The sequence below is a fragment of the Solidesulfovibrio sp. DCME genome (assembly GCF_049995385.1).
In the GTDB taxonomy this organism is placed as follows: domain Bacteria; phylum Desulfobacterota; class Desulfovibrionia; order Desulfovibrionales; family Desulfovibrionaceae; genus Solidesulfovibrio.
In genome coordinates this window covers 4,979,158-5,035,661 of record NZ_CP188261.1, presented here as the reverse complement: position 1 = coordinate 5,035,661, position 56,504 = coordinate 4,979,158, and the positions used below count along the sequence as shown (strand labels likewise).

49 protein-coding genes (2 of these 49 only partly in view) are annotated in these 56,504 nt (G+C 67.4%); 29 read left to right on the top strand and 20 right to left on the bottom strand.

Going from position 1 to position 56,504, the window contains the following annotated elements; translation table 11 throughout:
- Nucleotides 1–793: the 3' portion of a GGDEF domain-containing protein gene (locus tag ACP59X_RS22245; protein ID WP_428562768.1), read on the top strand. The gene continues 905 nt to the left of window position 1, outside the view; the window shows 793 of its 1,698 coding nt (coding positions 906–1,698); the start codon falls outside the window, past its left edge; it ends in the stop codon at nt 791–793.
- 34 nt (nt 794–827) lie between these two features.
- On the top strand, nt 828–2,648 hold the full coding sequence (locus ACP59X_RS22240; RefSeq protein ID WP_428562766.1) for an ABC-F family ATP-binding cassette domain-containing protein: 1,821 nt from the start codon (nt 828–830) through the stop codon (nt 2,646–2,648).
- Between the two features lie 37 nt (nt 2,649–2,685).
- On the opposite strand, the gene ACP59X_RS22235 is transcribed toward ACP59X_RS22240, so the two are convergent.
- Entirely contained in the window at nt 2,686–4,383 is a 1,698-nt protein-coding gene (locus tag ACP59X_RS22235) for a hypothetical protein (RefSeq protein ID WP_428562764.1), read from the bottom strand.
- 393 nt (nt 4,384–4,776) lie between these two features.
- Here ACP59X_RS22235 and ACP59X_RS22230 point away from each other — a divergent pair, with 393 nt between their 5' ends.
- The 10 genes from ACP59X_RS22230 to ACP59X_RS22185 all read left to right on the top strand — a co-directional run bounded on the left by ACP59X_RS22230 (nt 4,777) and on the right by ACP59X_RS22185 (nt 16,329).
- Complete coding sequence (locus ACP59X_RS22230; protein ID WP_428562762.1) at nt 4,777–7,170, top strand: methyl-accepting chemotaxis protein; 2,394 nt, start codon at nt 4,777–4,779, stop codon at nt 7,168–7,170.
- 120 nt (nt 7,171–7,290) lie between these two features.
- Nucleotides 7,291–8,238 carry an ArsR/SmtB family transcription factor gene (locus tag ACP59X_RS22225; protein WP_428562760.1) on the top strand — a complete coding sequence of 316 codons (948 nt, stop codon included), beginning with the start codon at nt 7,291–7,293 and terminating at the stop codon, nt 8,236–8,238.
- Nucleotides 8,235–9,659, top strand: coding sequence for an adenosylhomocysteinase (ahcY, locus tag ACP59X_RS22220; RefSeq protein ID WP_428562757.1), 1,425 nt, complete (start codon nt 8,235–8,237; stop codon nt 9,657–9,659). Before ACP59X_RS22225 ends, ahcY begins: the two co-directional genes overlap by 4 nt.
- 449 nt (nt 9,660–10,108) lie before the next feature.
- Nucleotides 10,109–11,293 carry a GGDEF domain-containing protein gene (locus ACP59X_RS22215; RefSeq protein ID WP_428562755.1) on the top strand — a complete coding sequence of 395 codons (1,185 nt, stop codon included), beginning with the start codon at nt 10,109–10,111 and terminating at the stop codon, nt 11,291–11,293.
- Between the two features lie 224 nt (nt 11,294–11,517).
- Complete coding sequence (gene tsaA / locus ACP59X_RS22210; RefSeq protein ID WP_428562753.1) at nt 11,518–12,012, top strand: tRNA (N6-threonylcarbamoyladenosine(37)-N6)-methyltransferase TrmO; 495 nt, start codon at nt 11,518–11,520, stop codon at nt 12,010–12,012.
- 35 nt (nt 12,013–12,047) lie between these two features.
- On the top strand, nt 12,048–12,746 hold the full coding sequence (locus tag ACP59X_RS22205) for a GTP-binding protein (protein ID WP_428562751.1): 699 nt from the start codon (nt 12,048–12,050) through the stop codon (nt 12,744–12,746).
- A complete protein-coding gene (locus ACP59X_RS22200) occupies nt 12,743–13,750 on the top strand; it encodes an ATP-binding cassette domain-containing protein (protein WP_428562749.1) in 1,008 nt (335 codons plus the stop codon). The genes ACP59X_RS22205 and ACP59X_RS22200 overlap by 4 nt, the downstream gene beginning before the upstream one ends.
- Nucleotides 13,751–13,753: 3 nt before the next feature.
- The gene (locus ACP59X_RS22195) at nt 13,754–14,962 is read left to right on the top strand and encodes an ABC transporter substrate-binding protein (RefSeq protein WP_428562747.1); all 1,209 of its coding nucleotides are present in this window, start codon (nt 13,754–13,756) and stop codon (nt 14,960–14,962) included.
- Between the two features lie 444 nt (nt 14,963–15,406).
- The gene (locus tag ACP59X_RS22190; protein WP_428562745.1) at nt 15,407–15,850 is read left to right on the top strand and encodes a flavodoxin; all 444 of its coding nucleotides are present in this window, start codon (nt 15,407–15,409) and stop codon (nt 15,848–15,850) included.
- Nucleotides 15,851–15,966: 116 nt separating this feature from the next.
- Nucleotides 15,967–16,329, top strand: coding sequence for a tetratricopeptide repeat protein (locus ACP59X_RS22185; protein ID WP_428562743.1), 363 nt, complete (start codon nt 15,967–15,969; stop codon nt 16,327–16,329).
- Nucleotides 16,330–16,554: 225 nt separating this feature from the next.
- Here ACP59X_RS22185 and ACP59X_RS22180 read toward each other — a convergent pair whose 3' ends face one another.
- The 12 genes from ACP59X_RS22180 to ACP59X_RS22125 all read right to left on the bottom strand — a co-directional run bounded on the left by ACP59X_RS22180 (nt 16,555) and on the right by ACP59X_RS22125 (nt 30,486).
- Nucleotides 16,555–17,736 (bottom strand): SpoIIE family protein phosphatase, encoded by a 1,182-nt coding sequence (locus ACP59X_RS22180; RefSeq protein WP_428562741.1) that lies wholly within the window; start codon nt 17,734–17,736, stop codon nt 16,555–16,557.
- Nucleotides 17,733–19,484: a [Fe-Fe] hydrogenase large subunit C-terminal domain-containing protein gene (locus tag ACP59X_RS22175; protein ID WP_428562739.1), complete on the bottom strand. Its 1,752-nt coding sequence runs from the start codon at nt 19,482–19,484 to the stop codon at nt 17,733–17,735. The genes ACP59X_RS22180 and ACP59X_RS22175 overlap by 4 nt, the downstream gene beginning before the upstream one ends.
- A gap of 108 nt (nt 19,485–19,592) precedes the next feature.
- The gene (locus ACP59X_RS22170) at nt 19,593–19,835 is read right to left on the bottom strand and encodes a (2Fe-2S) ferredoxin domain-containing protein (RefSeq protein ID WP_428562737.1); all 243 of its coding nucleotides are present in this window, start codon (nt 19,833–19,835) and stop codon (nt 19,593–19,595) included.
- Between the two features lie 115 nt (nt 19,836–19,950).
- Nucleotides 19,951–20,331, bottom strand: coding sequence for a RidA family protein (locus ACP59X_RS22165; protein WP_428562735.1), 381 nt, complete (start codon nt 20,329–20,331; stop codon nt 19,951–19,953).
- A 139-nt stretch (nt 20,332–20,470) separates the two neighbouring features.
- Complete coding sequence (locus tag ACP59X_RS22160; RefSeq protein WP_428562733.1) at nt 20,471–21,925, bottom strand: NAD-dependent succinate-semialdehyde dehydrogenase; 1,455 nt, start codon at nt 21,923–21,925, stop codon at nt 20,471–20,473.
- A 91-nt stretch (nt 21,926–22,016) separates the two neighbouring features.
- Nucleotides 22,017–22,796: an N-acyl homoserine lactonase family protein gene (locus ACP59X_RS22155; RefSeq protein ID WP_428562731.1), complete on the bottom strand. Its 780-nt coding sequence runs from the start codon at nt 22,794–22,796 to the stop codon at nt 22,017–22,019.
- A gap of 27 nt (nt 22,797–22,823) precedes the next feature.
- Nucleotides 22,824–23,978 (bottom strand): iron-containing alcohol dehydrogenase, encoded by a 1,155-nt coding sequence (locus ACP59X_RS22150; protein WP_428562729.1) that lies wholly within the window; start codon nt 23,976–23,978, stop codon nt 22,824–22,826.
- 321 nt (nt 23,979–24,299) lie between these two features.
- Nucleotides 24,300–26,402 carry a sigma 54-interacting transcriptional regulator gene (locus ACP59X_RS22145; protein WP_428562727.1) on the bottom strand — a complete coding sequence of 701 codons (2,103 nt, stop codon included), beginning with the start codon at nt 26,400–26,402 and terminating at the stop codon, nt 24,300–24,302.
- 219 nt (nt 26,403–26,621) lie between these two features.
- Entirely contained in the window at nt 26,622–27,920 is a 1,299-nt protein-coding gene (locus ACP59X_RS22140) for a DUF2325 domain-containing protein (protein WP_428562725.1), read from the bottom strand.
- Nucleotides 27,921–28,201: 281 nt separating this feature from the next.
- Nucleotides 28,202–29,284: an acyltransferase family protein gene (locus tag ACP59X_RS22135; protein WP_428562723.1), complete on the bottom strand. Its 1,083-nt coding sequence runs from the start codon at nt 29,282–29,284 to the stop codon at nt 28,202–28,204.
- A gap of 8 nt (nt 29,285–29,292) precedes the next feature.
- The gene (locus ACP59X_RS22130; protein WP_428562721.1) at nt 29,293–29,793 is read right to left on the bottom strand and encodes a hypothetical protein; all 501 of its coding nucleotides are present in this window, start codon (nt 29,791–29,793) and stop codon (nt 29,293–29,295) included.
- A gap of 39 nt (nt 29,794–29,832) precedes the next feature.
- Nucleotides 29,833–30,486, bottom strand: a complete 654-nt coding sequence (locus ACP59X_RS22125; protein WP_428562719.1) for a YkgJ family cysteine cluster protein — start codon at nt 30,484–30,486, stop codon at nt 29,833–29,835.
- 348 nt (nt 30,487–30,834) lie between these two features.
- On the opposite strand from ACP59X_RS22125, the gene dsrA reads away from it, so the two are divergent.
- The 5 genes from dsrA (at nt 30,835) to ACP59X_RS22100 (ending at nt 36,496) form a co-directional block, all read left to right on the top strand.
- Complete coding sequence (dsrA, locus tag ACP59X_RS22120; protein ID WP_428562717.1) at nt 30,835–32,148, top strand: dissimilatory-type sulfite reductase subunit alpha; 1,314 nt, start codon at nt 30,835–30,837, stop codon at nt 32,146–32,148.
- Nucleotides 32,149–32,164: 16 nt separating this feature from the next.
- Nucleotides 32,165–33,328, top strand: a complete 1,164-nt coding sequence (gene dsrB, locus ACP59X_RS22115; protein WP_428562715.1) for a dissimilatory-type sulfite reductase subunit beta — start codon at nt 32,165–32,167, stop codon at nt 33,326–33,328.
- 58 nt (nt 33,329–33,386) lie between these two features.
- On the top strand, nt 33,387–33,614 hold the full coding sequence (locus tag ACP59X_RS22110; protein ID WP_006922177.1) for a dissimilatory sulfite reductase D family protein: 228 nt from the start codon (nt 33,387–33,389) through the stop codon (nt 33,612–33,614).
- Between the two features lie 149 nt (nt 33,615–33,763).
- A complete protein-coding gene (locus tag ACP59X_RS22105; RefSeq protein ID WP_428562713.1) occupies nt 33,764–35,227 on the top strand; it encodes a cobyrinate a,c-diamide synthase in 1,464 nt (487 codons plus the stop codon).
- Nucleotides 35,228–35,425: 198 nt separating this feature from the next.
- Nucleotides 35,426–36,496: a hypothetical protein gene (locus tag ACP59X_RS22100; RefSeq protein WP_428562711.1), complete on the top strand. Its 1,071-nt coding sequence runs from the start codon at nt 35,426–35,428 to the stop codon at nt 36,494–36,496.
- Between the two features lie 156 nt (nt 36,497–36,652).
- On the opposite strand, the gene ACP59X_RS22095 is transcribed toward ACP59X_RS22100, so the two are convergent.
- Both ACP59X_RS22095 and polA read right to left on the bottom strand, forming a co-directional pair.
- The gene (locus tag ACP59X_RS22095) at nt 36,653–37,480 is read right to left on the bottom strand and encodes a tetratricopeptide repeat protein (RefSeq protein WP_428562709.1); all 828 of its coding nucleotides are present in this window, start codon (nt 37,478–37,480) and stop codon (nt 36,653–36,655) included.
- A gap of 123 nt (nt 37,481–37,603) precedes the next feature.
- Nucleotides 37,604–40,231 carry a DNA polymerase I gene (polA, locus tag ACP59X_RS22090; protein WP_428562707.1) on the bottom strand — a complete coding sequence of 876 codons (2,628 nt, stop codon included), beginning with the start codon at nt 40,229–40,231 and terminating at the stop codon, nt 37,604–37,606.
- A 295-nt stretch (nt 40,232–40,526) separates the two neighbouring features.
- Here polA and ACP59X_RS22085 point away from each other — a divergent pair, with 295 nt between their 5' ends.
- Nucleotides 40,527–42,122: a TolC family protein gene (locus ACP59X_RS22085; RefSeq protein ID WP_428562705.1), complete on the top strand. Its 1,596-nt coding sequence runs from the start codon at nt 40,527–40,529 to the stop codon at nt 42,120–42,122.
- Nucleotides 42,123–42,517: 395 nt separating this feature from the next.
- Here the strand turns inward: ACP59X_RS22085 and ACP59X_RS22080 are convergent, their stop codons facing one another.
- The gene (locus tag ACP59X_RS22080) at nt 42,518–42,703 is read right to left on the bottom strand and encodes a hypothetical protein (RefSeq protein ID WP_428562703.1); all 186 of its coding nucleotides are present in this window, start codon (nt 42,701–42,703) and stop codon (nt 42,518–42,520) included.
- 2 nt (nt 42,704–42,705) lie between these two features.
- Entirely contained in the window at nt 42,706–43,989 is a 1,284-nt protein-coding gene (serS, locus tag ACP59X_RS22075; RefSeq protein ID WP_428562701.1) for a serine--tRNA ligase, read from the bottom strand.
- Nucleotides 43,990–44,270: 281 nt separating this feature from the next.
- On the opposite strand from serS, the gene ACP59X_RS22070 reads away from it, so the two are divergent.
- The 3 genes from ACP59X_RS22070 to ACP59X_RS22060 all read left to right on the top strand — a co-directional run bounded on the left by ACP59X_RS22070 (nt 44,271) and on the right by ACP59X_RS22060 (nt 45,660).
- Complete coding sequence (locus ACP59X_RS22070; protein WP_428562699.1) at nt 44,271–44,780, top strand: CinA family protein; 510 nt, start codon at nt 44,271–44,273, stop codon at nt 44,778–44,780.
- 89 nt (nt 44,781–44,869) lie between these two features.
- A complete protein-coding gene (locus ACP59X_RS22065; RefSeq protein ID WP_428562697.1) occupies nt 44,870–45,127 on the top strand; it encodes an amphi-Trp domain-containing protein in 258 nt (85 codons plus the stop codon).
- Nucleotides 45,128–45,267: 140 nt separating this feature from the next.
- Entirely contained in the window at nt 45,268–45,660 is a 393-nt protein-coding gene (locus ACP59X_RS22060) for a hypothetical protein (RefSeq protein WP_428562695.1), read from the top strand.
- Between the two features lie 268 nt (nt 45,661–45,928).
- Here the strand turns inward: ACP59X_RS22060 and ACP59X_RS22055 are convergent, their stop codons facing one another.
- Complete coding sequence (locus tag ACP59X_RS22055; protein WP_428562693.1) at nt 45,929–47,641, bottom strand: amidohydrolase; 1,713 nt, start codon at nt 47,639–47,641, stop codon at nt 45,929–45,931.
- A 133-nt stretch (nt 47,642–47,774) separates the two neighbouring features.
- Nucleotides 47,775–48,299 carry a hypothetical protein gene (locus tag ACP59X_RS22050; RefSeq protein ID WP_428562691.1) on the bottom strand — a complete coding sequence of 175 codons (525 nt, stop codon included), beginning with the start codon at nt 48,297–48,299 and terminating at the stop codon, nt 47,775–47,777.
- 168 nt (nt 48,300–48,467) lie between these two features.
- On the opposite strand from ACP59X_RS22050, the gene ACP59X_RS22045 reads away from it, so the two are divergent.
- The 7 genes from ACP59X_RS22045 (at nt 48,468) to ACP59X_RS22015 (ending at nt 54,934) form a co-directional block, all read left to right on the top strand.
- Entirely contained in the window at nt 48,468–49,007 is a 540-nt protein-coding gene (locus tag ACP59X_RS22045; RefSeq protein ID WP_428562689.1) for an RsbRD N-terminal domain-containing protein, read from the top strand.
- A 38-nt stretch (nt 49,008–49,045) separates the two neighbouring features.
- Nucleotides 49,046–50,047 carry a sulfate reduction electron transfer complex DsrMKJOP subunit DsrM gene (dsrM, locus tag ACP59X_RS22040; protein ID WP_428562687.1) on the top strand — a complete coding sequence of 334 codons (1,002 nt, stop codon included), beginning with the start codon at nt 49,046–49,048 and terminating at the stop codon, nt 50,045–50,047.
- A gap of 45 nt (nt 50,048–50,092) precedes the next feature.
- On the top strand, nt 50,093–51,706 hold the full coding sequence (gene dsrK, locus ACP59X_RS22035; RefSeq protein WP_428562685.1) for a sulfate reduction electron transfer complex DsrMKJOP subunit DsrK: 1,614 nt from the start codon (nt 50,093–50,095) through the stop codon (nt 51,704–51,706).
- 3 nt (nt 51,707–51,709) lie between these two features.
- Entirely contained in the window at nt 51,710–52,126 is a 417-nt protein-coding gene (gene dsrJ, locus ACP59X_RS22030; RefSeq protein WP_428562683.1) for a sulfate reduction electron transfer complex DsrMKJOP subunit DsrJ, read from the top strand.
- A gap of 42 nt (nt 52,127–52,168) precedes the next feature.
- Nucleotides 52,169–52,945 (top strand): sulfate reduction electron transfer complex DsrMKJOP subunit DsrO, encoded by a 777-nt coding sequence (dsrO, locus tag ACP59X_RS22025; protein ID WP_428562681.1) that lies wholly within the window; start codon nt 52,169–52,171, stop codon nt 52,943–52,945.
- Between the two features lie 8 nt (nt 52,946–52,953).
- Complete coding sequence (dsrP, locus tag ACP59X_RS22020; protein WP_428562679.1) at nt 52,954–54,153, top strand: sulfate reduction electron transfer complex DsrMKJOP subunit DsrP; 1,200 nt, start codon at nt 52,954–52,956, stop codon at nt 54,151–54,153.
- A gap of 247 nt (nt 54,154–54,400) precedes the next feature.
- The gene (locus tag ACP59X_RS22015; protein WP_428562677.1) at nt 54,401–54,934 is read left to right on the top strand and encodes a hypothetical protein; all 534 of its coding nucleotides are present in this window, start codon (nt 54,401–54,403) and stop codon (nt 54,932–54,934) included.
- Here ACP59X_RS22015 and ACP59X_RS22010 read toward each other — a convergent pair.
- The gene (locus ACP59X_RS22010; RefSeq protein WP_428558936.1) at nt 54,850–56,058 is read right to left on the bottom strand and encodes an IS256 family transposase; all 1,209 of its coding nucleotides are present in this window, start codon (nt 56,056–56,058) and stop codon (nt 54,850–54,852) included. The genes ACP59X_RS22015 and ACP59X_RS22010 overlap by 85 nt on opposite strands.
- Before the next feature lie 261 nt (nt 56,059–56,319).
- On the opposite strand from ACP59X_RS22010, the gene ACP59X_RS22005 reads away from it, so the two are divergent.
- Nucleotides 56,320–56,504, top strand: the 5' portion of a protein-coding gene (locus tag ACP59X_RS22005; RefSeq protein WP_428562675.1) for a diguanylate cyclase. The gene runs 1,357 nt beyond the window's last position; only the first 185 of its 1,542 coding nucleotides appear in the window; its start codon is at nt 56,320–56,322; its stop codon lies beyond the right edge, outside the window.

Here is a 56,504-nt window from a genome sequence, read left to right as displayed (position 1 = left end):
GATCGCGGCGGCCCTGCTCGGCATGGTCTGCCTGCTTGTGGCCGAACGGGTCCTGCAGGCCACCATCACCGGAAAGATCGTGTCCATGACCGGCCATGCCGCGGCCCTGCGGGCCGGCCATCTCGACGAAATGCTGCCCGAGGACGGACGCGACGAGCTCGGGGAACTGTCCAGGACGTTCAATGCCATGACCCTGCGCCTGCGGGAGCTGGTGGGCACGCTGGAGGAAAAGGTGCGCCAGCGGACTCGGGAACTGGCCGAAAAAAACCGCGAGCTCGACCTGAAAAACCGGGAGCTGGCCACCCTGTCCCTGACCGATCGCCTGACGGGCCTGTGCAACCGGCGAAAGCTCGATCAGGCCCTCGGTGCAGAGTTGCGCCGAGCCCGGCGCTACGGTTCTGCCTTTGCCCTGGTCATGGTCGATCTGGACCATTTCAAGGACATCAACGACGCCTTCGGCCATGCCGTGGGCGACGCGGTGCTCGTGCGCGCGGCCGACATCCTCATGGCCGCGACCCGGGAAACCGACCTCGTTGGCCGGTGGGGCGGAGAGGAGTTCCTCATCGTCTGCCCGGAAACCAATGTGGACGAGGCCTGGCACATGGCCGAGCACCTGCGCCGCGAATTCGAGGAAACGGTCATTCCCGGCGTCGGCCGGGTCACGGCCAGTTTCGGGTTGGCGGCCTATACCACCGAAGAAAAGGCGGCAGACCTGGTGGCCCGGGCCGATGCCGCCCTGTATCGGGCCAAGGAGGGCGGCCGCAACCGGGTCGCCGGCGACGGCACCATTTGACGGCGCCTCCCGCCGTAGGCTACCGCATCCGGCCATGGGTACCTGCGTCAGCTTGCGAAACGTGTCCAAAGCCTTCGGCGTGCGCCGCCTCTTCGACGACATTTCCCTGGCCGTGGCCGACCAGGAGCGCATTGGGCTCGTCGGGCCCAACGGCTCGGGGAAATCCACCCTGCTCAAGATCCTGGCCGGCCTGGAAGCCTCGGATGCCGGCGAGCGTACCACGCGCCAGGGCGCGCGGCTGGCCTACGTGGCCCAGCAGGACGCCTTCGCCCTGGGCCTGACCGTCGGGGCGGTGGTGGAAGCGGCGGCCGAGGCCGCCTTTGGCCGCCCGGCCGACGATCCCCAGCAGCGCACCCGGGTGTCCGTGACCCTGGGCCGGCTGGGTTTCGAGGAGCCGGGGACCGCGGTGGAGGCCCTGTCCGGGGGCTGGCGCAAGCGGCTGTCCATCGCCCGGGCACTGGTGACCGAACCCGATGCCCTGCTCCTGGACGAGCCCACCAACCACCTGGACTTGAGCACCATCCTGTGGCTGGAGCGCTTTTTGGGCGCCGCGTCTTTCGCCTTCGTGGTGGTCAGCCACGACCGCTTTTTCCTGGAAAATGTCTGCCGGCGCACCATCGAGCTGTCCACTGCCTATCCGCGCGGCTTTCTGAGCGTCGACGGCCCGTACAGCGCGCTCCTCGAGGCCCGGGAAGCCTTTCTCGAAAGCCAGGGCGCCCTGGAACGCAGCCTGGCCAACAAGGCCCGGCGCGAGGTCGAATGGCTGCGCCGCGGCCCGAAAGCCCGGGCCACCAAGGCCAAGGCTCGCATCGAGGCCGCCGGGGAGCTTTTCCAGGAGTTGGCCGCCACCCGGGCGCGCAATCGCGAAACCCTGCGCGCGGGCATCGATTTTTCCGCCTCCGGCCGCCAGACCAAGCGGCTGGCCGTGGCCGAGAACCTGGCCAAGGCCTACGCGGGCAAAACGCTTTTCGAAAACCTCGACATCGTGCTGTCGCCGGGCCGGCGCCTGGGGCTGACCGGCCCCAACGGCTCGGGAAAATCGACGCTGCTGCGCGTTTTGGCCGGGGAGCAGCGGCCGGACGTCGGCAAGGTGTCCTTTGCCCCGGGCCTGGAAGTGGTGGTTTTCGACCAGAAGCGCGAACAGCTCGATAAAAACCAGCTCCTGCGCCACGCCTTCGCCCCGGACGCCGACAGCGTCCTGTACCGGGGCCAGCCCGTGCATGTGGTCACCTGGGCCAGGCGGTTCGCCCTGCGCCCGGAACAGCTTGATTTGCCGGTGGGGCTGCTCTCCGGCGGCGAGCAGGCCCGGGTGCTCATCGCCCGGCTCATGCTGCGCCCGGCCGACGTGCTCCTCCTCGACGAGCCCACCAACGACCTGGACATCCCCACCCTGGAGATGCTGGAGGAAAGCCTGCTGGAATTTCCCGGCGCGGTGGTGCTTATTACCCACGACCGGTCGCTGCTCGACCGGGTCTCCACGCTGCTGCTCGGGCTCGACGGGGCCGGCGGCTGCGAGGTCTACGCCGACTACGCCCAGTGGGAGGCCGAGTTCGAGGCCCGGCGCAAGGAACAGGCCAAGGCGGCCAAGGTGGAGAAAACGCCGCGCGACAAGCCCCGGCCCCAGATCCCTTCCAAAAAGCTCTCGTTTAAGGAGCAACGCGAATACGACGGCATGGAGCAGGCCATTGCCACGGCCGAAACGGCCCTGGACGCGGCCAGGCAGGCCCTGGAGGACCCCAGCGTAGCCAGTGACGGCGCCGCATTGTCGCGCCGGCTGGAAACCTTTCAGGCCGCCGAGGCGGCCGTGGAAGCCCTGTACGCCCGCTGGGCCGCGCTCGAGGACAAGCTGGCCTAGTGGGCGCCGATTGTCGCCAGGCAGGGCAAGCCCGGGCTCAGGTGCCGGTGCGCTCCCTGTCCCGGGGCGGCTGGGGGAGGCTGCGGCGGCGCAGGGCGGGCAGGGCGACCAGGCGCAACCGTTTGGCCGCCTCGGTCGCGCCCAGGGCTTCCCGCAAGGCCAGGGCCAGGCCGCAGGCCACCAGCACGAACTGCGCCGCCACCGTCCAGCCGGCGTCGACGGGAATGAGGGCATGGTGGGCGGCGACGATGCGGGCCGCCTCGGCCAGGTTGTCCGTGGCCGTTTCCTGGACGAGCAAGGTGCCGTAGGTGCCGGCCATGGCCCCCCCGTTGAAAAGCAGGCCCAGCAGCAGCAAGGCCTGGGCCCCGGCCAGACCTCCCCAGAGGGCCGGCCCCAGCAGGAGCCCGGTAAAAAGCACCGGCAAGGCCAGCATGCCGTACCAGGGGCCGGTGGTGGGAAAACCCCAGGCCAGGGTGGAGTGCAGGGCGTGGAACAGCATGGCCGCGACGCAGCCAAGCCACAGCAGCGGCAGCTCCGGGGCCTGGCGCGTCAGCTCCAGGAGCCGCCGCCGGGACTCGCCGCGCCACAGCGCCGCCCCAAGGGCCAGGCCGCAGCCGGCGAGCGCCGTCTTGAAGCCGAGGTTCTGCCAATCCGGAGACTGCAGATTCGACCAGCCGCCGAGAAAGACCGTGGCGTTGTAGAAAAGCGGATTGCGCACAAGCCCGTAGCCCAGGTCCTTGGCCGCGCCGAGCAGGGCCAGGAGCCCAAATCCCCGCCGCGCCGTGTAGATGGCTTCCTGCATGCCCGTGAGCTGCCCGAAGCGCACGAGGTAATGGGCATGGTAGGCCCCGGCCACCACGGCATAGCCGGCCAGGAAGGCGCACGGCCCGGCCAGGGCGGCCAGGCGCTGCCGCCGGGACAGACCCGGGGTGAGCGCGGGCAGGCTCAGCACCACGACAAAAACCGGCACCAAAGGCAACACCGTGGCCTTGGCCAGGACCGCCAGGCCCGTCAGGGCGCCAAGGACCGCCGCCCGCCCGCCTCCAGCCAGCCCCGCCGCCCCGCGCGGCTTGACCCAGCCCACATAGACGGCCAGGGCGGCGCTGCCGCAAAAAAGCGCCAGGCCGTCGTTGGCGAAGCGGGCGAAGTTGAAGGTCAGGTAGGAAAAGCTGGCCAAAAGAAACACGACGCCGTCCGGCAGCCAGGAAAGGCTCCCCTCGGGCCGGAACACCCGGCCGAGGATGCATCGCCACAACAACAGGGTGCCCAGGCCGAAAGCCACGTTGCACAGGCGCCCGGCGTCGGCGAAGGCGAGCAGCTTGGCCGGGTCCGGGCCGGGGCATAAAAGGGCCATGAGGTGGTAGAAGAGCGGGCCGTGCTGGGCCTGGTAGAGGAACAGGTCGAAGCGTTTTTGCGGTTCCGCGCCGCAGGCGGCCGCGCCACCCGGATAGGGCTTGGCGTCGATGCCCCGCAGCATGCACAGCGAGGCCGTGGGGTGGGGGTGGGCGGTGATGAAGGGGATAAGCTCGCGCGGCATGGGCGTGCGGGCCGTGGGCATGTGGCCGGTCTTGTGGACGTAGTAGGCCACGGCGATGTGGGGCAGTTCGTCCCAGCCGTTAAACGGCATCTGCAGGCCGGCCACGGATACGCCCCGCACGGCGGCCAGGGCCAGGGTCAGGGCCAGGAGCAGGCGCGAGGCGTGCGCCCCCGTTGCGGCCCGGCGGTTGCGTGCCATGGGGAGGGCGGAAGGAGGCTGTTGCACGTGGTCACCCCGGTGGACGCGTCCGGCGGCCGCGGTTCGGATGGCGGGAATCCGGGCGTTGCCCGGGCCGTCTGGGCACAACGTCGATGGCGGCCACGGGTCGGTTACACGCACGGCGAGCGGTGGCCGTCAAGGGGGAATTCGCCGTGTGACCGGACCGTGTCGGCCGCTTGGGGGAAACGGGCCGGAGGCGTGGGCCGCAATGCGGGCAGGTTTCGCGGAGGTGGCGAATGTTGCGCGCCGGGGACGGCCGCCCGTCACGCAAATGCCGCAAAGCCTTCATGGTCCTGCGGCCGGGCCGGCGGTAGCTGAGGCCGACCTTCCGCTTCCAGGAAGGTTGCAATCCGACCGTTTCCGAGAAGTACCATGACGCTCAAGCTCAAACTGATTCTGTTCTGTCTGGCCATCAGCATCCTGCCCCTGGCCGTCACCGCCGTCGTCAGCGTGCGCCAGGCCTCGGGGGTCCTCGGCGAGCAGGCCTTCGGCGGGCTGTCCGCCGCCCGGGACAGCCGCAAGGAGGCCCTGGAGGCCGCTGCCGCCACCTGGCTTCGCGAAGCGGCCATCATGGCCTCGGTCAAGGAAGTCTACAACGCCGTGGGCATGACCCGCGATTATTTCATGGGCACCAAGCCCGGCCAGAAGGCGGCCGTGGACACGGCGGAATACAAGGACCTGCACGAGTACGTGGGGCCGGCCTTCGCGCCGTTCACCAAGGTGCTGGGCTTTGGCGACGCCCTGCTCGTGGCCGACGACGGCCGGGTGCTTTTCGGCGCGGCCCAGGGCAAGGAAGTCGGCGAGGACGTCAAGGAAGGGGCGCTCAAAAATTCCAGCCTGGCCGCCGCCTGGCGCGCGGCCATGAAGGGCGAGACGGTCTTTGCCGACTTCGCGCCCTATCCGCCCCTGGGCGGCGAGGAAGTCGCCTTCGTGGCCGCGCCGGTGAAAAACCACACCGGTACCATGATCGAGGCGGCGGCCATCCTGCGCGTGCCCAAGGCGGAGCTTGCCCGCATCATGGGCCAGGGCGAGGGCACGGGCGGGGCGCGGGACTTTTTTCTTGTGGGCACCAATTCCGGTGTGCGAGTGGCTTCCGCCGCCGGGACCGAGGCTCCGGCCGTGCCGACCGGCCAGGCTGTTTCCCGCGCCCTCGGCGGCGAGACCGGCAACCTGATCGACGCCGGCGCCCAGGGCGGCGAGGCGCTGGTGGCCTTTACGCCGGTCAGGTTCGGCACGGTCCCGTTTGCCCTTATTGCCCGCACCCCGGCCGAGGAGGCCTATGCCGCGGCTTCCGGCCTGCGCCGGGTGTCGCTTTTGGTGGCCTGTGTCACGGTGGCCTTGGTGCTGGTGGCTGTCACCGTCTTTTTGCGCCGGGAAATCCTCAACCCTCTGGCCGGCATCCTCGGTTATCTGGCCGCCGTGACGGGCGGCAATTTCGCGGCCGCGCCGCCCCGGCGCCTGCGGGGCGAGATGGAATCCCTGCGTTCGGGGCTGCTCATGATGGTGGCCGAGATCAAAAACAAGCTGGGTTTCTCGTCGAGCATCCTCAAGGCCGTCACCTTGCCCTGCCTGGTGGCCGACACCGAGGGCCGGGTCACCTTCGTCAACCCGCCGCTGTTGGCGCTTCTGGGCCTTGGCAACGACTACAAGGCCCTGCTCGGCCAGCCGGCGGGCCGGGTTTTCGGGGCCAATACCGCCATCGCCGGCCAATTGACGGGCTGTTTGCACGATCACACCTGCCGGCTGGGCGAGGAATTCCTGCTCGATGACGGTTCGGGGGCCGGGCGGCACGTACGCGTGGACACGGCGCCGCTGTACGACCTGGACGAGGGGCTCATCGGCGCCTTCGCCCTGGTGGTGGATTTGACCGACGTCCGGTCCAAGGAAGCGCTGATTGTCACCCGAAACGAGATGTTGCGCCGGGTGGCCGGCGAGGCCGAGTCCATCGCCCGGCATGTGGCCGGCAATGCCGAGGAGCTCTCCAGCCGCGTGTCGGCCGTGTCCGACGGGGCCATGGCCCAAACGGCCCAGTTGCAGGAGACCGCCGCCGCTTTCGAGAGCCTCAATGAAGCCCTCGATGCCGTGGCCAGCGGCGCCGAGGGGGCGGCGGCCGGCGCCGAAGCGGCCATGGCCGAGGCCAAGGCCGGGCGCGAGGCCGTGGAGCGCACGGCCAAGGCCATCGGCCAGGTCAGCCACATTTCCGGCGAGCTGCGCCAGAGCATGGACGCCCTGGGCAGCCGGGCCACGTCCATCGGCGGCATCATCGCCGTCATCTCCGACATCGCCGACCAGACGAACCTGCTGGCCTTAAACGCCGCCATCGAGGCGGCCCGGGCCGGCGAGGCCGGGCGGGGTTTCGCGGTCGTGGCCGACGAGGTCCGCAAACTGGCCGAAAAGACCATGACCGCCACCCGGGAGGTGTCTTCCTCGGTGCATGCCGTCCTCTCGGCCGTGGACGACAGCGCCGGCAAGGCGGTCGCGGCCACCCAGGCCGTGGACGAGGCCAACGGGCTGGTGTCGCGCTCCGGGGATTCCCTGGTGGCCATTGTCTCGCGCTGCGAGGAGGCGGCCCTGGCCGTGCGGGAGATCGCCGCCTCGGCCAAGGCGCAGGCCAGCGCCCACGACGAGATCAACCGGGCCGTCTCGGCCATCGGCGAGGTGGCCGAGGAAACGGCCATCGGCATGGACCAGGCCGCCGGCTCGGTCTCGGACCTGGCCGGTCAGGCCGGGGATCTGATGCGTCTGATCGAAGACATGCGGGAGTGATGGGCATACCCCTTCGGGTGGCCCGTCCCCGCGCTTGCCGGCAAAGGCGCGGCGGGGACGTATTTTCCCCTTGACGGGCGGGGATGAAGTCCGTACTTCAGCATATCAGGATATCTTGATATGCTGAACAACACTATTTCGCCCCTGGCCTGGTTCAAGGCTCTGGCCGACGAGACGCGGCTGCGCCTGGTGCGCATCCTGGCCCGCCACGAGCTGTCCGTGGGCGAGATCGTGGCCGTGCTCGGCATGGGCCAGTCGCGCGTGTCGCGTCACTTGAGCATCCTGGTCGGTTGCGGGCTGCTTTCCAGCCGCCGGGAAGGGGCCTGGACCTTCTACAGCCTGGCGGGCGGCGCGCCCGAGGCGGCCTTCCTGGCCGGGCTCGCCCCCTGGCTGGCCGGGGCCGGCCCCGAGGCCGACCTCGCCGCCGTGGACGAGGTCCTGCGCGAGCGGCGCCGCGAGACCCGGCGCTTTTTCAACGCCATCGCCCCGGACTGGGCCAGCCTGCGCCGCGAGGTGCTGGGCGAGCTCGACCCGGCCGAGCTCGTGCGGGCCGTCATGCCGGCGGACGTCGGCCTGGCCGCCGACCTCGGCTGCGGCCCGGGCGAGTTGCTGCCGGTTTTGGCCGAGCGGGCCAGGCACGTCATCGGCGTGGACAGCTCGCCCTCCATGCTTTCCCTGGCCGAGCGCCGCACGGCCGGGCTGCCGGTCGGGGCGCGCATGGGCGAACTCGAACACCTGCCCATGGCCGACGGCGAGGCCGATTTCATCGTCATCTGCCTCACCCTGCACCACCTGCCCGACCCGGCCGCCGCCCTGGCCGAGGCCCGCCGGGTCCTCGCTGCGGACGGCCGGCTGGTGGTGATTGATTTCGCCCCCCACGGGGACGAGGTCATGCGGCGCCGCTTCGGCGACCGCTGGCTGGGATTTTCCCGGGAAAAACTTTCCGAATGGCTGGACCGCGCCGGCTTTGCCCTGGCGGATTGGTCCGAACATCCCGTCAACAGGGGGCTTGTCGCGGCGCGCGCCGTGGCCACGCCCCGCCAACCCTTCCCAAGGAGCGCCCAATGAGCGTCACGCCGCTGGATTTGACCCTTCCCTACAAGGTCGCCGACATGTCCCAGGCCGATTGGGGCCGCAAGGAAATGCAGCTCTCCGAAGGCGAAATGCCCGGGCTGATGGCCGTGATCGCAAAGTACGGCCCGCAAAAGCCCCTGTCCGGCCTGCGTGTGACCGGATCGCTGCACATGACCATCCAGACGGCCATGCTCATCAAGTGCCTGCACGCCCTGGGCGCCGACCTGCGCTGGGCCTCGTGCAACATCTACTCGACCCAGGACCACGCCGCCGCGGCCATCGCCGCCGAAGGCCTGGCCGCCGTGTTCGCCTGGAAGGGCGAGACGCTCGAAGACTATTGGTGGTGCACCGAGATGGCGCTCACCTGGCCCGACGGCACCGGCCCGGACCTCATCGTGGACGACGGCGGCGACGCCACGCTGTTCATCCACCATGGCTTCAAGTGCGCCAAGGACGCGGCCGTCCTCAATGCCCCGGCCGGCAACAAGGAAATGGCCATCATCATGGACCGCATCAAGGCGGTCGTGGCCGCCGATGCCGGCCGTTTCGAACGCATGGCTAAAAAGATCAAGGGCGTCTCCGAGGAGACCACCACCGGCGTGCACCGCCTCTACCAGATGATGCAGGCCGGCGAGTTGCTTTTTCCGGCGATTAACGTCAACGATTCCGTCACCAAATCGAAGTTCGACAACCTCTACGGCTGCCGCGAGTCCCTGGCCGACGGTATCAAGCGGGCCACGGACGTGATGGTCGCCGGCAAGGTCGTGGTCGTGGCCGGCTACGGCGACGTGGGCAAGGGCTGCGCCCAGTCCATGCGCGGCTTCGGCGCCCGGGTGCTCGTCACCGAGATCGACCCCATCTGCGCCCTGCAGGCGGCCATGGAAGGCTATGAGGTCACGACCATGGACGGGGCCTGCCCCGTGGGCGACATTTTCGTCACGGCCACCGGCTGCTGCGACGTCATCACCGGCGCCCACATGGAAAAGATGAAGGACGGGGCCATCGTCTGCAATATCGGCCACTTCGACTCGGAAATCGCCGTGGCCTACCTGGAGACCACCCCGACCTGCAAAAAGGACCAGATCAAGCCCCTGGTCGATAAGTGGACCATGGCCTCGGGCAACGCCATCCTGATGCTGGCCGAGGGGCGCCTGGTCAACCTCGGCTGCGCCACCGGCCACCCGAGCTTCGTCATGTCCAACTCGTTCACCAACCAGGCCCTGGCGCAGATCGAGCTGGCCACCAAGCCGTACGCCATCGGCGTCTACACCCTGCCCAAGCTGCTGGATGAGGAAGTGGCCCGGCTGCACCTCGCGCGCCTGGGCGCCAAGCTCGAAACCCTGACCCCGGCCCAGGCCGGCTACCTCAACATCGACGCCGCCGGCCCCTACAAGCCCGACCACTACCGTTACTAGGCTTTTTGCCCTCCCCCACCCGTGCCGCCGGGCCATGGAAACCGCGACCATGGCCCGGCGGCCTTTTTTATGGGTTTCGCCGGTTGACGGTCCGGCCTGAACTTTAAAAGGCGATCGGTGCCGGCTGTCTGGCCACTATGAGAGGCTACTTGCCCTGTAAATATCGCTTCAGGATAGGGTTGATTCGCCAAAAATGGAGGTTGGAAAAGACTTTTGAGCAGTTGTTGCCGGAGTGTTGTTGACAATAGTGATTGCTGGGGCAGCATATTAAAGTGATATTGCGGTGACTGCTCTGGCGAAATATCATGAGCGGTCCGCTGAACCGCTTCGCTGAAGCTGTTCTGTATCTGTCCAGAAGGAATGGTGTCTTGCTGTCGCGATAGGAAGTTTGCGCGGTAAACAATGGAAACGTTTGCATGCGTCCCGTTTTCGGGTTATCGATCCGTGCAATGCAAAACCTCGATTTCCGCACCGCCTGTGTGATCTATTTTTGCAGCCACATTTGCATTGTCGTGCTGCTCCTTGTGACCTTTTCCGACAAACGGGCCCGGGGCGCCCGCCTGTGGATCGCGGGAATCGTCGCCCAGATTCTGGCCGTCCCCCTCTACGGCCTGCGCGGCCAGATACCGGACCTCGCCTCCATCATCCTGGCCAACAGCTTCTTCACACTGGCTGTGGTCTGTTTTTGGGCCTCCTTCGACGTCTTTTTCGGCAACAGGCGGCCGCATTGGCGCTACGGCCTGCCGCTGGCCATGGCCACGCTGCTGTGCGTCGTTTTCGCCGAGGACGTCAAAGTCCGGTCCCTCCTGCTGTCCATCCTGTTCGCCGCCCTGAACTGGAACATCGCCTGGGTGGTGCTGCGGCGCATGCGAGAATTCACCTGGCAGGCGATCGCCGTGCTCGGCGCCGGCTACGCCCTGGCCGGCTGTTCCTACATGGTCCGGGGACTGGCCTTGTGGTTTTCGCCGCTGCCAAACCCGCAGCCCTTCGCCCCGGGTCCGGCCCAGGACGTGGCCATCGTGCTGGCCATACCGAGCCTCATGGCCTGCACCCTGGGATTCGTGCTGCTGCATCGCGACCGCGCCGAGCGGGACGTCCGCCTCATGGCCGAAAGCGATCACCTGACGGGCTTGCAGAACCGCCGGGGCTTCGAGGCCGCCTTTGCCCGGGAGCTGCGCGCGGCTGCCTGCGGCCCGGGCTGGACCAGCCTGGCCCTGATTGACATCGACCATTTCAAGCGCGTCAACGACCGTCACGGCCATGCCCTGGGCGACGAGGCCCTGCGCCGGCTGGCCCTGATCGTCAAAACGGAGCTTCGCGACAACGACATCGTGGCCCGCATCGGCGGCGACGAGTTTTGCGTCCTGCTTTCCGGGGCCTCGCCCGAGCGGGCGGCCATGGTGGCCGAGCGCCTGCGCCGGGCCGTGGCCGGCCATGACTGGCGCTGCCTGGGGCTGGCCGCCCCGCTGACCGTGACCATCGGCCTGGCCAGCCACAAGGGCGGGGTGGCCGATAACGGCGCCGATTTCATGCGCCTGGCCGACATGGCCTTGCTGGCCGCCAAGGACATGGCCCGCGACACGATCCTCCACGCCGACGCCCTCGCCAATTCCCCAAGCCGCGCCGAAGCCTGAGCCGGCCGTACCCTTCCACTGTCCGCCTCGCTGACACGCGAAATTCAATTTTCGTGTCTTTTAAGGCAGTTGCCTTGCTGTCGACAACTTTGTATCGCTCCAATACGGAATTGTCCGGCGTGCCGGCTCCAACCGGCAGGAAACCCGTCAGCCCGGGGTGTCCCGGCCTGGCCCGATTCTTGATATCTCCCCCGGGCCGGGCCGCATGCCCGCAAGGAAGTGCCGTGAACAGCCTGCCTCAAGACATTGCCTACCGTGCCATCGGTATCCTGCGTTCCCCCTTTCGCGACATCAAGGGCATGCCCATCCAGCCCGTGGGCGCCCTCGGCGTGGCCGGGCACGTGGAGGTCCATGCCGATTTCGCCGGCGGCCTGCGGGACCTCGAGGGCTTTTCCCACGTGTTTTTGCTCTACCACCTGCATCGGGTCACGGGCTACGACCTGGTCGTGCGGCCGTTTCTGGACAACGCCGACCACGGCATCTTCGCCACCCGTTCGCCCAAGCGGCCCAACCCCATCGGCCTGTCCGTGCTGGAGTTGGCCGGCGTGGACGGCACCACCGTGCACCTGCGCAACGTGGATGTCCTCGACGGCACGCCGGTGCTCGACATCAAGCCCTATGTGCCGCACTTTGACGTCTGGCGGGCCGGCCGCGTGGGCTGGTTCGCCGCCAAGGCCGAAAACGCCGGCACCTATGTTTCCGACGACCGGTTCCGCTGATCCGGCGCCCGAAGGAAGGAGTGTTTGCCCGCCCCATGAAAGTCGTCACCGTGGCCGGACCGCCCTCGTCCGGCAAGACCGCCATACTGCTCAAGGCCGCCGCCATCCTGGCCGGTCGGGGCCAGCGCCTGGGCGTGGTCAAGTTCGACTGCCTGGCCAGCCGCGACAAGGAAGCCTTCGCCGCCGCCGGCGTGCCGGTCTCCCTGGGGCTGTCCGGGGCCTTGTGCCCGGACCATTTCTACGTCTGCAACGCCGCCGACGCCCATGCCTGGGGGCAGCGCCTGGGGCTGTCCATCCTGGCCGTGGAAAGCGCCGGGCTTTGCAACCGCTGCGCCCCCCACATCGAGGGCGTGCTGGCCGTGTGCGTGGTGGACAACCTCTCGGGCGTGGACACGCCGGCCAAGATCGGCCCCATGCTGCGCCTGGCCGACGTGGTGGCCGTGACCAAGGGCGACGTGGTCTCCCAGGCCGAGCGCGAGGTCTTCGCCTTCCGGGTGCGCCGGGTCAATCCCCGGGCCACGGTCCTTTTCGTCAGCGGCCTGACCGGCCAGGGGGCCGACGCCCTGGCCCACGTCCTGGCCGGGGCGCCCGAGACCCCGACCCTTGACGGCGCGAGCCTGCGCTTCACCATGCCGGCCGCCGTGTGCTCCTACTGCCTGGGCCAGCGCCGCGTCGGCCTCGACCACCAGATGGGCAACGTGCGCAAGATGGATTTCAGTGAGGCCGCCTCGTGACCGGGCCGGTTTTCGAACCCCGGGCGCCGTTTGGGGACCTCTGGCGCGAGCTGGCCGCCGCCCGCGATTTCTTCGCCGTCCAGGGCCTGCCCGTGCCGCCGCCCGAGCTGACGCCCCAAATCTACTTCAGCGCATTGGGCGAGGATGTCCTGGCCGAGACGGGCTGCTCCCGCGCGGAGCTGGCCGCGCGGTTCAGTCGGTTCGTGACGGCCCTGTCCCGCCTGGACACCGCCGGGCCCACGGTCGCCTCCCTGACGGTGCGCGGCGGCACGGACAAGCGCGGCCGGCCCGAAGCCCTGGACCTGACCTTGCGCCCAGGCGATGTCGTGGCCCTGGTCGGCCCCACCGGCTCGGGCAAGAGCCGCTTCCTGGCCGACGTCGAATGGCTGGCCGACGGCGACACCCCCACCCGCCGCCGCATCCTCCTCGACGGCGCCAGCGCCGACGCGGCCAAGCGCCTGTCGCTTTCGGGCCGGCTGGTGGCCCAGCTGTCCCAGAACATGCATTTCGTCATGGACATGGCCGTGGGACCGTTTCTGTGCGCCCATGCCGAAAGCCGGCTGCTGCCCGATCCCGGGGCCGCCGCCGCCGAGGTCGTCTCGCTGGCCAACGAGCTGGCCGGCGAGTCCTTTGACGCGGCAACGCCCCTGACGGCCCTGTCCGGCGGCCAGAGCCGGGCGCTGATGATCGCCGACGTGGCCAGGCTGTGCGCCTCGCCCATCGTGCTTGTCGACGAGATCGAAAACGCCGGCATCGACCGCCGCCGGGCCATTACGCTCTTGACCGGCAGCGGCAAGATCGTGCTGGTGGCCACCCACGATCCGCTGCTGGCCTTGCTGGCTGCCAAGCGGCTGGTTTTTCGTGGCGGGGCCGTGGCCGCCGTGCTGGAAACGTCTGCGGACGAGCGTTTGGCCCTGGAGCGGCTGGCCGACCTGGACGCCGTCCTGACCCGTGCCCGCGAGGACCTGCGCCAGGGCCGCGCCGTGGCCGTTGCCAAGGAGTAGTGGATGGAACCCGGACTTCTCGAATTGCCGGTCAGCCGGTTTTTGGCCCGCCATCCGGCGGCCCGCGACGGCCTGGCCGCCCAGGGCGTGGCCGCCGTGACCGATGCTGAATTTCTGGCCTCGGCCGCGCCTTTTCTGACCGTGGGCACGCTGCTGGCCCTGCACGGCCTGCCGCCCGCCGCCCTGGAGGCGGCCCTGGCCGCCACGGCGCCGGCCGGCGGCATGCTGCCGCTTTTTTGCGACGGCTACCGCGCCGACGGGCCGGGCCTGCGCCTGTTTCTGAGCCTTCCCTGTCCGCTCAAGGCCCCCATGGGCATCGCCCTGGAAAACCTCAAGGAACGCCTGGGGCCGGATTTCCCCTGGCCGCGCATCTTCATGGACAGCTGCGGCAAGCACACCCTCAACGACCTGGCTTCGGGCCTGGAGGCGCCGGCCGAGGTGCCGGACCTGGTGGTTTCGGCCGGGCTCAACGGTTTTTTGTCCAAAAGCTTCCGGGACCGCTTCGCCGATGGCGGCCTGCTGGCCCGGCTGCCCCAAGACGTCCACCCGGCCCTGGCCGGGGCTGGGTTGGCCGATCCGCGCGGGGTGTGCCGCATCTATGCCGTCAATCCGCTGGTCATCGCCGTGGTCACCTCGCGCCTGTCCGGGCTGCCCGTGCCGAGCTCCTTCGACGACCTGCTCGATCCGGCCTATGCCGGCAAGATCGGGCTGTGCGGGCCGCCGGAAACCGCCGGGGACTCGACGCTTCTGCTCAACATCCGCCTGCGCCACGGCCCCGAGGCCGTAGCCGCCCTGGGCCGGGCCATGGTCTGCGACACCCATCCGTCGCAGATCTTCCGGCCGGCCCCGGGGTCGCACCCGCCGCCCATCGGCGTCATGCCCTATTTCTTCGCCGCCGCCGCGCCGCGCCGCGACGACGTCCGCCTGGTCTGGCCCAGGGAAGGGGGGCTGGCCTCGCCGCTGTTCGTCATGGTCAAGGAAAGCGCCCGGCAGGCCCTGGCCCCGCTGGTGGATTTCTTCTGCGGCGCCGAAACCGCCGCCATGAGCGCCGGCGCGCTGATTCCCCCCACCTGTGCCAAGGCTCCTTCCGGGTTGCCCGAGGGCGCTTCGGTCCGCTTCATCGGCTGGGACGTGCTCGAAACCCACGACCTCGGCCCGCTCATCGCCGAATCCGGCGCCTTGTTCGCCAAGGCGTACTACGACGCGCAGTAAGCGGGGCAGGCGCGGCAGGGCTAGGTAAGGCGAGGCGCTGCCTGCGGCGGGTAGGGCGCTGCCCTGCACCCGCTGATGCGTTGCCCTGCGGCCACTGGGGCGTTGCCCCAGACCCCACCAGGCGGGGCGTTGCCCCTCCTGGACCTCCCCATTGGGGGGCGTCACGCCCCCCAAGCCCCCCGTTCGGCGTTGGTGGGCGGGGAAGGCGCCGGCCCCCGGGAGATGCGAAGCGCGCGGCGCGAAGATGCGCGGCCGCAATGGGGCCTTTCGATGCCGTTGCTGCGCTCCTGGCTCGAAAGGCCCCATTGCGGCCGCGCCCAGCCGTCGGCCCTTTGCGCCGAGGGGAAGAGGGGGAAATTGATGTTGACAATGAATTTCAATATCACTAAATAATGATCCCATGGGCGGCGCATGCCGGCCAAAAAAGCTGTTCGGGAGTACGCCATGGGAAAAGCGCTTGTCGTGTTCGGCTCCACCACCGGTAACACCGAATCCGTCGCCGAGGTCGTGGCCAAGACCCTGGAAGGCGAGGGGATGGTCGTGGATTTGCAAAACGCTGCGGCCGTCAATGTGGCCGGCCTGGCCACGGGGTACGATCTGGTCGTGTTCGGCTGCTCCACCTGGGGCGACGACGAGATCGAATTGCAGGAGGATTTCGTGCCTCTGTTCGACAACCTGGATCAGGCCGGGTTGACCGGGAAGCGGGTGGCGGTCTTTGGCTGCGGCGATTCGAGCTATACCCATTTTTGCGGCGCCGTGGACGCCATCGCCGAAAAGGCCATGGCCTTGGGCGCCAAGGTCATCGATTTGCCGCTGAAAATCGACGGATCGCCGGACGCGGCCGAGGCGCAATCCTGGGCCAAGGACGTGCTGCGAAGCGCCGCCTAGGCGCGCCTCCCGCCGGGAGACGGGAGAGGCAAGGGATACTGGATCATGGGGCGCGCGGAGCGCGCCTGAAAAGGGCCGACCGGCAACGGACGGCCGCATACGCCGGGAGGTGGCTTATGGCTTGCACCAATGGAAAATGCGAACTTTCGTCCAATGTCCGCCAGTTGCGCGAAGCCGGCATGGAGGCCTTGAGCCACGGCGATACGGAAGGAGCCGAGGCGCTGTTGCGCCGGTCGGTGGCCCTGTCCGAAGCCGGCGGCGGCGTGGCGACGGCCACGGCCCATTCGGTCTACCGGCTGGGCATGGCCCTGCACGAAGCCGGGCGGCCGGACGAGGCGGCCAGGGAGTTCGAGAAGGCGCTGACCCTGGTGCGCGATCGGGCCGGTTGTGGCAGCAAGCTGTATCAGACGATCCTGGGGCATTTCGCCGCCGCCCTGCCGGCCCGCGCCCCCGAATGGGAATGCGCCGAGGCCGTGTAGCGGGCGCGTGGGGGAAGGCGGAAAGCGATTGCGAGTGTGATACGAGCCTGGCGCGGGGAAAACCCGTCGCCTGGCGGCGCGCTCCGGCCGGATTGGTGGTTTCCGGCCGGGGCGCGCTTTTTTTCCATGTGGCGTCACCGAAGCAAGGGCAAGCTCCTCCATGGGGCAAGACACCCGAAGGAAGGTCGCACACGAAAATGCTGCTCCATGTATGGGGAGGCCAGGCTAGAACACCCGCATGGTGGTCTCTTTGAGGAACTTCCCTTCCAACACGTTGCGGATGCGCTTGATGATGTTGCGCCGGATCTCCAGGTCGATGGGCAGGTTGGGGTCCTGGTGGGCTTCGTTGATGCGCGCCCCGACCACGAACTCGATGGCGTCGCTGTCCAGGAGAATGTTGTAGAGCTGGGTGGCCGGGTTTTTTTCGCGCGGCACTTCGTCGCTTTCAAGCAACTGGGCCGTGCGCGTGAGGGTCAGGATGCCCTCGGTCACGAGATCCACGCCGTCCATCTCCGCCGCCGGCGGAATGTCGCCCCCGCCGCCGCCCCGGAGGCTGTCGCGGATGGCCCGGCCGAGTTCCCGGCCCACGATGTTGGCCGTGGTGCCGCCGCAGATGACCTTGCGGCCGTCGAAATCCCCCAGCGCCTCGGCGAATTCCTTGTCTCGGCCGGCCGCGTAGGGGGGGCCGGTCAGGATGATGGTGCGCCGGGGCCGGCGCAGGTAGATCACCGCCGCGGTCATGTCGTCGAAGGCCCGCTGGAAGGGTTCCTGGCGCAGGGCCTGGCCCAGGATCTTCTGGGACAGGGAACGGGCGGAAATATTCGGGTCCTTGGCCACTTCCTCCAGGGCGAACTCCCGGCAGCCCTTGATGCGCCAGCCCAGGCGCAGCCGCTCCGACCCCAGCCCGGCCTGGGTGACGCCGTCCGAGGTGAAGATCAGCCGGTCGCCCGGCCGCAGCGCCAGGTCGTAGACCCGGATCACCCGGTCGTTGTAGCGCGGCGAGGACACCTCCTCGTAGTCCAGGTTCACGGCCCTCTCGTCGCGCACGAGCGTAATGGGCGGATTGTCCATCTCCACCACCCGGGCGCCGCCGTCGGCGTGGATGTCCACCACCGTGAAGGTGGCGTAGCTGATCTTGCGCACCTGGCACACCGGCAAGGCGTCCATGATGACTTCGGCCGCCCGGACGATGTCCGTGTCGCTGGCCGTGTACTTCAGCGCCATGGTCGCGGTCATCAGCGACAGGATCGAGGCCTTGACCCCATGCCCCAGCCCGTCCGAGAGCACGGCGATGGTGCGGCCCTCGTCGGCCAGGCGCAGCGTCTTGAAGGCGTCACCGCAGATGTCCTCGCCGTGGCGGTTGCGCTGGGCCGCCTCCACCTCGACGAAGACCTCCTCACCCGTCATGCCCGGCGCCCCCGCAGCTCTTTTTCCGAAAGCGCCCGGGCGCCGCTGGAAAAGCCCTCGGACAGCGAACGCAGCAGGATTTCCGTGTCGGCCATGTTCTCGCCGAGGCGGCAGGCGATCTCCTGCACGGTTTCCAGGTTCTTGCGGATGATCTCCCGGGCGCGCTGGGCGATCTCGTCACGGCGCAGCTCCGAGCCGGTCACGTCGAAGATGACGCCGCCGATGACGTTGCGCGGCTCGATGGTGAAGATGGTGACGCTGAAAACCCGGTCGTCCTGGCGCAGGGCGTCGCGGTGGATGTCGGTCTCGGTTTCGAGCGCCCGGCGGAACAGGGAAATAAACGGCACGATCTTTTCGAGCGCCGCCCCTTCCATGCCCGGGCTCGCCTCGTAGGCCATGAGCACTTCCTCGCCGAAAAGCCGGGCGAAGTGTTCGTTGCACTCGATGATGTGCAGCTTGCTGTCGGCGATGACCACGCCGGCCGGAATGCAGCGCAGCAGGGCGTTGGCCTTGCGCGTGGCCCGCTTGCGCAGGAAGTGCACGCACATGGACGGCTCGGCCAGCCCCTCCAGCATGGCCCGGGCCAGGCCCCGGCAGGACTCGTGGCCGCAGCCGCCGCAGTTGATCTCGTCTTCCGGCCCGAACTTGCCGATCAGCCGCAGCACCTTGACGTACTGGTCCTCGCTGTAGACCGGCAGGTCCACCGGCGCCGGGTTCTTGCGCTCGACGATGGACACGGCCGGCGGGCGCACCGGCGTGTCGGGCACGGGCTTGGCCGACCGGTTGAAGACGTCGAGCTGGTCGAGCAGGCGCGGCCGGTGGCTGGACACGCACGGCCCCCGCACGCAACCGCCCACGCAGGCCAGCATCTCCACGAAAACCGGGCGCGGCAGCACGTGGTTGCCGATGCCCTGCAGGGCGGACTCGATGGTGGGGATGCCCGACAGGGTGGTGAAGCAGACCTGCGCGTTGCCGGCATAGGCCTTGACCGTGTCGGACATGCCGCCCTCGATGGGGTAGAGCGCCCCCTCCTTGGCCGCCTGGGGCATGAAGGCGTCGGCCGGGCCGGGCACGAGGCTGGCCGGGTGGATGTCTTCCTGGCGCAGCATGGCCCGCAGGTCGGTGAAGGTCATGGCCGCGTCGAGCAGGCCCGGATGGTTGTCGGCCTCGGTTTTTTTCGCCACGCAGGGGCCGAAAAAGACCACGCCGATGTTGGGGCCGTAGGCCCGGCGCAGCATCCGGCAGTGCGAGAGCAGCGGCGAGAGCAGCGGCGACAGGTTGGGCACGAGCTCCGGCATGTAGCCCCGGATGAAATCCACGGCCGCCGGGCAGGCCGTGGACAGCATGAGCTTGGGCCCGCCCTGGGACAGGGACTGGGCCACGGCGGCCGAGACCTCCTGGGCGCCCAGGGCCGTTTCCGAAACCCCGGAAAAGCCCAGCCGCCGCAGGGCGGCGATCATGGCCTGGGGCGAGACGTCGGGGAATTCCGCCACCCAGGACGGGGCCAGGGAGACGTAGACGGGCCTGGTGGAACGCAGCAGCTTGAAGACGGCGAACATGTCGCTGCGCACCTGCTTGGCGTGGGCCGGGCAGGCGGCCACGCACTGGCCGCAGGCGATGCACAGCTCGGGCACCACCGTGGCCCGGCCGGCTTCCACCTGGATGGCCTTGACCGGGCAATGGCGCAGGCAGCGGTAGCAGTCCTGGCACTCGGTCTCGATGGTGTAGATGGGGTAGTGCTTGAGCATGCCGCCTCCCTGGATTCCGGTGTCGGACGCTCTGGTCGGCATTGTCTGCTTCATGGGTCGCGAAGGCAAGGAAAAGCGTGAAGGGGGAATGGGTTGCCGGACGCGGGGCTATTGGGAGAGGTGGCGGCTTAACAGTTCCATGAGCCGCTCGCTGGTGATTTCGCCGTAGAGCTGACCATCGATGCGGATGTTGGGCCCGGTACGGCACTGGTCCTCGCAACGGCTGCCCGTGAGGACCACGCTTTCGGACAGGCCGTGGTCGGCCAAGTATTGTTCGATCATGAGCAGATGTTTCTTGTTGCCCCTGGCGAAACACGAACTGCCCATGCAGATGACGATTTCATGTTTCATGCGGTTGCGGGCCCCTGTCTTGTCACTTTTTTCACAAGTTATCCGCAAACAAGACCCGAGGCAAGATAAATCCCGCCTCTCCCGTGCCGGGATAACGGCGAGGCAATAGGCGGCCTTAGATGACGGCCACGGCTTCGACTTCCACCACGAAGGCGGCATCGACCAGTTTGGCCACCTCCACGATGGTGGTCGCCGGGCGGATCTCGCCGAACACCTCGCCATGGGCCTTGGCCACGGCGTCGAAGTCGGCCATGTCGGCCAGAAACAGGCGGGTGCGCACCACGCCGGCCAGTTCCGCGCCGGCCTGGGCCAGGGCGTCGCGGATGATTTCCAGGGCGCGTTTGGTCTGGGCGTAGGCCCCCTCGGGGACCGAGCCGTCGGCGGCCACGCCCACCGTGCCCGAGACGTAGACGGTGTTGCCGGCGACCACGGCCCGGCTGTAGCCGAGCAGCGGCTCCCACTTGGATCCCGAGGAAATGTTGCGGCGAGGCGTCATGGAGGCTCCTTATGCAAGGCGTCGCGGGATGGCGCGCCCGGCAAACGATAGCCGGGAAGCGGCCCGGACGCAACCGCGCCCGGGCCGCCGAGGCCCGGCCATCCGGCAAAGGCCGTGGCCCTTGCCGCAAGGCCTGATGCTAGCCGATGCAGGTGCAGACGTATTTGATCTCCAGGTACTCGTCCATGCCGTACTTGGAGCCCTCGCGGCCGATGCCCGACTGCTTGAAGCCGCCAAAGGGGGCCACCTCGTTGGAAACGAGGCCGGTGTTGTGACCGATCAGCCCGTATTCCAGGGCCTCGGCCACCCGCCAGGCCCGGCCGGCGTTTTCGGTGTAGAAATAGGCGGCCAGGCCGTATTCGGTGTCGTTGGCCGCCGCGATGACCTCGGCCTCGGTGTCGAAGCGGAAGATGGGGGCCAGGGGGCCGAAGGTCTCCTCGCGGGCCACCCGCATGTCCCTGGTCACGCCGGCCACGATGGTCGGCTCGAAAAAGCTGCCGCCAAGGGCGTGGCGCTTGCCGCCAAGGACCAGGCGGCCGCCTTTTTCCAGGGCGTCGGCGATGTGGCTTTCCACCTTCGTAACGGCCGCCGCGTCGATCATCGGCCCGATGAGCACGCCCGGTTCGGTGCCGCGCCCCACGGGCATGGCGGCCACGGCTTCGGCGAGTGCGGCGGCGAAGGCGTCGTGGATGCCGGACTGGACGTAGAGGCGGTTGGCGCACACGCAGGTCTGGCCGGCGTTGCGGTACTTGGAGGCGATGGCCCCGGCCACGGCGGCCTCCAGGTTGGCGTCGTCGAAGACGATGAAGGGGGCGTTGCCGCCCAGTTCCAGGGAGATGCGCTTGACCGTCGGGGCGCACTGGGCCATGAGCATGCGCCCGACTTCGGTGGAGCCGGTAAACGACAGCTTGCGCACCACGGGGCTGGCCGTGAGCAGGCCGCCGATGCGGCTGGAGCTGCCGGTGAGGACCTGGAGCACGCCGGCCGGCACCCCGGCCTGGACGGCCAGCTCGGCCAGGGCCAGGGCGGTAAAGGGCGTCTTGGCGGCCGGGCGCACGATCATGGCGCAGCCGGCGGCCAGGGCCGGGCCGGCCTTGCGGGTGATCATGGCCGCCGGGAAGTTCCAGGGGGTGATGGCCGCGCACACACCCACCGGCTGCTTGAGCACCAGCAGGCGCTTGTCGGCCGTGGGCGCCGGGATGACGTCGCCGTAGACCCGCCGGGCTTCCTCGGCGAACCATTTGATGAACGAGGCGGCGTAGGCGACCTCGCCCTTGGCTTCGGCCAGGGGCTTGCCCTGCTCGGCGGTGAGGATGGCGGCGATTTCGCCGGCGTTGGCCACGATCAGGGCGTGCCAGCGTTCGAGCACGGCGGCGCGGGCCGGGGCGGCCAGGGCGGCCCAGGGCCGCCAGGCGGCGTCGGCGGCGGCAATGGCCGCCTCGATTTCGGCCTCGCCGAGGTCCGGCACGTGGCCGACCAGGCTGCCGTCGGCCGGGTCGGTCACGGCCGTACGCCGGCCGTCCGCCGCCTGGACCCATTGGCCGTTTACCAGGCAGGCTTCACGAAAAAGCGGACTTTCCTTGGGGTGCGACATGATGACCTCTTTGCGCTGAATATCGCCCGCGCGGGACGCATGGGGTTGGCGGATCGGGCGGGGCGGGCGCTTCCCGCCCGGTCCCGCCGGTTCAGTCGTAATATTCAGGGGCCTGCTTGACGGATTTCCAGGCCTCGGGGTCGTGACCGGTCATGACGGTCACGCCGTGGGCGTCCTGGAGGTGGCGCATGCGGTTGACGCTGCGCACGGTGTCGCCAGCGTTCCACATAAGCCCGGGCAGGGTGCCGTTTTGCAGGTTGTCCGTGGTGTAGCAGGAATCGGCGGCCAGGAACATAGGGCCGTTTCGCTCCAGGTTGATCAGGACCGACTGGTGGCCGGGAGTGTGGCCCGGGGTGAAGTGCACGGTGATGGCGCCGTCGCCGTAGAGGTCGAAGCCGTCGTCGCGCCAGCCTTCGAGGATCAGCCACGGCACGTCCTTGTCGAAGTCTTTGCGGATGTAGGCCAGCTTCATGTAGGGGTCGGGCACGTAGGCGAAGTGTAGTTCGTCGCGTTGGACCACGTATTTGGCGTTGGGGAAATGGCCCACGCAGCCGGCATGGTCGAGGTGGAGGTGGGACAGGACGACGTAGCGGATGTCCTCGGGGGCCACGCCGACCTTTTGGATGGCGTTCACGCACCACTGGTCCTCGGTCATGACCGGGTCGTAGGCGCCGAGGATGGCGCCCCAGTGGTTTTCCTTGTCGTGGATGGTCTCGAAGGCGTTGCCGGTGTCGAAGAGCACCTTGCCCTTGGGGTGGTCGATGAGCGTAAAGGGCACGGGCACGTCGAAGGCCGCGCCCACCCCCTTGTTGAGGGTGAAGAAGTGCTGCTGGCTTTTGAGTATCCCCGCTTCGAACATGTACATTTTCATGACGGGCTCCCGGCGTTTGGGGGTTTCCTACAGGGCTTGGCGGTAGATGGCCTCGGCGTCCTCGCGGGTCATCTTGCGCGGGTTGTTGGCGAGCAGCCGCGTGACCAGCAGGACGGCCTCGGACAGGGCCGGCACGTGGGCTTCGGTCACGCCGTACGCGGCCAGGTGCTGGGGCACGCGCAGGTCCTCGGCCAGTTCGGTCAGCGCCGTCACGGCCGCGGCCGCGGCCTGGCGGTCGGTCAGGCCGGCCGTGGGCACGCCGAAAAGCGCCGCGAGTGCGGCGAAGCGCCCCAGGTTGCCGACCTGGTTGAAGCGCATGACCGGCACGAGCATGATGGTGTTGGCAATGCCGTGGGGGATGTGGAACTCGGCGCCGATGGGGTAGGCGAAGGCGTGCACGGCCGTGACCCCGGCGTTGGCGAAGGCCATGCCGGCGAGCATCGCCCCGCGCAGCATGTTCTCGCGGGCGGTGAGGTCCGCGCCGTTGGCGTAGGCCGTGCGGATGTTGCCGAAAACAAGCGCGATGGCTTCCTTGGCCAGCATGTCCGTGGTGGGCGTGGCGTTGATGGAGGTGTAGGCCTCCACGGCGTGGATGAGCGCGTCCATGCCCGTGGCCGCCGTGACCTTTTGCGGCAGCCCGAGCGTCAGTTCGGCGTCGAGCAGGGCGCAGGCCGGGTAGATGTAGGGGCTGACGATGCCTTTTTTGAGTTTTTCGCCGTGGTCGGACAGGATGACGATGGGCGTGACCTCGCTGCCCGTGCCGGCGGTGGTGGGCACGAGGATGGTGGGCAGGCCCGGGGCGGGGATGCGGTCGATGCCGAAGTATTTGCCGACCGGCCCTTCGTTTTTGGCCATCACGGCCGTGATCTTGGCCATGTCCAGGGACGAGCCGCCGCCCAGGCCAATGACCGTGTCGGCGCCGCAGGCTTTAAGCGCGGCCAGGGCGTCCGCCACGATCTCGTAGCGCGGGTCGGCCTCGACCTTGTCGAAGACGGCCACGGCCAGCCCGGCCGCGGCCAGCAGCTTTTCCAGGCGCTCGGCGATGCCCGCGCCAACCACTCCCGGGTCGGTGACGATGAGGACCGAGGCGCCGCCCAGGCGCTTGACCTCGTCCGGCAGGCGCGCGGCGCAGCCGCCGCCCAGGACGATGCGGGGCGTGGTGGAGAAGATTTCCGTGCGCACGAGGCTACCTCCTGAAAGGAAAGGGTTCGGGCGGCTGGGACCGGCCGTCCGTCGGCCGAGGGGCATTGGCCCCGGGCCATGCGAACTGGTTGTCGTTATCACGATTCGTGCCAGGTCGGCCGGAGGAACGTGCTTCGAGAAGGTGCGCTATTTCAGTTAGTTGTGAGTGTAACGACAAGGAATGGCGTGACCGTGGCGGCCGGGTCGATGCAGCAGTGCATCGTCTGGAGCACCTTTCGGCCTGGCCACCGGGCGATAATGGCGTAGCCAATGGGTTCGTGGCTGTCGATGCGAAATGGCATCGGTCGATGCTTTATGGCATCAGTCCCGGGTCAAGCCATGGCGACGGGCCTTGCGCACCACCGTGGACTGGTCCACGCCAAGGGCCCGCGCCGCCGCCCGGGTGGAGCCGTGTACGGCCAGGGCCTGGCGCAGGGCCTCGCGCTCGGCCTTGTCCACGATGTCGCGCAGGCTGCCGTCGGGCCGGGGCTTGGTTGCGGCCAGGGGCGCGGCCGTGCCGCCGTTGCCGGACAGGACCCGCAGGACCGCCTCGCGGCCGATGATGTCGCCGGGGCTTAAAACCACCAGGCGCTCCATGGTGTTTTCCAGCTGGCGGACGTTGCCCGGCCAGTCCCAGGCGGCCAGGGCGTCGCAGGCGTCGGGGTCGATCTGGCGGGAAAGGCCGTACTGGCGGTTGAAGCGGGCCAGGAAGCGGTAGATGAAGTCGAAGACGGCCTCGGGCCGCTCCCGCAGGGGCGGCACCAGAAGCGGCACCACGCTTAGGCGGTAGTAGAGGTCGCTGCGAAACGCCCCCTGGCGCAGCATGGCTTCCAGGTCCCGGTTGGTGGCGGCCATGATGCGCACGTCCACGGGCACGGCCCGCACGTCGCCCAGGCGCGTGACCCGCCGGTCCTGGAGCACGCGCAGGAGCTTGGCCTGCAGCCCGAGCGGCAGTTCGCCGATCTCGTCAAGGAACAGCGAGCCCAACTGGGCCAGCTCGAACACCCCGGGCTTGCCCGAGCGGCTGGCCCCGGTGAAGGCGCCCGGGACGTAGCCGAAAAGTTCCGATTCCAGGAGCGTTTCGGGGATGGCGGCGCAGCTGACCTTGACGAAGGGCCCCTCCCGGCGGGCGCTGTGGTCGTGGATGATGCCGGCCACCACCTCCTTGCCCACGCCGGATTCGCCCAGAAGCAGCACGGTGGAATCCACCAGGGCCAGGCGCAGGGCCTGCTCGTGGACCTCGCGCATGCGCTTGGAGCGCACCACGATGCGGCCCTCGCCGTCGGCCGTGCCGCGAAGCGAAGCCAGTTCCAGCCGGTAGCGGTCGCGCAGGGCGCTCAATTTTTCCAATTCCTCCTGGAGGCGTTGGAGCTCGGTCACGTCGCGCACGTTGGTCACCACCCGCCACAGCGCCCCGTCTTCGTCGTCCACGGGATTGCCGGTAACCACGATGGTTTTGCCGGTCTTGACCTTCTGGATGATGGTTTCGCTTTGCCGGGACTTGAGCACGCGCAGGGTGACGGACTCGTCGTAGAACCCCTCGCGCACCAGGTCGCGCATGTTGCGGCCCAGCACCTCGGCCGCCCGGATGCCGGTGATGCGTTCGTAGGCCCGGTTGACGAGCAGCGTGATGCCCTCGCCGTCGGTGATGAAGATGCCGTCGAAGGAGGAGTCGATGACGGCGCGCATCTCCCGGGCCACGGCGTGCATGGAGCGCAGCTTGCCGAGCACGGCGTGGCGGTCGCTGGCGTCGCGCAGGTGGACCACCAGGCAGGGCGCCCCGTCGGGGCGGGTGGGGTCGGCGATGCGCCAGCGCGCGGCCAGGTAGCGGCAGTCCTCGCGTACGGCCAGGGCCACGGCCCAGGGCTCGGCCGGGTCGTCCTCCACGGTGAAGCCGGCGGCGACGAGGGCCTGGCGCAAGGTGCGGCCGCGGCGGCCCTCGTCGCCGAGCACGAGCCGGGCGGCGTGGTTTTGCCAGCGGATGACCCCGTCGGCCTGGCACAGCACCAGCGGTTCGGGAAAGGAGAGCAGCGCCCGGGCCCAGGGCTCGGCCTCGCCGCCGGCACTGCCCGGCCCGTCCGCCGGCCCCACCCGGGAGGCGTCCAGGCAGCCCATGACCGTGGGGCCGTCGACCACGGCCAGGAAGCGGTTGCCGTGCCAGGCGACCTCCTCCACCGGCATCTGCGGCGGTACGGCGCACAGGTGCCCCCGGGCGTACAGGGACACCGGGTCCGACAGGTTGGCGCCGCCGGCCAGGGCGCGCATGAGGTCGTCGCTGGTGAAGATGGTCTCGGGATGGCCGGCCGGGTCGAGGACCGGCAGGCCGCCGATGCCGGATTGGCGGAAAAGCGCCGCCGCCGCGCGCAGGGTGTCGTCCCGGCGCAGGCTGTGGAGGCTTGGCTGCATGAGGTCGTGGACTTTCACGGGCCGCTCCCGGCGCGCCGCCGCGCCATTTCGGGGCAGCATACAGGCGGGGCGAAGAGGCGGTCAACTCGGCGCGGGCCTGGCTGGGCAATCCCGCGGCAAGGGGTGCCGGCCCCGGCGTGACGGCCGGCGGGGACTGTCGCCCGGCCTGCCCGTCGTGGCCGCCGGCGGGCGGCGAGGCGGGAGGGGGGCGGCGGCCGCCCCCCCGGCGGAGGCGGGTTAGTGGGCGTGCCCGGCGCCAAGCTCCGTCAGGGAGCGGGCCAGGCTGGACAGGCCCGAGGACCGGGCCAGGACAAGGGGTTTGAGACAGCCTTTGCAGGCTTGCTTGACCAGGGAGCAGGCCTCGTGGCTCACGCAGTCCACGGGGCACACCACGGCATCGGCCGCGCCGAGCAGTTCCCAGAGCCTATGGGCCGATTGTTCCCGGCCGCCGTCGTGGTGGAGCAGTTCGCAGCCGAACTTGGCGGCCAAAAGCTTGTAGTGGGCAACCAGCGAACAACGCCCGCCCACGTAGAGCACGCGCTTGCCGGCCAGGCCCGTTTGGCCGGCGGCCCGGCAGGCGCAGGCCTGGCCGCAGGAGCCCTCGGGCAGGCCCTGTTCCCGGCAGGGGCAGTGGCCGTCCAGCTCCCCAGCGACCTCGTCGAGATGGTGCTCGGCGTGGGCGGCGTGGGCGGCGGCGGCGTCGCCCAGGGCGACCAGGAGCGAGGCTTCCAGGGCCTCTACCTCGCTGTCCCGGTCGGCCAGGTCCTGGCGGGCCTGGGTCAGGGCGGCGTGGCTGCGTTCCAGGGCCAGGGCCTGACGGCCGGCTTCGGCCTCGATGGATTCCAGGCGGGCGGCTTTCTCGCGCAATTGCCCGGCCAGGATGTCGCGGTCGCGGCGCACGGCGGCCACGGCCGAGTTCTCGATGGCCTCGCGCAGGGAAATGCGTTCGCGTTCGGCGGCTTGCCGCTTGCCCCGCTCGGCGGCCAGGGCCTCCATGGCCTCGCGGCAGCGGCCTTTCCACACGGCCACGGCCTGGCGCAGCACGGTCTTGCTTTCCTCCAGGGCGGCGCTGGCCTCGGCCAGTTTTTCCTCCAGCCAGGACAGGCGGGACAGCTCGGCCCGGTTGGCCGCGCCCACCCGGTGGGAGAGCATGTGCACTTCGCCGTAGATTTCCCGCAGCAGTTCCTCCGGGGCGGTGGGGTGGCACATCATGGCCCAGAAGGGGCCGGGCACGTCGCCGGCGTCGGCCCGTTCGCGCCACAGGCGCTTGAGCTTGGCCGGGTCGGCCTCCCGCAGGAAGGTCCGCAGTTCCCGGCGGTATTTCTTGTCCAGGAACCGTTGCAGGTACTTGGCCGGCCCGCCGCCGGCCACCTTGGCCTGGCCGACCAGGAAGACGTGGGCCTCGTAATCGGATGCCTCCTCGGCCACGGCGTCGCCGCATTTGCGGCAGATGCGGCGCAGTTCGGCCACGGTCAGGCAGGTGCCGACGATGGGGCAGGCATAGTCGGCGTTGTCCCAAAGGGTTTTCCGCGTCATGGGTGTTCCTCCCGGCGGCCGGGTTTTCCGGCACGATGCGTTTCGGGACGTGTTTAATTGAAAATGATATTCAGTGTCAACAAATGTCGGGGTCGAGGCGGCTAAAAGGAAGGAGCGCACGGCGGCAGTGGGCGGATGGCGGGGCCTGGCAGGCTCCGGCGCGGGGCCCTGTCGGCCGAGCCGGACCGCGCGGTGGCTGTTGCTATAAATTCGATTGATTTAATGATAAATAAAGGGGCCCCATGGGGTCAAGGCGCAACAGGGCGCGGCAAGGCAGCCGCTCAGCCCGGAAACAGCAGGCCGGCCAGCCGGGAGTCGGGGAAGCGCCTGGCCAGGCGGGTGAGGAACAGGCCGCCGCCCAGGGAAAAGGCCATGGCGGCCAGGCCCAGGGGCAACCGCCAGGCCGGGGCCACGGGCGGGGCGAACACGGCGTAAAAGGCCAGGATCAGGACGTAGTGGGACAGGTAGATGCCCAGGGTGTCGCGCCCGGTTGCGGCCAGAAGGTCGAAAAGCCGTCCGCCGCCGCGCGCCTCCAGCCGACGGCAGGCGCAGCACAGGGCCAGGGCACCGGCCGTCTGGAAGGCCAGGCCCGAGAGCAGGAAGTACTGGCGGTAGTTGGCCCCGAGCCGGCCGGCCTCGGCGCAGACGTCCCACAGGTAGGCGGCGAAGGTTAAAACGGCGGCGGCGCCGACCAGGGGCAGGCGTCGGGTCAGGGCCTCGAGCAGCCCCTCGTGGCGCGACAGCCAGGCACCAAGGAAAAAAAACCAGGCCCAGGCCGGAGCCAGCCGGATGCCCACCAGTTCGAAACGGAAATCGGCCGGCGGACTGAGGTGGAAAAGGAGCTGGGAAAAGCCGTAGAAGACCGCCGTGGAGCCGGCCGCGGCCAGGGTCCAGCGGTTGAGGCGCCCTGGCGTGGCAAAGGGGTTGACCAGGGTCAGCAGGGCCAGGAACTGGAGCAGGGCGAAGACGAAGTAGAGTTGCATGGAGCCCGTGAACAGGTCGGCCAGGTGGTCCAGGCGCAACAGCGGCACGCCGTAGAGCCCCTTGAGGCACACGAGCGTCAGGGCGTTCCAGGCCAAAAAGGGCGGCAGCAACCGGGCCGCCTGGCGGGCCGGGCGCCGGGAAAAGGGCACCTCCGGCGGCCGGGCCAGGTCGTTTCGCCCGAGCAGGTAGCCGGAGATGCAAAAAAAGGCCGGCACGGCGAAGGTGACCAGGCAGGCCGAGAAAAGCGGCGTGACCGAAAAGTCGCCTTCCCGGAAAAAGGCGGTGTTGCTGGCGTGGGACCAGACCACCACGGTCATGGCCACGGTGCGGGCCGCCTCGATCCATTGCAGCCGGCGCGAAGCGCGCGTGGCGCAGGTCATGGACGGGGTCAGATCTTGCCGGCGCGGCGGTCGTAGATGATCATATAGACCTGGTCGATCTGGACGTAGAGGTCGGGCAGGGCCCAGATGGTCTGGATCATGGTGGTGTTGGTGGGCGGGCCGAGTGCGGCCGTGGTCTTTTCCACGAGCTGCTTGACGGCGAGCAGGTCGTGGACGAGCACCACCAGGGAGAAGCGGTCGGTGTTCTTGTCGCAGCCGTAGTAGACGCGGTTTAAGGGCACGCCGTCGAAGTTGGGCTTTTCGTCCTTGTCGTAGCGCAGGACAAAGGGGCTTTTGGCCACCACGTCGGGGTCGTAGGCCAGGCCGAACATCTGGAGCTGGGCGTTCCAGATGGGGCGGGCCCGCTCCACGGCGAAGGAGGGGGCGGCAAAAAGTTTCTGGCAGGTCTCGCCGTAGCGGTATTTGCCAAATCCCTGGCGCAAATCCAGGGACCAGGCCGAAGTGGCCGCGGCCAGGACGATGAGGCAGGTCAACAGCAGTCGTTTCATGGATTCCTCCCGGCGATGGGGCATGCCGGCGTAGCTTGTTTAGGCGCTCGACCGCGGCTTGTAAAGGGCGGCCGGGGCCAGGGCCGCCCGACAGGCGGGCAGGGCCTGGGCCAGGGGGCGCCCCAGGTAGAAAGGCAGGGCCTCGGGCGGCAGGCCGGCGCGCGCGGGCAGCAGTTCGCGGTAAGCCGCGTCCAGGCGGACCAGGCGGGCCACCTCCTCCCGGGCGGCGCCGTCGCCGGCCAGGGTCCGCCGGCACAGCCCGGCCAGGCGCGTCAGGTCGGTTTCGGCCTCGTGCTGGGCGCACAAGGCGGCCAGGGGGTCGTCCGGGGCCAGGATGTCGCGCCGGGTCAGCCGGTCGCGGGCGTAGGTTGCGCGCACGGCCTCGGGCGCTGCGCAATAAAGCAGCCGGCATTGGCGGGGGCGGTCGGCATGCACGGCGCAGGCGTCGGGTGCGCGGAAAAAGACGCAGGCCCGCCCGCCCGGCACCGGGCGCACCTTGACCAGTTCGGCGGCCAGGGGGGCGACCCCGCCGGCCACGTTGTCCGTGACGCACTCCCCCCGGCGCAGGGTCAGGAGCCGGTGCGGCCCGAGCGGGCCCGAGGCCACCAGGGGCAGGTCGTCGCGGCACAGGGACGGGCCGCCTTGGCGGCAGCAGCGGCCGCAGCGGCGGCAAACGGGCATGGTGGCGTGCATGGGGCGTGCATGGGGCAAAACCGGGCGCTTGGCAAGGCGTGGGGCGAATTTGCCGGGCAAAGGGGCGAAAGGCTTTGCAGGGCGGGGCTTAAAGTGCTAGAAGTTTGGTTGCACGATGGACCGCTGCCGTTGCGTTTTCCCGTTGACAGAAGGCTGCCATCATTTTAGGACGGGAGCGATTGTGCAATAGTTCACGTTCCATCCAGACCCCAAAGTGTATAACGCCCCGCCCGTCGGCGAGCAGGGTCGGCCGGAGGGGATGGCGCCCGAGCGGTGGCAGCGCCGCCGCCCGGAGCGCGTGTCGACTGGTTAAGGCGGTAACTCTTCAAACCCCACTGGAGGAAGCAAATGGCGAAACACCAAACCCCCTTGTTGGACCAGCTCGAAACCGGGCCATGGCCCAGCTTCGTGTCCGACATCAAACAGGAAGCCGCGCACCGGGCGTCCAACCCGGACGGCCTGGATTTCCAGGTGCCGGTCGACTGCCCTGACGATCTGCTCGGCGTGCTGGAACTGTCCTTCAAGGACAAGGAGACCCACTGGAAGCACGGCGGCATCGTCGGCGTCTTCGGTTACGGCGGCGGCGTCATCGGCCGTTACTGCGACCAGCCCGAGATGTTCCCCGGCGTGGCCCACTTCCACACGGTGCGCCTGGCCCAGCCCTCCGGCAAGTACTACACCTCCGATTACCTGCGCGGCGTCATGGACATCTGGGACCTGCGCGGCTCGGGCCTGACCAACATGCACGGCTCCACGGGCGACATCGTGCTGCTCGGCACCACCACCCCGCAGCTCGAGGAAATTTTCTACGACGTCACCCACAAGATGAACACCGACCTCGGCGGCTCGGGCGGCAACCTGCGCACCCCGGCCGACTGCCTGGGCAAGTCGCGCTGCGAATTCGCCTGCTACGACACCCAGGACCTCTGCCACACCCTGACCAACGACTACCAGGACGAGCTGCACCGCCCGGCCTTCCCCTACAAGTTCAAGTTCAAGTTCGACGGCTGCCCCAACGGCTGCGTCGCCTCCATCGCCCGTTCCGACTTCTCGGTCATCGGCACCTGGAAGGACGACATCCGCATCGACCAGGACCGCGTGAAGGCCTACGTCGCCGGCGAGTTCAAGCCGGGCGGCGGCTCCCACTCCGGCCGCGACTGGGGCAAGTTCGACATCGTCAAGGAAGTCGTGGATCGCTGCCCCACCGGCTGCATGAGCTACGACGGCGCCAAGCTGTCCATCGACAACGCCAACTGCACCCGCTGCATGCACTGCATCAACACCATGCCCGCGGCCGTGAAAATCGGTGCCGAGACCGGCGCGTCCATCCTGGTCGGCGCCAAGGCCCCGATCCTCGACGGCGCGCAGATGTCCTCCCTGCTCGTACCCTTCGTCGTGGTCGAACAGCCCTACGACGAGATCAAGGAAGTCATCGAGAACATCTGGGACTGGTGGATGGAAGAAGGCAAGAACCGCGAGCGCGTGGGCGAGACCATGAAGCGGCTGTCCTTCCAGAAGCTGCTCGAGGTCACCAACACCAAGGCCATGCCGCAGCACGTTGTCGAGCCGCGCTCCAACCCGTACATCTTCTTCAAGGAAGACGAGGTGCCCGGCGGCTTTGCCCATGACGAAAAGGCCTATCGCCAGAGACACATGAGATAAGCGGGGGGACACTGACATGGCATTCATTTCTTCCGGATACAATCCTGACAAACCCATGGAAAACCGGATCACGGATATCGGTCCTCGTCACTTCGAGGAGTTCTATCCGCCGGTTATCAAGAAGAACAAGGGCGAGTGGGACTACCACGAGATCGTCAAACCCGGCGTGCTCAAGCACGTGGCGCTTTCCGGCGACGTGGTCTACACCGTGCGCGTCGGCGCCGCCCGCCTCATGAGCGTCACCCACATCCGCGAGATCTGCGAGATCGCCGACAAGCACTGCGGCGGCCACCTGCGCTTCACCACGCGCAACAACGTGGAATTCATGGTCGAGACCGAGGCCGCCCTGAATGCCCTGGTCGCCGACCTCGAATCCCGCAAGTTCGCCGGCGGCAGCTTCAAGTTCCCCATCGGCGGCACCGGCGCCTGCGTCTCCAACATCGTCCATACCCAGGGCTACGTGCACTGCCACACCCCGGCCACCGACGCCTCCGGCCCGGTCAAGGCCGTCATGGACGAGATGTTTACGTACTTCCAGACCATGACCCTGCCGGCCATGGTCCGCATCTCCCTGGCCTGTTGCCTCAACATGTGCGGCGCGGTCCACTGCTCCGACATCGGCATCGTCGGCATCCACCGCAAGCCCCCCATCGTCGAGCACGACCGCCTGGACAACATCTGCGAAGTGCCCCTGGCCGTCTCCGCCTGCCCCACCGGCGCCATCAAGCCGACCAAGGTCGAGGTCGACGGCAAGAAGGTCAACTCCGTCGCGGTCAACGCCTCGCGCTGCATGTACTGCGGCAACTGCTACACCATGTGCCCGGCCATGCCGCTCGCTTCCGGCGAGGGCGACGGCATCGTGCTCATGGTCGGCGGCAAGGTGTCCAACCGCATCTCCATGCCCAAGTTCTCCAAGGTCGTTGTGGCCTACATCCCCAACGAGCCGCCCCGCTGGCCGACCCTGACCAAGATGGTCAAGCACATCGTCGAGGTCTACGCCGCCAACGCCATGAAGTACGAGCGCCTGGGCGAATGGGCCGAGCGCATCGGCTGGGAGAAGTTCTTCGAGCTGTGCGACCTGGAATTCACCCACCACTGCATCGACGACTTCCGCGATCCGGCGTACTACACCTGGCGCCAGAGCACCCAGTTCAAGTTCACCAAGCACGTCGAGGCCTAAGCCAATAACTTCCGGGCGGGGAGGTCCTCCCCGCCCGGATTAAAAAAGGGAGCACGGCATGCCTTCCGAGAAAGAGCAAGTTCTCGAGTTCCTTACGGGGAAGACGGGTAAGTCCAAGTTCTACTTCAGCGATTTCTGCAAGATCTTCCCGGACAAAAAGCAGCGCGAAGTCAAAAAGATCCTCACCGAACTGGTCAACGAGGGCAAGCTCGAGTTCTGGTCGAGCGGCTCCACGACCATGTACGGCATGACCGGCGCCGGCAAACAGAAGGCCGAGGAAGAATAGTCCAGGCCGCGCGCGGAAGCGGTCGCCGCACCCCCTATGCTTGCGGCACCCTCCTGCGCGCGACGCAAGGACGCGGCCCCACGGGGCGGCTGCCCCATGGAGACTCGTCATCATGCCGTGCCGGCAAACGGCACCAACGATAACGCGCCGTGAATGATCGCCCGCGTCTTGTCCTGGCCGGGCTCTCCGGGGGCGCAGGCAAGACCATCCTGACCCTCGGTGTCTGCCGGGCCTTGGCTGCCGCCGGCTATCGCGTCCGCCCGTTCAAAAAGGGTCCGGATTATATCGACGCCGCTTGGCTCGGGCTGGCCGCCGGGCGCGACGCTACCAATCTGGACCCTTTCTTGATGCCGGAAGCCCGCCTGCCGGGCCTGTTCCTGCAAAAATCCCGCGACGTCGACATCTCCGTCATCGAAGGCAACCGGGGGCTCTACGACGGCCTGGACGTGGCCGGCTCCTGTTCCACCGCCGCCCTGGCCAGGCTTTTGGCCGCGCCCGTGGTCCTGGCTCTGGACGTCACCAAGATGACCCGCACCGCCGCTGCCCTGGTCGCCGGCGTGGCCGCCTTCGAACCGGGCCTTGCCCTGGCCGGCGTGGTGGCCAACCGCACGGCCGGGCCGCGTCACCGCGACATCGTGCGCCGCTCCATCGAAACCCTGGCCAAGGTGCCCGTGGTCGGCATGCTGCCCAAGATGGCCGACAACCCCATTCCTGAACGCCACATGGGCCTGGTCTCCAATCGCGAGCACGGGGCCGTGGACGCCATCCTCGACGGCCTGGCCGCCCTGGTGCGCGAGCATGTCGACCTTGACCGGCTGGTGGCCATCGCCCAGGCCGCCCCGCCCCTGCCCGATCCGCTGGATTGGGCCGAAGCCGACGCGCCTGTGGGCGCGGACGGCGACGCGCCGGTCATCGGCGTGGTGCGCGACGCCGCCCTGTGGTTTTATTACCCGGAAAACTGCGAGGCCCTGGAGCGGGCCGGTGCCCGGCTCGTCCCCGTAAGCCTCCTCGACGATGCGCCCTGGCCGGACCTGGACGGGCTTTACCTCGGCGGCGGCTTCCCCGAGACCCAGGTGGCCGCCCTGGCCGCCAATACCGCCAGGCGCGCGGGCGTCAAGGCCCTGGCCACGGCGGGCCTGCCCATCTACGCCGAGTGCGGCGGCTTCATGTACCTGTGCCGGGGGCTCGATATCGGCGGCACCGTTTATCCCATGGCCGATGTCTTTGCGGTCAATACGACGCTTTGCGCCAAACCCCAGGGGCTTGGCTACAGTCTGGCCCGGGTAATGGCCGAAAACCCCTACCACCCCGTGGGCACGTTGCTGGCCGGCCACGAATTCCACTATTCCAAATGCCAGGCCGCCCTGGGCACCTGCGACGGGGCATCCGCCGGCCTGCCCGGCCCCGAGGCCTTCTGCCTGCGCATGGAACGGGGCGTGGGCATGCACGCCGGCCATGACGGCCTCGTTTTTCGCAACACCTTCGCCGCCTACACCCACATCCACGCCTGGGGCGCGCCCCATTGGGCGGCCAATTTCGTGGCAGCGTCCCGGGAATATGCGCGTGGGCACGGCGGGCAGAAGAAGATGCCTCCGGCGGCCGGGAGGGGCTAAGCCCCTCCCGGACCCTCCCTGTCGCGGGGCGGCCGTTGCAGGCGCAAAGCCGCCGGCAACGGCTGCCCCGAATTGTGTGACCCGAAAGGCATAATTTTCTATTGCATCCCCGAAAGGCCTCCCCTAGAGGGGGGGCCGGGGGGCATCATGCCCCCCGGTGGGTCCAGGGCGAAGCCCTGGCCGCCGGAGGCATTACTCATGTTCATATCAAAGGAAATCGCCACGCCCGACGGGGCGATGGTGTTTGCATCGGACAAGGCCGGCCTGGCTGTGGATGGCGACGGCACGGGGCTGACCTACGGCGCCTATTTCGACGCCCTGGAGGCGTTCGTTTCGGCCAATGGCCATGCACCGTTGGCCAGGGCCTTGGAAGGCATCGGGATCACGGAGGGGCTTGGCGGTGTGCGCGAAATCGTGCTGCGGGCGGAAAAACACGGCGCCCTCTACCATCCGGCCAGCTGCACCGCGCGTTTTGCCGCGGGCGAGGCCAAGTGGTGCATCAATGTGGCCGCCACGCCCGTGGCCGTGGCCTGCCTGGAAGCCGAATCCGGATTGCTCGAGCGGCTGCGGGAACGGTTCGCCTCGCAATTTCTGCCCTGTCCCCATGTGTACGGCGCCATTGGCGGGCTTGGCCTGCTTTTGGAGGAGTGGTTCGCCGGCTTTCACGAATTCCACCAGGACGGCGCCGGCCGGGTGCGCCTGTGGGATTTCGACGCCGGCGAGCGGGTGCTTGCCGTGGACGAAACCGCAAGCCTCTATGCCGAGGTCGCCCGCATCCTCACCCGCTACTACGATCCCCTCACGGGCGCCCATATCGGACCGTGGCACCACGCGGCCGGCGATTTCGTGGCCCGGGTGGCCGGGGGCGAGATGGCGGCGCGGCTCGTCACCGTGCGCGGCCACGGCGCGCCGCGTTCCTTTGTCGAGGCCGGCCCCATGGCCGAGCGCCTGGCCGGGCTCCAGTTTTTCACCAACATGACCATGCGGGCGCGGCTGGACCGGGTGGACGGCGTGGGCGGGCTGGTGCTGGCCGATATTGGGCTCGTACCCGGCATCGTGGCCGGCTTCGCCCGGGCCCTGGGCGAGCGCGAGGACATGGGCGACGGCGGGCTGGGGCTCATCGATTTCCTGGGCTCGTTTTCCGCCGAGGAGATGGCCGGGGTCGGCTGCCAGCTCATGGAGCCGTGTCCGGGCGAGGAGCGGGAAATGCTCGCCGCCGCCTGGCCCGAGCACGGCGCGGCCCTGGTGGCGGGCTTGGCCCGGCTCTAGCCGCGCATCCCTGCGAACGGAGGGCGCAATTCGAGAAGAAAAGACGGCGGTCCGCCTGGAGGCGGCGAACGCGGCCCCGCTTGTTTCGATGCCGCCGGGCGAGGCCCGCGCCCGCCGGCCGCGGCACGTGGACACGGCCCCTCGGTTGGCCCCAGGTCAGGGCGCCGGACTGGCCGTGGCCGCGGCAGCCAGGTGTTTGCCGGCGGCGGCCAGGATGCGGGCCGCCTCGGCCAGGCGGGCATCGGCCTCCACGGCGCGCTTGGCCGCGTTTTGGGCTTCGCCCCACTTGCCCAGCCGCGCCTCGACCTGGGCCAGGGCCTGGTCGAGCAGGGGATGGGTCAGGCCCTTTTGCCCGGCTTCGAGCAGGATGCGCTCGGCCAGGGGCCATTCCTCGGTCTTGGCCGCCACGGTCAGCAGGAAATCATAAGCCCGGGCGTTGTCCGGCGCCACTTCCACCGCCCGCTTGACGTACTCCAAAGAGGCCTTGAAATGGCCGGCATCGATCAATTTGGAGGCCAAAAGCGGGAAAAGCCCCTTTTCGTCCACGTAGTCAGCCACGGCGGCCCGGAAGTTGCGCTGGGCTTCGAGCAAGTTGCCCTCGGCCAGCAGTTTGGCGCCCTTGATGATGGCATGGTCGATGCGCAGCTTGCGTTCGCGCATGGCATCGAGGCTTTCGCGGTTGATGTCCGCCTCGATTTTCTGGGCCAGGGCGGCCAGGGAGGCATGGAGCTTCTGTTCGTTTCCCTTGGCGTAGGGAATGCCGTTGGGGGCGTAGTGGAGCACGCGCGGCAGCTTGCTCAAGTTGGCCAAGGCCTCGCGCAGCTGGCTTTCGATGGTCATCCGGTCGGTGCCCGGCAGCTTGACCGCGACAAAGGCGCGCAGGGCGGCCACCACCAACTGGACCGCGCGCAGGTCCTCGTTTTTGGCATAGGCCGCCTTGGCCCTGGCCAGGTCTTCGCGAATGGTTTTTGCACTTGGCGGCATGGCCTTTTCCTTGGCAAGGGCGCTCGGGGTGCATGGGCGGCGGCAGCCGGCGATCGCCGCCGGTGAAAACCGGACTGCACGAGGATAGGGGAGTTTGGCCGCGATGAAAAGTCCCGGCGGCAACTAATGGGCCGCGCCCCAGGTGCGGCCCGTGCCCCAGTCGACCACCAGCGGCACGGCCAGGCTGATCACGCCGGACATGAGTCCGGAAAGCCTGTCCCCGGCTGCCCTGGCTTCGGCCTCGGGCGCTTCCAGCAGCAGTTCGTCGTGGATTTGCAGCACCATGGTCGCCCCGTACCCGGCCAATGCGGTGTCGGCGTGGGCGGCCAGCATGGCCATCTTGATGATGTCCGCCGCCCCGCCCTGGACCACGGTGTTGATGGCCTGGCGCCGGGCCTGGGAGGCGAGCTGGCTGTTGCGGGAGTCGATGTCCGGCAGGGGGCGCCGCCGGCCGGCCAGGGTCGTGACATAGCCGTGGCTGCGGGCCTGTTCCACCACGGCGTCGTAGAAGGCGGACAGGCCGGCGAGGCGCTCGAAATATTTGGCGATGAAGGCCTTGGCCGCGTCGAGCTTGATGCCGAGGTCCCGGGAGAGCTTTTGCGGGCCCATGCCGTAGAGCAGGCCGAAGTTGATGGTCTTGGCCTGGCGGCGTTCGTCCGGGCCGATGGCCGCTTCCGGCTTGTCGAAAAGCAGCGAGGCCGTGCGGGCGTGGATGTCGGCGCCGGCGGCAAAGGCCGACAGCAGGGCCGGTTCGCCCGAGAGGTGGGCCAGCACCCGCAGCTCGATCTGGGAGTAGTCGGCGGCGACCAGGGCCTTGCCGGGGGCGGCCACGAAGCACTGGCGCATGCGGCGGCCGAGATCGCCCCGGATGGGGATGTTTTGCAGGTTGGGGTTGGAGCTCGACAGCCGGCCCGTGGCCGTGGCCAGATTGTTGAAGGTGGTGTGGATGCGCCCGGCGGCGTCGGCGAGTTTGGGCAGGGGATCGAGATAGGTGGAGCGCAGCTTTTCGAGCTTGCGAAATTCCAGGATGCGGTCGATGAGCGGGTGGGAGCCGGCCAGGCGCTCCAGGGCCTCCTGGGAGGTCGAGGCCGCGCCGCCCGGGGTCTTGGCCTTGGGCGCCAGGCCCAGTTCGCCGAAAAGGATTTCCCCCAATTGCTGGCTGGAACGGGGATTGAACGGCCGGCCGGCCAAACGGTGCACCTCGGCCTCCATGGCGGCGAGCTTCTCCGTCACCTCGGCCCCGAAGGCGGCCAAAGAGGCCAGGTCCACGCCGATGCCGGCCCGCTCCATGGCCACCAGCACCGGAACCAGCGGCAGTTCCAGCCGGGCGGCCAGATCGGTCAGGCCGGCGGCGGCCAGCCGGCCAGCGAGCACCTCGGCCAGGCGAGCCGCCGCCTTGGCCGTGTCCGTGGGGGCGATGTCCGCCGCGTCCACGGACGGATCGGAAAAAAGCATGTCGCGAAGGCGCGCGAAGCCGTAATTGCGCTGCTCCGGGTTGAGCAGATAGGCGGCCAGGCCCAGGTCGAACCAGGTCGCAAGCGGCACCGCCTCGAAGGCGGCGTCCAGGGAAAGCAGGTCCTTGACCGACGGCACGGCCAGGCGGGCCGCCTTGGCCAGCAGCGGGGCCAGCGCCGCCGCTGTCGCGTCCGTGGTCAACTCGTCCTGGCCGAGGCACAGGCAAAACCCGTCATCGGTAGGCACCAGGGCCACGGTGCGGCCGGAGAAGTCCGGCAGCTCAAGGGCCGGGACCAGGGTGGCGGCCGGCGGCACGTGCGCCGCCGCCGGGGGGGTGGCCGGCGTCGGGGCCTCGAAGAGGGACAGCTGCCGGCCCCCCGGGGCCGTGGCCGGGGGCGCGGCCGGGGTGGCGGCATCGAGGTCGGCGCTTTCCCGGGCCAGGCTTCGGAATTCGAAGGTTTCGAGGAAATGGCGCAGCGCCTGGGTGTCGGCCGGGCGCCTGGCGATATCGGCCAGGGTCGTTTCGGGCAAAAGGTCGATGCGCAGGCGCGTGAGCTCCCGGTAGGTGAAGACGTCCTCCATGTGCGGCGCGATCTTGGCCCGGACGTTGGGCTTGAGGGTATCGAGGTGCTCGCGCACGGCCTCCAGCGTCGGGAAGCGGCGCAGGATGTCCAAAGCGGTTTTCGGCCCCACGCCCGGCACGCCCGGGATGTTGTCGCTGGTATCGCCGACCAGGGCTTGCAAGTCGGGCCAGGTGGCCGGCTCGATGCCGCATTCGGCCGTAAAGTCGGCCTTGGTGACGAGCTTTTCCGCCTTGCCCGAGGGGTCGTACAGGACCACCGTGTCCGTCAGGCACTGCTTGAGGTCCTTGTCCGCCCCGACGATGACCACCGGCCGCACGGGGCCGAACTTGGCGGCCAGGCTGGCGATGCCGTCGTCGGCCTCGGCGGCCTCGGGCACGATGACCGGCACGCCGAGAAGGGCCAGGCCTTCCAGAAGGGGGTCGATCTGCTTGGCCAGCGGTTCGGGCATGGCCTCGCGGTTGGCCTTGTAGGAGGAATAGATATTGCTACGAAACGAAGGCCCACGGCCGTCGAGGAAAAAGACCAGGTGGTTGGGGGCCTGTTCTTTGAAGAGTTTAAACAGCAGGCGAAAAATCATGAAAAGGGCGCTGGTCGGGAAGCCGTCCGAGCGGGCGATGTCCCGGAAGGCGTGATAGCCCCGGTAGAAAAAGGCGCTCCCGTCGATGAGGAAGACGGGGGTGGTGGCGAAGCCGAGTCGTTTGGCCAGGGTCATGGGGCTCCTTTGAACGCGTTTTTCGCGGCGCGTCGCTGGCCGGGTTGTACGGCAGGGCCGGCCTGGGCGCAACCGAAGGCGGCCCGCGCTCGACATGGTCTGAAAAACAGGGTAACCTGGGTAAATTGTCGGCATGTTCGCTGGCGAGGTGAATGCTTGTTCACAACGCTATACATTCCGTTTTAATTGTATTATCGGAATTTGCCCGATTCCTGGGTAATAGCCCGGCATGGAGAGGGACGCAATGATTTCACATTCGAAGCGATGGGCGTATCTGGTTGTGGCGGCGGGCTTTGTGAGCGCGGCCCTGCTGGCGGGCCAGGGCTTCGCCCAGGCGCAGAACCAGGACGCGGCCGCCCAGGCCGGCACCGATCGGGTGGCCAAGCGCTACGCCCGCCAACCCCAGGCCCAGCCGAGCGCCGATGCCGCGGCCACGGGGCCGGCCGACGGCCTGGATGCCAAGATCCAGAAGATACCCCTGCCCGATTTTGTCAAGGAACAGCAGACCGACCCGGCCATGACCCAGCATACCCGGGCCGGGGCCGGGCTGCCCGCGGCCGAGGGCGAGCCCGTCAACATGGAGCAAAGCGTCAAGCGGGGCCTCGATGCCAACCCGCAAATGCAATCCGCCCGGGCCCTGCTCAGCGGCTCCGAAGAGGTCCGGCGCCAGGCCATGGCCAACTTCGGCTTCGTGGGCACGGTCAGCTATACCTTCCAGCGCACGGACGCCGAGGGCATCGGCTCCATGAGCCAAACCATACCGGCCAACCAGGTGCTCAACTCCCTGACCGGATCGTCGCTGTCGACCTCGCGCTACGTCAACGCGCGCGTCGGCTACTGGCAGAACATCTACCAGTTGCAGCTCCAGGCCACCCAGCCGCTTTTCACCGGCTTCAAGCTCCTGAGCACCTACCAGAAGGCCGCCCTCCAGAAGGACTACTACAACGCCAACATCTCCTATACGGAGTTGTCGCTGATCAAATCCGTGCAGCAGGCCTTTTTGACCCTGCTGCAGGCCCGGGCCAACGTGCAGAGCAACAAGGACTCCGTCGCCCGGCTGGAATCCCAGTACAAGGTGGCCCAGGCCTATTACGACGTCGGCCTCAAACCGCGCCTCGACGTGTTGCAGGCCGAATCCGACCTGGCCCAGGCCGAGCAGGACCTGCTCAAGTCGGAAAACAAGGTCCTGGTCCAGACGGCCCAGCTCAATTCCCTGCTCAACCTGCCGCTCAACCAGCAGACCAACTACGTGGGCGAGTTGACCTACCTGCCGTTTACCATGAGTGTCGAAGAGTGCCTGGACACGTCCTATAAGCAGCGCCCCGACCTGTTCATGGGCGTCAAGACCGTGCAGATGGCGGAAAAAGACGTCACCCGGGCGGCCAGCACCTTCTATCCGCAAGTCCAGGCCCAGGCCACCTATACCAAGCAGGGCAACGACCCCAACCTGGCCCTGCGCGACATGTCCGGCTCCACCACGCCCGAAGCCACCACCTTTCTCCTGTCGGCTTCGCTGCAGGCCTGGGACTGGGGTTCGACCTATTTCGGCGTGCAGGCGGCCCGGGACAGCGTCAAGAAGGTCCAGGCCGACCTGGCCAACCTGCGCCTGACCGTGGGCTATCAGGTCAAGACCTGCTACCTCAACATCCAGGATGCGGCCAAGCGCATCTCCGTGGCCCGCACGGCCCTGGAGGCCTCGCGCGAAGGCTACCGCATGGCCGTGGCCCGCTACCAGGCCCAGGTCGGCACCAGCACCGACGTCCTCGACGCCCAGGCCCGGGTGAGCACGGCCGAATTCAACCTGACCCAGGCGCTCACCGACTACCAGAGCGCCCTGGCCGACATCTACGTGGCCATGGGCATCAAGAACCTGAGCCTGGTCGCCAACTGAGCGCACCGTACAGCGGGAAAACCCAAAAGGGCGGACGGCCGTGTGGCCATCCGCCCTTTTTTTCGTGGCGCGTCGTAGCGCCGTCGCGGTGGTGGGCTTCGATCCCCCTTGCGAGCGGGTTATAACCGATCGGTATCCCTCGCTGCCGGATGCACGGGGCCGCCCACGGGGCCCTCCCGTGAAGGGAGTCCAGAGGGCGCAAGCCCTTTGGCCGCCGGAGGCTTCTCCCCGGTCCTTCGCCGCCCCGGTCCTTCGCCGCCCCGGCCCTTCGCCGCCCCGGCCCTTCGCCGCCCCGGTCCTTCGCCGCCCCGGTCCTTCGCCGCCCCGGCCCTTCGCCGCCCCGGCCCTTCGCCGCCCCGGCCCTTCGCCGCCCCGGCCCTTCGCCGCCCCGGCGCTCAACCGCCCCGGCGCTTGTCGATGGCCCGGCGGGTGAGCACGGCGAAAAAGCCGCCCACAAGGCCGAGGATCATGCCCCGGCGGATGTCCATGAAAAACAGGCCGCCGATGACGCCCACCGCGCCGCCGATGAGCAGGCCCCGCTTGAGGGCTTCCATGAATTGCTGCCGTTTGTCGCTGTCCATGCCTATTTCCCCTCCGGCGCAAGGGCTTCGAGGCCGCCCATGTACGGGATGAGCGCCTTGGGAATGGCCACCGAACCGTCGCGCTGCAGGTAGTTTTCCAGGATGGCGGCCATGGTCCGGCCGATGGCCAGGCCGGAGCCGTTTAAGGTGTGCACGTAGGCGGTTTTCTTGCCGCCCTCGGGCTTGAAGCGGATGTCCGCCCGGCGGGCCTGGAAATCCTCGAAATTGGAGCACGAGGAGATCTCGCGGTACTTGTCCTGGCCCGGCAGCCAGACCTCCAGGTCGTAGGTCTTGGCCGAGGAAAAGCCCAGGTCGCCGGAGCACAGGGCGATGACCCGGTAGGGCAGTTCCAGGGCCTGCAGGATGGCTTCGGCCTGGCCGGTGAGCTTTTCCAGTTCGTCGTAGGAGGTGTCCGGGTGGACCAGGCGCACCAGTTCCACCTTGCCGAACTGGTGCAGCCGGATGATGCCCTTGGTGTCCTTGCCGTAGGAGCCGGCCTCGGAGCGGAAGCACTGGGTATGGCAGGCGTAGGCCACGGGCAGGGCCGCTTCCGGCAAGACTTCGCCCCGGTGCAGGTTGGTCACCGGCACCTCGGCCGTGGGGATGAGGTAGGAGGCTAGGCCCTCGAGCTTGAACAGGTCGGCCGCGAACTTGGGCAGCTGGCCCGTGCCCACCAGGCTCTCGGCATTGACGATGTAGGGCGTGGCCACTTCCTCGTAGCCGTGGGCGGCCAGGTGGGTGTCGAGCATGAAGGCGGCCAGGGCGCGTTCCAGCCGGGCCAGGCCCTTCTTGAGGACCACGAAGCGCGCGCCCGACAGTTTGGCCGCCCGCTCGAAGTCGAGGCCGCCGAGCGAGACGCCGATATCCTGGTGCTCGCGGATGGGGAAATCGAAGGCGCGCGGGCTGCCGACCGTGCGGATGGTCGGGTTGTCGGCCTCGCCGGCGCCGTCCGGGGTGGTGGCGTGGGGGAGGTTGGGCACGCCGAGCAGCCATTCGGAGACGAGCGCGTCCACTTCCTTGGTTTTTTCGTCCAGGGCCTTGATCTCTTCGGACAGCGCGCCAAGCCCCGTGAGGACGTGGGCGGCGTCGCCGCCCTGGCGCTTGATCTTGGCCACCTCCGCCGAGGCGGTGTTGCGCTGGCTTTTCTTGCGCTCGACTTCGGTAATGATTTCGCGGCGCCGTTCCTCCAGGGCCAGGAAGGCGGGCAGATCCAGGGGAAAACGACGCCGGGCCATGCCGTCGGCCACGGCCTGGGGGTTTTGGCGCACGAATTTGAGGTCCAGCATGTCTCGCTCCTTGTGATGGCGGTCGGCAAGGCCATGTACGCGGGCGGCGTTTGCCGCGTCAAGGGAGCGGAGGCCTCCGGCGGCCAGGAGAGGCGCCGCCTCTCCTGGACCTCTCCGCCGGGGGGCATGATGCCCCCCGGGCCCCCTCGGGGCGAAGCGATGTCGAAGGGGAGGCCGGCCAAGGGAATATTGGCGAAATTGTCCAGGAAATCAGGATGCAAGAGGCGGTGACAACCGGGGACAATTTGGATAGGTGGGCCGAAAGAGGGAAGGAGGCAACCATGGAGGAGGAACTGCGGCGCCTGGCCGCGAGGCTGGGCGAGGCCTTGGCCGGGCGGGGCTGGATGCTCGGTTGCGCCGAATCGTGCACCGGAGGGCTTCTGGCCAGCGTCCTCACCGACGCGCCCGGGGCTTCGTCCTGGTTTCACGGCGCGGTGGTGGCCTACGCCAATGCCGTCAAGCGCGACGTGCTGGGCGTGTCCCAGGAGACCCTGGAAACCAAGGGGGCGGTCAGCCGGGAAACGGTCCTGGCCATGGCCCGGGGCGCCCACGGCGTGCTGCGGGCCGACGTGGCCGTGGCCATAAGCGGCGTGGCCGGCCCGGCCGGCGGCACGCCCCAGAAACCCGTGGGCACGGTCTGGCTGGCCTGGCACGGCCCGGACGGCGTGGCGGTCAAACGCTTCCAGTTCGACGGCGACCGCCTGGCTGTCAAGCGGCAAGCCGTGCGCGAGGCCATGGCCGGGGTGCTGTCCATGGCCCGGGGGGGCAAGCCCGAGCAGGCACCCGAATAACCATGCGTCCGTCACCGCGTCGACGCCGCCCGGTCACCCCGGCGGGCTAGGGGGGACCAGAGCCGCCCACAGGCGGCCGGGAGGTGCCTATGCAGACGAGAACGGCCCGCTTGGGCGGGGTGATGGGCGTGTGGGAAGCGGCGGACAGGCTGGAACGGCTGGCCCGGGAATTGCGGGCCGGCAGCCTTGGGCTTACGGCCGGCCGGGTGTCCGTGAACCTGTCGCCGGCGGTCATGCTCGACGTGGAAATCCGGGCCAGCCAATGCCGCGACCGCGAGGGCCTGGACGTCCGGCTGTCCTGGAGCCCCCATCGGCCCGAGCTGGCCAGCCTGCGCGGCGAATTCTGATCCCGCATCGCTGCGGCATGCTGCCGGGCCGCGGGGGCGACGGGCGTCGCCACCCGGCCTTGCGGCGTATCCTGACCGAACGCTCCCCTTGTCCGCGTTTTTGCGGTATGGGTTGGGGCAAACCCAACCCGGGAGGCGTTATGAGCAGGATTGCCTCGTTTACCAAGCTGGAACGCCAGCTGGTCCCGAAGTTTCGCGAAAGCATGGGCCTGGCCGAGTCCTCGGCCGACGTGCAGAAATTTTTCGTCTACAGCCTGCTGGAACTCGTCAACGGCGTGTTGGCCGGGGCGGGCGAACCTTTCGATGTCCTCTACGAGGATGTCGTCCTGACGCCCCAACAGCCCCCGGGTTATGCGCTGTCGCCGCGCCTGGCGAACCATCCCCCGCTGGCCGCCGCGCTGCGGGAATCCGACTTGCCGGCGATCCTGGCCCGCTTCGCGGCAGTGGCCGGAAACCGCTACACGTACTTGCGCAAAAATCCGGAGAAGACCGAGTCCAAAATCTACCACGGGACCGGGCAAGCCGTCCGCTGAGGCGCATCCCGGCCGCCGCGCCCGGGCCGGCCCGGGATCTCCAGCGGGGTAGCCGATTGGAAGAAGTGCCCGGCCGTCGCGCGCGGGCGGGCCCGGGCTACGGCAGCCACGATACCAGTGAGCAACGGCGCCGGCCGTTGCGCGCGGGCTGCCCCGGGCAACCCCCGGCCCTGGCCGGGGCCGACCGGAAAACGGCCGGCCCCGGGGCTTGGCGTTGGGGCTCGTGTCGCGTCCTTGAAAAGGATCTGTGCGTAGAAGGGACGCAACACTAGGGCGCCTGGTAGACCGTCTCGCCGCCGACGATGGTCCGCATGACGGCGACGTCCTTGAGTTGCTCCCTGGGCAGGGTCAGCAGGTTGCCGGAATAGACCGTCATGTCGGCGTACTTGCCGGGCTCGATGCTGCCCTTGACGGCCGATTCGCCAAGCGACGCCGCCGCCCAGGACGTCCACATCCGCAGGGCCTCCTCGGGCGTGACGGCCTGGCCGGGTTCGAAAAGCCCGGCGTCCGACTGGCGCGTGACGCAGGCGGCCATGGCCCGAATGGGCGAGATGTTGCCGAGGTAGATGCCGGTCATGTCCGTGCTGGCCGCCGGTTCGAGGCCGGCGTCGATCAGGTCGCGGAAGCGGAAGCCCGAGGCGGCCAGTTTCGGGTCCATGTTCTCGAAATCGGCCTTGACCAGCTCTGTCAGCCAGATGGGCTGGACCGAGACGCGAAGGCCCCGGCTGCGCAGGGCCACGGCCCGGTCGATCTGGGCCTTTTTGATCTGGAACATGCCGAAATGCTCGATGCGAAGGCACGGCGGCAGGGGCTGGCCGGAGGCGGCCAGGCGCTCGTAGGCCGAAAGCCCGATGTCGGTTGCGGCGTCGCCCGAACAGTGAAACATGGGGATGACGCCGTTTTTGGCGGCAATGGCCGCGAACCGGTCGGCCCCGGCCTGGGGGGTGACCAGGGTGCCGTGGCCGCCCGGCGGGTCGTCCGGGGAATGCCCGCGGTAGGGCTCGCACGTGTAGCCGCTGCGGGCGTCGTTTTCCCCGTCCACCCAGTCTTTTATGGCCGCGAACCGGTACCAGGCCGGATCGGCCTTGGCCGGCATGCGGAAGGCGTCGAGGGATTCGGGCATGTCGGCCCCGTTGGAGGCGGTCCAGACCGAAACGGTGTAGCGGATGTGGGGCTTGGTGCCCGAGGCGGCGGTTTTTTGCAGCACGGGCAGGGCCGCGGCCGGGGTGATGGCCAGAAGCGACGTGAAGCCGTTGGCGTTCCACAGCTCCTGGATGCCGTCCGTATAGGCCCGCTCCAGGGTGGCCGGGCTGGGGCTGGTGGGGATGTCGGCCTGGGAGTCGAGGACCACGCCCGTGGGTTCGCCGTCCGGGCCGAGGACCACCGTGGCGCCGTGGGGCATTTGGGTCATGCCCTTGGTGATGCCCAGGGCCTTGATGGCCGCCGTGTTGATGACCACCTGGTGGGCGCCGTTGGCCAAAACCAGCGGGTTGTCCGGCGCGGCCGCATCCAGCTCCGCTTTGGTCGGCAGGCGCTTTTCCGCGAACTTGTTCTCCGAGGCCGACACGCAGGCTACGTCGATCCATTGGCCCTTGGGCGTCCTGGCCGCCCAGGCGGCGATGCGCCGCAGGGCCTCGGCCACGGACGGCGTGCCGGGATAGCGGCAATCCACCCATTCGTTGGCCAGGTAATACGTCTCCATGGGGTGGGTGTGGGCGTCGATGAGGCCGGGGCTGACGAAACGGCCGCCGAGGTCCACGAGCCTGGTATCCGGCCCGGCCAGGGCAGTGATGGCCGCATCCGTGCCCACGGCCGTGAAGATGCCCTTGGTGACGGCCACGGCCTGGGCCATGGTGCCGGCCGTATCCAGGGTGGCGAAGGTGGCGTTGCGGAAGATGACGTCCGGCGGCGGCGCGGCCGCGGCCGGTGCGGCCAGGGACAGGGCGAGGGCGAGCAGCAGGGCGAAGGCGCGGGGTGGCATGGGGTTTCCTCCCGGAGCGGATATTCGCCGGACAGGAATACGACCAGGCCTGCCCGATGGGGACATGCGACGGGCCGCCCAAGGCGCGGCCGATGGCGGCGTTGCGCCGCGCTTTCCCGCGCGCCGGGAACGTTCAGGCGTCCAGGGGAAGGCGCGCCGGCCCGGCCGGGCTGGCCTCGGGCCGCAGCGCCCGCCGCAGGGCGGCCAGCCCCTTGTTGGACACGACCCAGCCCTTGCCGGCGTCCTTGATGCGGATGCGCAGCAGGTAGCCGTGGCCGAAAAGGTCCTCCATGTCGTCCTTGTCGTACTGCTTGGCCAACTCCCTGGGCATCATGCCGTGAAAGCCGGTGATGCGGGAGTAGTGGTAGATGTCGTTGAGGATGCGCATATGTTCCGGAAAAAGCTCGTGATCGGCGACGCTGTCGGCCGGGGGCAGGGCCTGCTTGCCGGTCGGGGTCAGGCGCCAGCCGGCCATGGTCCGGCCGCAGGGGTAGGACAGCTTGATGCGCTCGAGGAGGCCGGCCTCTTCGAGGCGGTGCAGGTCGTCCTTGGAAAAAAGCAGGGCCTGGCGTTTGGGCAGGCTGCCCTGGTAGCGTTCCACCGTGGCGAAGGCCGCGGCGGCGCGGAGGATTTCCAGTTGTCGCGGGGAGGGTTTCATGGGGTCGCTTCTTTTTTTCCGAAAATAGCAAATTTCCCCCCTGCCAGGCAAGGAGTGGGATTTCACGGGTTTGCGAGCCGTGGCCAAGGCCGGCCCGTCCTTTACAATTTGTGCTTTTCTGATAAGGAATCAGCCTGTTAAGCGATTGTGAAGAAAGGGACATTAAACATGCTCAAGTTGGCGGATTTCTTGGTCCTTGAACAAAAGGACGTCCTCGACCGTTGGTTCGACCTGGTCATGGATACCTACGCCGAAAATACGGCGATATTGTGGAAAAAAAAGGACGACCCCTTCGCCAATCCCGTGCGGCACAAGTTCGAGACCGGCATGCGGGGCATCGTGGTGGCCCTGGCCGGCTGCGGCGAGTGCCCGCGGGTCGAGGTCTTCGCCCCCATGCTCGACGAGATCGTGCGGGTGCGGGCCGTGCAGGATTTCACCCCGTCCCAGGCCACGGCCTTCATCTATCTGCTCAAGAAGGCCGTTCGCGAAGCGCTGTGGGAAAAGGTGGTCGAACACGACCTGTACGTGGAATTGCTTGCCCTGGAGTCGGCCATCGACGTGCTGGCCCTGTTCGCGTTCGACATCTACTGCCAATGCCGCGAGAAGATTGCCGAACTGCGTATAAGCCAGGTCAGGAAGCAATACGACCGGCTCCTGAAAAGGGCCAATCTCGTCTGCGACTTCTCCGCCGAGGGAGAGGAACCGTGAGGCGCGTTTCGGGCAAACCTTTAACGAGGTGAGGGTACATGGCAGCGTTTTATTCCTTACTCGCGGTCTTGGCGCTCATCGTCATCCCGTGGCTGGGCGCCGGGATGGGGATGGGGGCGTTGTTCGGGATCGTGCTCCCGTACATCGCGATCATCGTGTTCATGGTGGGGTTTGTCCTGCGCGTGGTGGACTGGGCCAAGAGCCCGGTGCCGTTTTGCATTCCCACCACCGGCGGCCAGCAGAAATCGCTGCCCTGGATCAAGAACAGCCCCTGGGACAACCCCTATGACAACAAAGGGGTGGTCATGCGCATGGCCTTCGAGGTGCTGACCTTCCGTTCGCTTTTCCGCAACACGGCGGTCAAGCTCCAGCAGGACGGGCCCAAGGTGGGTTACAGCTCCGAGAAGTTCCTGTGGCTGTTCGCCCTGATCTTTCACTACTGCTTCCTGGTCATCCTCGTGCGTCACCTGCGCTTTTTCATGGCGCCGGTGCCCTGGGCCGTGCATGTGACGGAATTTTTCGATTCCATCCTTCAGATCGGCCTGCCGGTCATGTACCAGACCGACGCCATGATCCTGCTGGGCCTGTTCTTCCTGCTGGGCCGCCGGGTCTTCGACGGCAAGGTCCGTTACATCTCGCTCATGCAGGACTACTTCCCGCTGCTTTTGATCATCGCCATCGCGCTCACCGGCATCTGGATGCGCTACGTGGTCAAGGTGGACGTGATCGCGGTCAAGGAACTGGCCATGGGCCTGGTCACCCTGCGCCCCCACCTGCCCAAGGAGGCCATCGACCCCTCGGTCTACGCCCACCTGACCCTGGTGTGCGCGCTTTTCATCTACTTCCCCTTCTCCAAGCTCATGCACATGGGCGGCGTGTTCCTCTCCCCCACGCGCGTCGTGCCCAACATGAGCCGCCGGGCCATGTGGGTCAATCCCTGGAACGACCCCTCCATCAAGCCGCACTCGTACGAGGCCTATGAGGACGACTTCCGCGAGAAGATGATCGAAGCCGGACTCCCTGTGGAAAAAGAGGCCTAAGCGGGCCACAACCCCATTCATCCTGGAGAGAAGCGAGGAGCGACCATGGCCAAGTATCCGCCACCGGAAGAACTCATCAAGATCAACTACACCACGCCCGTGAAGTCGTGGATGGACACGAAGACCGCGTTTAAGCCCGGCAACTTCAGCTATCCGGGCAAACCGGAAATCCTCAAGTACCTGGGCATGCCCAATCCCCGGACCTGGAGCCCCACGGACGACGACTGGCAGCTGCCGCCGGACTGGCAGCGCCTCGTCATGGAGAAGTTCCGCGAGAAGCTGAAGAAATACCGCTCGTTCAAGATCTTCATGGACGTGTGCGTGCGCTGCGGCGCCTGCGCCGACAAGTGCCACTTCTTCATCGGCGGCGGCGACCCGAAAAACATGCCGGTGCTGCGGGCCGAGCTTTTGCGCTCCATCTACCGCGGCGAGTTCTCGGCCGCGGCCAAGGTGCTCGGCAAGCTGGCCGGGGCGCGCAAGCTGGAAGAGGACGTCATCAAGGAATGGTTCCTGTACTTCTACCAGTGCACGGAATGCCGCCGGTGTTCGCTTTTTTGCCCCTACGGCATCGACACCGCCGAAATCACCATGATGGCCCGCGAGCTGCTGCACGAGGTGGGCTGCAACATCAACTGGATACTCGAGCCGGCCGCCAACTGCAACCGCACCGGCAACCACCTCGGCATCCAGCCCCACGCCTACAAGGACATGATGGATTTCCTCTGTGACGACATCGAGGAAATCACCGGCAAGCGCATCCGGCCCAATGTCAATAAAAAAGGCTGCGAGATCCTGTTTATCACGCCCTCCGGCGACATCTTCGCCGACCCGGGCATCTACACCTACATGGGCTACCTCATCCTGTTCGACTACCTCGGCCTGGATGTCACCTGGAGCACCTACGCGTCCGAGGGCGGCAACTTCGGCCTGTTCACCTCGGACAAGATGATGAAGAAGCTCAACGCCAAGATGTACGCCGAGGCCAAGCGCCTGGGCGCCAAGTGGATCCTCGGCGGCGAGTGCGGCCACATGTGGCGCGTCATCAACCAGTACATGCTGACCATGAACGGCCCGGCCGATTTCCTGGAAACCCCGGTCTCGCCGCTGACCGGCACGAAATTCGACGCCGCCGCCGGCACCAAGATGCTGCACATCTGCGAGTTCACGGCCGACCTGATCAAAAACGGCAAATTGAAGCTCGACCCGTCCCGCAACGACAACTTCGTCACCACCTACCACGATTCCTGCAACACCGCCCGCGGCATGGGCCTGCTCGAGGAGCCGCGCTACATCCTCAAAAACGTCTGTCGCCAGTTCTACGAGATGCCCGAAAACACCATCCGCGAGCAGACCTTCTGCTGCGGCGGCGGCGCGGGCCTCAACAACGAGGAATTCACCGAGACGCGCCTGCGCGGCGGCCTGCCCCGGGGCAACGCGGTCAAGTATGTGCGCGATCGTCACGGCGTCAACAACCTGGCCTGCATCTGCGCCATCGACCGTGCCACCCTGCCGCCCCTGTGCAACTACTGGGCCCCGGGTGTCGGCGTCTCCGGCGTGCATGAGCTGGTGGGCAATGCGCTCATTCTCGACGGCGAGAAAAAGCGCACCACCGACCTCAGGCAAAACCCCCTGCCGGGGATGGAGGACGAGGAGGAATAACCTATGTACAATGCCAAATACATCATTCCAGGCATTATCTTCTTCCTGGCCCTCATCTTTGTCCCCGTTGCCTACAACATGGGAAAAAACTTCGAGGTCAAACCGGAACTGCCCAAGGACCAGAAGGACTGCATCGAAGACGCCCAGACCATGCGCGACAAGCACATGCAGATCTTAAACGAATGGCGCAACGAAGCCGTGCGGGACGGCAACCGCATCTATGTCAACGCCAAGGGGCAGAAGTTCGTCAAAAGCCTGACCAACACCTGCATGAGCTGCCACGCGGACAAGGCCAAGTTTTGCGACCGCTGCCACGATACGGTTGGCGTGGCCCCCTACTGCTGGGACTGCCACAACCTGACGCCGAACCAGACCTCGCCCATTCCCCTCGCGGCCACTAGCGAAGCGGGCGGACACTAGGCCGGCGCGCCCGGTGACACCTCCACTTAAGGGGACCATACCATGAAAAACACCAGACGAGAGTTTCTGAAACTGGCCGCCGTCTCCGCCATCGGTGTCGGCGCCGGCCGTCTCGGCTTCCTGGGTGACGCCCCGGCCCATGCCGGCGGGCTGCCCACGGTGGCCAATTTCGAGGAGGGCCTTACGGCCAAGCACTGGGGCATGGCCATCTACTCGGCCAAGATGACCCCGGAGCTCATCGAGAAGTGCCGCACGGCCTGCCACAGCGAGCACAACGTGCCGGACATCCCCGGCAACAAGAACATCAAGTGGTTCTGGGGCGCCTCCTACGAGGAGTCCTTCCCCACCGAGCACGGCCACTACCTGTCCGAGGAAGTCGAGCACCGGCAGTTTCCGCTGCTGTGCAACCAGTGCGAAGCGCCCATGTGCGTGAAGGTCTGCCCGACCCAGGCCACCTTCCAGCGACCGGACGGCATCGTCATGATGGACTTCCACCGCTGCATTGGCTGCCGCTACTGCATGGCCGGCTGCCCGTTTGGCGCGCGCAGCTTCAACTTCCAGGACCCGCGCCCGTTCATCAAGCACTTCAACCCGCAGTTCCCGACCCGCATGCGCGGCGTCGTGGAAAAATGCAACTTCTGCGCCGAGCGCCTGGCCATTGGCAAGCTGCCCGTGTGCGTGGAGGCGGCCGGCGGGGCCATCGCCTTCGGCGACCTGTCCGACGAGAACTCCGAAGTCCGCAAGGCCCTGCGCGAGCACTTCGCCATCCGCCGCAAACCGGACGCCGGCACCTCGCCGAGCGTGTACTACATTCTGTGAGGTAAGCCATGCTGGAAAAAGCGCTCAAGGGAAGCCCCAGGTACTGGGGCACGCTGATCGGCCTGGGGCTGGTCGTGCTGCTGGGCCTTGGCTTCTGGGTCTACCAGTTGACCTTCGGTATGAAGATCACGGGGCTCAATCGCGACGTGTCCTGGGGCTTCTACATCGCCCAGTTCACCTATCTGGTCGGCGTGGCCGCCTCGGCGGTCATGCTCGTGCTGCCCTACTACTTCCACCACTACAAGGAATTCTCCAAGATGATCATCCTGGGCGAATTCCTGGCCATCGCCGCCGTGGTCATGTGCCTCGGCTTCATCGTGGTGGACATTGGTCAGCCGCAACGGATGCTCAACGTGCTGTTAAACGCCACGCCCCACTCGGTGCTCTTTTGGGACATGGTCGTTTTAAACGGCTACCTGTTCCTCAACATCGTCGTGGGCTGGGTCAGCCTCCAGTCGTTTAAAAACGACATGGCCCCGCCGGCCTGGTGCAAGACCCTGGCCATCGTCTCGGTCATCTGGGCCTTCTCCATCCACACGGTCACGGCCTTCCTGTACGCCGGCCTGCCGGGGCGCCACTACTTCCTGACGGCCATCATGGCCGCCCGGTTTTTGGCCTCGGCCTTCTGCTCCGGCCCGGCCATCCTGCTGCTGCTGATCCTGTTCCTCAAGATGCTGACCGGCTTCGACCCCGGCAAAAAGGCCATCAACCGCCTGGCCGTCATCATCACCTATGCCATGTGCGTGAACATCTTCTTCTTCCTGCTGGAAGTGTTCACCTCGTTTTACAGCAACATGCCCGGCCACATCGCCCCGTTCCAGTACCTGTTCACGGGCATCGACGGCCACGACATGATGGTGCCGTTCATGTGGACGGCGGTGGTGCTGGGCCTGGGCTGCCTGGTCTTCCTGATCCCCACCTCGGTGCGGCAGAAGACCCCGGCCCTGGTCATCGGCCTGATCATGCTGGTCATCGCCTCCTGGATCGACAAGGGCCTCGGGCTTCTCATCGGCGGTTTCACGCCCAACCCCTTCGAGACCGTGACGGTCTATTCCCCCACCCTGCCGGAGATCATGATTTCGCTCATGGTCTTCGCCACGGGCGGCATCGTGCTGACGGTGCTGTGGAAGATCGCCGTGGAAGTGCGTGTCGAAGTGGAGGGCGGCAACCTGTCCATGGTGCCGCCGCCGGCTGTCGAAGCCGAATAGCCCTGGTTTCATTCGCCAATGCAAAGGCCCGCTTCCGAAAGGAGGCGGGCCTTTTTCGTAGTGTCAGTCCGTAGGGGCGTACAAGCGTGGAATTGACTCATTCAGGGGTGATTTGTCCCAGTTTCGAGGCGGTTTACAGCGATGCGCGGCTATGCCACAGTCCCTTTACATGGTCGGCCCCGACTGCCTTGGCGAAAGGATGGAGGCAAGGCCGTTCCAGCACGTTCCCTTCTTGATGTGGTGGCGTATGCTCAAGAACCTGGATGTCCTGACCTTGGCTTTTTGCTTTGGAATTTGTTGTTGTTCGCAATTTCTTGTTTTTTATTTGCACTATAGAACCAATGCCTCGGTGCGGGGTCCGGGCTGGTGGACGGCAAGCAGCCTGAGTTTGGTGTGCGGGTTCCTGGTTAACTTTTTCAGGGATATCGCACTGGTCAAGCAAGTTGTTGTGGTTCTTTACGGCATGTCGTTCGTTCTCAGCTTCTCGTTTATTTATATGGGAATTGCTCGATTCAAGGAAAGGGATGTTCATCGATTTGGTGTGTTGACGATCAATGTGGGAACGCTTGTTGTTCTGCTGTATACTGTTGTTTTTAATGACAGTATCCCTGTTCGTCGAACGACGATTTCCATTGCCTGCTCCGGTCACGTCCGTCAACGTGGTGTAAATTCTGGTGTGCTTGAGGTGGCCCTCGGTCAGGCTGCTCTTGGTGGAATTTGGGCTGGCTGCGCCTCGTTTGGTTGGGTGTTGAGTTCGGCCATGGCCTCGACCTGCATGTAGCGGCTTTGCAGCTGCCACTCGTCGTTTTGCTCCAGTAAGATGGCCCCGATGAGCCGGATGATGGACTGTTCGTTGGGGAAGATGCCGACTACGTCCGCCCGCCGCTTCACTTCTTTATTGAGCCTTTCCAGCGGATTGGTGCTGTGCAGCTTGACCCGATGCTGCGCCGGGAAGGTCATGTAGGCCAGCACGTCGTGCTCGGTTTCGTCCATGAAGCTGGCGAGCCGTGGCCATTTTCCACGAAGCTGATCGGCGACATGCCGCCAGGTCTGGCTGGCGTTGGCCGCATCCGGCTGTAAAAAGGCCTGGCGCAGGGCGGCCGAGACCATGGCGTGCTGGGACTTGGGAACCCGGGCCAAGGCGTTTCGCATCCAGTGGACCCGGCAGCGTTGCCACGTGGCCCCGAACGTCTTGGCCATGGCGGCCTTGAGGCCTTCATGGGCGTCGGAGACGACAAGCCTCACGCCGCCAAGTCCCCGACGAAGAAGGCTTTTGAGGAAAAAAGACCAGAACGGCTCGGCCTCGCTGGGGCCGATGTGCAGTCCCACGATTTCTCTGCGGCCTTCGGTGTTCGCCGCCACGGCGATTATGGCGGCGACGCTGACCACCCGGCCGCCTTCGCGCTGCTTGAGGTAGGTTGCGTCCAGCCACAAATAGGGCCATTCGCCGGTCAGCGGCCGAGAAAGAAAGGCATGGACCCGTTCATCAATGTCCTTGCACAGCTTGGACACCTGGGACTTGGAGATGCCGGAAAGGCCCATGGCCTGGACCAGATCATCCACGCGCCGCGTGGAGATGCCGCCGATCCAGGCTTCCTGGATGACGGCCACCAAGGCGCGTTCGCTGGTCTTGCGTGGCTCCAGGAAGGGCGGAAAGTAGCTGCCCTGGCGCAGCTTGGGGATGCGCAGTTGCAAGGAGCCGATGCGGGTATCAAGGCTGCGGTCACGGTAGCCGTTGCGGTAGCTGACTCGCTCGGGGCTTCGCTCGTGGCGGCTGGCCCCGATGAGGCCGTCCACATCGGCTTCCATGAGAAGCTGCAGGACGGCTTCCGCCAGGGAGCGGAGAAAATCGCCGCCGTCGGCCTTTTGCATCAGCTCGATTAATGCCATGCTGTCCTCGGCCATCGTGGTCTCCTTTGGTTGCAGGTGCGGCGTCGTAACTTCACCTTACAGCCAATTGACCCGATGGCCACCTCGCCCATTCCGTCCGGGCCGGAGGCTCTCCCCCGGCCTGGACGACTTCAGAATTTACACCACCTCCGTGGACGCTACCCCTGCTCCTTGTTGTCCCTGCTTTCGGCCGGGGCGCTTATCAGTAAAAGGCAACTGTGCAACTGGCCGGTTTCGTGTTTTTTGGTCGTCTTGTTTTGCTTCAATGCCGTTTGGATGCTGGCATTTTCCCTGGTGCCCCTGTTGCCGGGGGAGCGTTTTTCGTTTGTCGAAAAACCCGCTCCCTTGGCCGCAACGTTTGTTCTACTCATTACGGTCAGCACGCTTTGGACGTTGGGCCTTGTTGTGCTCGTGAACCAGAAGCTCGCCGACGCGTTGAAAACATCGAAACTGTTTCTGGA

Excerpts from the sequence above, each read along its gene's own strand:
- ACP59X_RS22240 (WP_428562766.1), top strand. The coding sequence starts at position 828 with ATGGGTACCTGCGTCAGCTTGCGAAACGTGTCCAAAGCCTTCGGCGTG.
- ACP59X_RS22235 (WP_428562764.1), bottom strand. The coding sequence starts at position 4,383 with ATGGCACGCAACCGCCGGGCCGCAACGGGGGCGCACGCCTCGCGCCTG.
- ACP59X_RS22230 (WP_428562762.1), top strand. The coding sequence starts at position 4,777 with ATGACGCTCAAGCTCAAACTGATTCTGTTCTGTCTGGCCATCAGCATC.
- ACP59X_RS22225 (WP_428562760.1), top strand. The coding sequence starts at position 7,291 with ATGCTGAACAACACTATTTCGCCCCTGGCCTGGTTCAAGGCTCTGGCC.
- ahcY (WP_428562757.1), top strand. The coding sequence starts at position 8,235 with ATGAGCGTCACGCCGCTGGATTTGACCCTTCCCTACAAGGTCGCCGAC.
- ACP59X_RS22215 (WP_428562755.1), top strand. The coding sequence starts at position 10,109 with ATGCAAAACCTCGATTTCCGCACCGCCTGTGTGATCTATTTTTGCAGC.
- ACP59X_RS22205 (WP_428562751.1), top strand. The coding sequence starts at position 12,048 with ATGAAAGTCGTCACCGTGGCCGGACCGCCCTCGTCCGGCAAGACCGCC.
- ACP59X_RS22195 (WP_428562747.1), top strand. The coding sequence starts at position 13,754 with ATGGAACCCGGACTTCTCGAATTGCCGGTCAGCCGGTTTTTGGCCCGC.
- ACP59X_RS22190 (WP_428562745.1), top strand. The coding sequence starts at position 15,407 with ATGGGAAAAGCGCTTGTCGTGTTCGGCTCCACCACCGGTAACACCGAA.
- ACP59X_RS22185 (WP_428562743.1), top strand. The coding sequence starts at position 15,967 with ATGGCTTGCACCAATGGAAAATGCGAACTTTCGTCCAATGTCCGCCAG.
- ACP59X_RS22180 (WP_428562741.1), bottom strand. The coding sequence starts at position 17,736 with ATGACGGGTGAGGAGGTCTTCGTCGAGGTGGAGGCGGCCCAGCGCAAC.
- ACP59X_RS22175 (WP_428562739.1), bottom strand. The coding sequence starts at position 19,484 with ATGCTCAAGCACTACCCCATCTACACCATCGAGACCGAGTGCCAGGAC.
- ACP59X_RS22170 (WP_428562737.1), bottom strand. The coding sequence starts at position 19,835 with ATGAAACATGAAATCGTCATCTGCATGGGCAGTTCGTGTTTCGCCAGG.
- ACP59X_RS22165 (WP_428562735.1), bottom strand. The coding sequence starts at position 20,331 with ATGACGCCTCGCCGCAACATTTCCTCGGGATCCAAGTGGGAGCCGCTG.
- ACP59X_RS22160 (WP_428562733.1), bottom strand. The coding sequence starts at position 21,925 with ATGTCGCACCCCAAGGAAAGTCCGCTTTTTCGTGAAGCCTGCCTGGTA.
- ACP59X_RS22155 (WP_428562731.1), bottom strand. The coding sequence starts at position 22,796 with ATGAAAATGTACATGTTCGAAGCGGGGATACTCAAAAGCCAGCAGCAC.
- ACP59X_RS22140 (WP_428562725.1), bottom strand. The coding sequence starts at position 27,920 with ATGACGCGGAAAACCCTTTGGGACAACGCCGACTATGCCTGCCCCATC.
- ACP59X_RS22135 (WP_428562723.1), bottom strand. The coding sequence starts at position 29,284 with ATGACCTGCGCCACGCGCGCTTCGCGCCGGCTGCAATGGATCGAGGCG.
- ACP59X_RS22130 (WP_428562721.1), bottom strand. The coding sequence starts at position 29,793 with ATGAAACGACTGCTGTTGACCTGCCTCATCGTCCTGGCCGCGGCCACT.
- ACP59X_RS22125 (WP_428562719.1), bottom strand. The coding sequence starts at position 30,486 with ATGCACGCCACCATGCCCGTTTGCCGCCGCTGCGGCCGCTGCTGCCGC.
- dsrA (WP_428562717.1), top strand. The coding sequence starts at position 30,835 with ATGGCGAAACACCAAACCCCCTTGTTGGACCAGCTCGAAACCGGGCCA.
- dsrB (WP_428562715.1), top strand. The coding sequence starts at position 32,165 with ATGGCATTCATTTCTTCCGGATACAATCCTGACAAACCCATGGAAAAC.
- ACP59X_RS22110 (WP_006922177.1), top strand. The coding sequence starts at position 33,387 with ATGCCTTCCGAGAAAGAGCAAGTTCTCGAGTTCCTTACGGGGAAGACG.
- ACP59X_RS22100 (WP_428562711.1), top strand. The coding sequence starts at position 35,426 with ATGTTCATATCAAAGGAAATCGCCACGCCCGACGGGGCGATGGTGTTT.
- ACP59X_RS22095 (WP_428562709.1), bottom strand. The coding sequence starts at position 37,480 with ATGCCGCCAAGTGCAAAAACCATTCGCGAAGACCTGGCCAGGGCCAAG.
- polA (WP_428562707.1), bottom strand. The coding sequence starts at position 40,231 with ATGACCCTGGCCAAACGACTCGGCTTCGCCACCACCCCCGTCTTCCTC.
- ACP59X_RS22080 (WP_428562703.1), bottom strand. The coding sequence starts at position 42,703 with ATGGACAGCGACAAACGGCAGCAATTCATGGAAGCCCTCAAGCGGGGC.
- serS (WP_428562701.1), bottom strand. The coding sequence starts at position 43,989 with ATGCTGGACCTCAAATTCGTGCGCCAAAACCCCCAGGCCGTGGCCGAC.
- ACP59X_RS22070 (WP_428562699.1), top strand. The coding sequence starts at position 44,271 with ATGGAGGAGGAACTGCGGCGCCTGGCCGCGAGGCTGGGCGAGGCCTTG.
- ACP59X_RS22065 (WP_428562697.1), top strand. The coding sequence starts at position 44,870 with ATGCAGACGAGAACGGCCCGCTTGGGCGGGGTGATGGGCGTGTGGGAA.
- ACP59X_RS22060 (WP_428562695.1), top strand. The coding sequence starts at position 45,268 with ATGAGCAGGATTGCCTCGTTTACCAAGCTGGAACGCCAGCTGGTCCCG.
- ACP59X_RS22055 (WP_428562693.1), bottom strand. The coding sequence starts at position 47,641 with ATGCCACCCCGCGCCTTCGCCCTGCTGCTCGCCCTCGCCCTGTCCCTG.
- ACP59X_RS22050 (WP_428562691.1), bottom strand. The coding sequence starts at position 48,299 with ATGAAACCCTCCCCGCGACAACTGGAAATCCTCCGCGCCGCCGCGGCC.
- ACP59X_RS22045 (WP_428562689.1), top strand. The coding sequence starts at position 48,468 with ATGCTCAAGTTGGCGGATTTCTTGGTCCTTGAACAAAAGGACGTCCTC.
- dsrM (WP_428562687.1), top strand. The coding sequence starts at position 49,046 with ATGGCAGCGTTTTATTCCTTACTCGCGGTCTTGGCGCTCATCGTCATC.
- dsrK (WP_428562685.1), top strand. The coding sequence starts at position 50,093 with ATGGCCAAGTATCCGCCACCGGAAGAACTCATCAAGATCAACTACACC.
- dsrJ (WP_428562683.1), top strand. The coding sequence starts at position 51,710 with ATGTACAATGCCAAATACATCATTCCAGGCATTATCTTCTTCCTGGCC.
- dsrO (WP_428562681.1), top strand. The coding sequence starts at position 52,169 with ATGAAAAACACCAGACGAGAGTTTCTGAAACTGGCCGCCGTCTCCGCC.
- dsrP (WP_428562679.1), top strand. The coding sequence starts at position 52,954 with ATGCTGGAAAAAGCGCTCAAGGGAAGCCCCAGGTACTGGGGCACGCTG.
- ACP59X_RS22015 (WP_428562677.1), top strand. The coding sequence starts at position 54,401 with ATGCTCAAGAACCTGGATGTCCTGACCTTGGCTTTTTGCTTTGGAATT.
- ACP59X_RS22010 (WP_428558936.1), bottom strand. The coding sequence starts at position 56,058 with ATGGCCGAGGACAGCATGGCATTAATCGAGCTGATGCAAAAGGCCGAC.